General features: G+C 67.4%; 58 protein-coding genes (1 of these 58 cut by a window edge). 27 read left to right on the top strand and 31 right to left on the bottom strand.

Annotated elements, in window-relative coordinates:
- Positions 1–401, bottom strand: partial view of an acyl-CoA dehydrogenase family protein gene (locus ON43_RS02630; protein WP_051177813.1) — the 5' end (the start) only. 820 nt of this gene lie to the left of the window's left edge; 401 of the gene's 1,221 nt are visible here — the first part of the coding sequence; it begins with the start codon at positions 399–401; its stop codon lies beyond the left edge, outside the window.
- A gap of 71 nt (positions 402–472) precedes the next feature.
- Between ON43_RS02630 and ON43_RS02625 the strand changes: the two genes are divergently transcribed.
- The 8 genes from ON43_RS02625 to ON43_RS02590 all read left to right on the top strand — a co-directional run bounded on the left by ON43_RS02625 (position 473) and on the right by ON43_RS02590 (position 8,633).
- The gene (locus tag ON43_RS02625) at positions 473–2,044 is read left to right on the top strand and encodes a FadD3 family acyl-CoA ligase (RefSeq protein ID WP_040803081.1); all 1,572 of its coding nucleotides are present in this window, start codon (positions 473–475) and stop codon (positions 2,042–2,044) included.
- On the top strand, positions 2,041–2,925 hold the full coding sequence (locus tag ON43_RS02620) for an enoyl-CoA hydratase (RefSeq protein WP_040803078.1): 885 nt from the start codon (positions 2,041–2,043) through the stop codon (positions 2,923–2,925). The genes ON43_RS02625 and ON43_RS02620 overlap by 4 nt, the downstream gene beginning before the upstream one ends.
- On the top strand, positions 2,925–4,052 hold the full coding sequence (locus tag ON43_RS02615; protein WP_040803077.1) for an acyl-CoA dehydrogenase family protein: 1,128 nt from the start codon (positions 2,925–2,927) through the stop codon (positions 4,050–4,052). The genes ON43_RS02620 and ON43_RS02615 overlap by 1 nt, the downstream gene beginning before the upstream one ends.
- 19 nt (positions 4,053–4,071) lie before the next feature.
- Entirely contained in the window at positions 4,072–5,115 is a 1,044-nt protein-coding gene (locus ON43_RS02610; RefSeq protein WP_040803076.1) for an acyl-CoA dehydrogenase family protein, read from the top strand.
- Between the two features lie 31 nt (positions 5,116–5,146).
- Positions 5,147–6,190, top strand: coding sequence for an acyl-CoA dehydrogenase family protein (locus tag ON43_RS02605; protein ID WP_040803073.1), 1,044 nt, complete (start codon positions 5,147–5,149; stop codon positions 6,188–6,190).
- 125 nt (positions 6,191–6,315) lie between these two features.
- The gene (locus tag ON43_RS02600; RefSeq protein WP_086007872.1) at positions 6,316–6,774 is read left to right on the top strand and encodes a MarR family winged helix-turn-helix transcriptional regulator; all 459 of its coding nucleotides are present in this window, start codon (positions 6,316–6,318) and stop codon (positions 6,772–6,774) included.
- 69 nt (positions 6,775–6,843) lie between these two features.
- A complete protein-coding gene (locus ON43_RS02595; RefSeq protein WP_040803163.1) occupies positions 6,844–8,088 on the top strand; it encodes an MFS transporter in 1,245 nt (414 codons plus the stop codon).
- A gap of 71 nt (positions 8,089–8,159) precedes the next feature.
- Positions 8,160–8,633, top strand: a complete 474-nt coding sequence (locus tag ON43_RS02590) for a YbjQ family protein (RefSeq protein ID WP_040803072.1) — start codon at positions 8,160–8,162, stop codon at positions 8,631–8,633.
- On the opposite strand, the gene ON43_RS02585 is transcribed toward ON43_RS02590, so the two are convergent.
- Positions 8,597–10,102, bottom strand: coding sequence for a zinc ribbon domain-containing protein (locus ON43_RS02585; RefSeq protein ID WP_040803070.1), 1,506 nt, complete (start codon positions 10,100–10,102; stop codon positions 8,597–8,599). The genes ON43_RS02590 and ON43_RS02585 overlap by 37 nt on opposite strands.
- Positions 10,103–10,208: 106 nt before the next feature.
- Positions 10,209–11,630, bottom strand: coding sequence for an amino acid permease (locus tag ON43_RS02580; protein WP_218003192.1), 1,422 nt, complete (start codon positions 11,628–11,630; stop codon positions 10,209–10,211).
- A 164-nt stretch (positions 11,631–11,794) separates the two neighbouring features.
- Here ON43_RS02580 and ON43_RS02575 point away from each other — a divergent pair, with 164 nt between their 5' ends.
- A complete protein-coding gene (locus ON43_RS02575) occupies positions 11,795–12,547 on the top strand; it encodes a DUF427 domain-containing protein (RefSeq protein ID WP_040803068.1) in 753 nt (250 codons plus the stop codon).
- A gap of 23 nt (positions 12,548–12,570) precedes the next feature.
- Here ON43_RS02575 and ON43_RS02570 read toward each other — a convergent pair whose 3' ends face one another.
- Positions 12,571–13,308 (bottom strand): SIR2 family NAD-dependent protein deacylase, encoded by a 738-nt coding sequence (locus ON43_RS02570; RefSeq protein ID WP_040803065.1) that lies wholly within the window; start codon positions 13,306–13,308, stop codon positions 12,571–12,573.
- A gap of 38 nt (positions 13,309–13,346) precedes the next feature.
- On the opposite strand from ON43_RS02570, the gene ON43_RS02565 reads away from it, so the two are divergent.
- Positions 13,347–13,757 carry a cupin domain-containing protein gene (locus ON43_RS02565; protein ID WP_040803061.1) on the top strand — a complete coding sequence of 137 codons (411 nt, stop codon included), beginning with the start codon at positions 13,347–13,349 and terminating at the stop codon, positions 13,755–13,757.
- Between the two features lie 84 nt (positions 13,758–13,841).
- On the opposite strand, the gene ON43_RS02560 is transcribed toward ON43_RS02565, so the two are convergent.
- The gene (locus tag ON43_RS02560; RefSeq protein WP_040803058.1) at positions 13,842–14,171 is read right to left on the bottom strand and encodes a hypothetical protein; all 330 of its coding nucleotides are present in this window, start codon (positions 14,169–14,171) and stop codon (positions 13,842–13,844) included.
- Complete coding sequence (locus ON43_RS02555) at positions 14,171–15,415, bottom strand: 3-ketosteroid-9-alpha-monooxygenase, oxygenase component (RefSeq protein ID WP_040803056.1); 1,245 nt, start codon at positions 15,413–15,415, stop codon at positions 14,171–14,173. The genes ON43_RS02560 and ON43_RS02555 overlap by 1 nt, the downstream gene beginning before the upstream one ends.
- 226 nt (positions 15,416–15,641) lie before the next feature.
- Between ON43_RS02555 and hsaA the strand changes: the two genes are divergently transcribed.
- Genes hsaA through hsaB form a run of 4 tightly spaced genes read left to right on the top strand, consistent with a single transcriptional unit; the run spans position 15,642 to position 19,203 of the window.
- A complete protein-coding gene (gene hsaA / locus ON43_RS02550; RefSeq protein ID WP_040803054.1) occupies positions 15,642–16,811 on the top strand; it encodes a 3-hydroxy-9,10-secoandrosta-1,3,5(10)-triene-9,17-dione monooxygenase oxygenase subunit in 1,170 nt (389 codons plus the stop codon).
- A gap of 4 nt (positions 16,812–16,815) precedes the next feature.
- Entirely contained in the window at positions 16,816–17,697 is an 882-nt protein-coding gene (gene hsaD, locus ON43_RS02545; protein ID WP_040803053.1) for a 4,5:9,10-diseco-3-hydroxy-5,9,17-trioxoandrosta-1(10),2-diene-4-oate hydrolase, read from the top strand.
- Positions 17,694–18,593 (top strand): iron-dependent extradiol dioxygenase HsaC, encoded by a 900-nt coding sequence (hsaC, locus tag ON43_RS02540; RefSeq protein WP_040803051.1) that lies wholly within the window; start codon positions 17,694–17,696, stop codon positions 18,591–18,593. The genes hsaD and hsaC overlap by 4 nt, the downstream gene beginning before the upstream one ends.
- Positions 18,594–18,618: 25 nt before the next feature.
- Complete coding sequence (hsaB, locus tag ON43_RS02535; protein ID WP_040803050.1) at positions 18,619–19,203, top strand: 3-hydroxy-9,10-secoandrosta-1,3,5(10)-triene-9,17-dione monooxygenase reductase subunit; 585 nt, start codon at positions 18,619–18,621, stop codon at positions 19,201–19,203.
- An 82-nt stretch (positions 19,204–19,285) separates the two neighbouring features.
- Here the strand turns inward: hsaB and ON43_RS02530 are convergent, their stop codons facing one another.
- The 6 genes from ON43_RS02530 to kstD all read right to left on the bottom strand — a co-directional run bounded on the left by ON43_RS02530 (position 19,286) and on the right by kstD (position 25,304).
- Positions 19,286–20,218 carry an AraC family transcriptional regulator gene (locus ON43_RS02530; RefSeq protein WP_040803047.1) on the bottom strand — a complete coding sequence of 311 codons (933 nt, stop codon included), beginning with the start codon at positions 20,216–20,218 and terminating at the stop codon, positions 19,286–19,288.
- 67 nt (positions 20,219–20,285) lie between these two features.
- A complete protein-coding gene (locus ON43_RS02525; RefSeq protein ID WP_306304952.1) occupies positions 20,286–21,173 on the bottom strand; it encodes an NADP-dependent oxidoreductase in 888 nt (295 codons plus the stop codon).
- Between the two features lie 487 nt (positions 21,174–21,660).
- On the bottom strand, positions 21,661–22,074 hold the full coding sequence (locus tag ON43_RS02520) for a PIN domain nuclease (RefSeq protein ID WP_040803045.1): 414 nt from the start codon (positions 22,072–22,074) through the stop codon (positions 21,661–21,663).
- Entirely contained in the window at positions 22,071–22,286 is a 216-nt protein-coding gene (locus tag ON43_RS02515; RefSeq protein WP_040803043.1) for a type II toxin-antitoxin system VapB family antitoxin, read from the bottom strand. Before ON43_RS02515 ends, ON43_RS02520 begins: the two co-directional genes overlap by 4 nt.
- A 207-nt stretch (positions 22,287–22,493) precedes the next feature.
- The gene (gene chsH3 / locus ON43_RS02510; RefSeq protein WP_040803042.1) at positions 22,494–23,354 is read right to left on the bottom strand and encodes an enoyl-CoA hydratase ChsH3; all 861 of its coding nucleotides are present in this window, start codon (positions 23,352–23,354) and stop codon (positions 22,494–22,496) included.
- A gap of 246 nt (positions 23,355–23,600) precedes the next feature.
- Positions 23,601–25,304 (bottom strand): 3-oxosteroid 1-dehydrogenase, encoded by a 1,704-nt coding sequence (gene kstD, locus ON43_RS02505; protein ID WP_083913115.1) that lies wholly within the window; start codon positions 25,302–25,304, stop codon positions 23,601–23,603.
- Between the two features lie 152 nt (positions 25,305–25,456).
- Here kstD and ON43_RS02500 point away from each other — a divergent pair, with 152 nt between their 5' ends.
- From ON43_RS02500 to ON43_RS02480, 5 genes are all read left to right on the top strand, one after another.
- The gene (locus tag ON43_RS02500) at positions 25,457–26,242 is read left to right on the top strand and encodes a 2-keto-4-pentenoate hydratase (RefSeq protein WP_040803157.1); all 786 of its coding nucleotides are present in this window, start codon (positions 25,457–25,459) and stop codon (positions 26,240–26,242) included.
- 58 nt (positions 26,243–26,300) lie between these two features.
- Positions 26,301–27,209 (top strand): acetaldehyde dehydrogenase (acetylating), encoded by a 909-nt coding sequence (locus ON43_RS02495; protein ID WP_040803039.1) that lies wholly within the window; start codon positions 26,301–26,303, stop codon positions 27,207–27,209.
- Positions 27,210–27,221: 12 nt separating this feature from the next.
- Positions 27,222–28,286 (top strand): 4-hydroxy-2-oxovalerate aldolase, encoded by a 1,065-nt coding sequence (dmpG, locus tag ON43_RS02490; protein WP_040803038.1) that lies wholly within the window; start codon positions 27,222–27,224, stop codon positions 28,284–28,286.
- 190 nt (positions 28,287–28,476) lie between these two features.
- Positions 28,477–29,358 (top strand): type IV toxin-antitoxin system AbiEi family antitoxin, encoded by an 882-nt coding sequence (locus tag ON43_RS02485; RefSeq protein WP_040803037.1) that lies wholly within the window; start codon positions 28,477–28,479, stop codon positions 29,356–29,358.
- Between the two features lie 180 nt (positions 29,359–29,538).
- Complete coding sequence (locus ON43_RS02480; protein ID WP_167333405.1) at positions 29,539–30,165, top strand: hypothetical protein; 627 nt, start codon at positions 29,539–29,541, stop codon at positions 30,163–30,165.
- Between the two features lie 7 nt (positions 30,166–30,172).
- Here ON43_RS02480 and ON43_RS02475 read toward each other — a convergent pair whose 3' ends face one another.
- A complete protein-coding gene (locus ON43_RS02475; RefSeq protein WP_040803156.1) occupies positions 30,173–30,391 on the bottom strand; it encodes a DUF433 domain-containing protein in 219 nt (72 codons plus the stop codon).
- 131 nt (positions 30,392–30,522) lie between these two features.
- Between ON43_RS02475 and ON43_RS02470 the strand changes: the two genes are divergently transcribed.
- A complete protein-coding gene (locus ON43_RS02470; protein ID WP_040803034.1) occupies positions 30,523–30,762 on the top strand; it encodes a glutaredoxin family protein in 240 nt (79 codons plus the stop codon).
- Positions 30,763–30,766: 4 nt separating this feature from the next.
- Here the strand turns inward: ON43_RS02470 and ON43_RS02465 are convergent, their stop codons facing one another.
- Complete coding sequence (locus ON43_RS02465; RefSeq protein ID WP_040803028.1) at positions 30,767–31,801, bottom strand: AraC family transcriptional regulator; 1,035 nt, start codon at positions 31,799–31,801, stop codon at positions 30,767–30,769.
- 194 nt (positions 31,802–31,995) lie between these two features.
- Between ON43_RS02465 and ON43_RS02460 the strand changes: the two genes are divergently transcribed.
- Entirely contained in the window at positions 31,996–32,343 is a 348-nt protein-coding gene (locus ON43_RS02460) for a hypothetical protein (RefSeq protein WP_040803026.1), read from the top strand.
- 51 nt (positions 32,344–32,394) lie between these two features.
- Here the strand turns inward: ON43_RS02460 and ON43_RS02455 are convergent, their stop codons facing one another.
- From ON43_RS02455 to zapE, 9 genes are all read right to left on the bottom strand, one after another.
- Entirely contained in the window at positions 32,395–32,940 is a 546-nt protein-coding gene (locus ON43_RS02455) for an RNA 2'-phosphotransferase (RefSeq protein WP_040803021.1), read from the bottom strand.
- A 71-nt stretch (positions 32,941–33,011) separates the two neighbouring features.
- Entirely contained in the window at positions 33,012–33,443 is a 432-nt protein-coding gene (locus ON43_RS02450) for a hypothetical protein (RefSeq protein WP_040803019.1), read from the bottom strand.
- Positions 33,444–33,471: 28 nt separating this feature from the next.
- Positions 33,472–34,746 (bottom strand): DUF58 domain-containing protein, encoded by a 1,275-nt coding sequence (locus tag ON43_RS02445; RefSeq protein ID WP_040803016.1) that lies wholly within the window; start codon positions 34,744–34,746, stop codon positions 33,472–33,474.
- Positions 34,747–34,800: 54 nt separating this feature from the next.
- Complete coding sequence (locus tag ON43_RS02440) at positions 34,801–35,763, bottom strand: AAA family ATPase (RefSeq protein WP_040803014.1); 963 nt, start codon at positions 35,761–35,763, stop codon at positions 34,801–34,803.
- Between the two features lie 20 nt (positions 35,764–35,783).
- A complete protein-coding gene (locus ON43_RS02435) occupies positions 35,784–36,287 on the bottom strand; it encodes a hypothetical protein (RefSeq protein ID WP_040803012.1) in 504 nt (167 codons plus the stop codon).
- Positions 36,288–36,336: 49 nt separating this feature from the next.
- Complete coding sequence (locus ON43_RS02430) at positions 36,337–37,275, bottom strand: DUF4129 domain-containing protein (protein WP_245568439.1); 939 nt, start codon at positions 37,273–37,275, stop codon at positions 36,337–36,339.
- Positions 37,276–37,495: 220 nt separating this feature from the next.
- Entirely contained in the window at positions 37,496–38,989 is a 1,494-nt protein-coding gene (locus tag ON43_RS02425) for a UDP-glucose dehydrogenase family protein (protein WP_063712476.1), read from the bottom strand.
- The gene (locus tag ON43_RS02420; RefSeq protein WP_051177805.1) at positions 38,989–40,212 is read right to left on the bottom strand and encodes a glycosyltransferase family 4 protein; all 1,224 of its coding nucleotides are present in this window, start codon (positions 40,210–40,212) and stop codon (positions 38,989–38,991) included. Before ON43_RS02420 ends, ON43_RS02425 begins: the two co-directional genes overlap by 1 nt.
- A gap of 137 nt (positions 40,213–40,349) precedes the next feature.
- Complete coding sequence (gene zapE, locus ON43_RS02415; protein ID WP_040803010.1) at positions 40,350–41,318, bottom strand: cell division protein ZapE; 969 nt, start codon at positions 41,316–41,318, stop codon at positions 40,350–40,352.
- Positions 41,319–41,396: 78 nt separating this feature from the next.
- Here zapE and ON43_RS02410 point away from each other — a divergent pair, with 78 nt between their 5' ends.
- The gene (locus ON43_RS02410) at positions 41,397–42,005 is read left to right on the top strand and encodes a TetR/AcrR family transcriptional regulator (protein WP_040803009.1); all 609 of its coding nucleotides are present in this window, start codon (positions 41,397–41,399) and stop codon (positions 42,003–42,005) included.
- On the opposite strand, the gene ON43_RS02405 is transcribed toward ON43_RS02410, so the two are convergent.
- Entirely contained in the window at positions 41,998–42,321 is a 324-nt protein-coding gene (locus ON43_RS02405; protein ID WP_040803008.1) for a hypothetical protein, read from the bottom strand. The two genes, ON43_RS02410 and ON43_RS02405, sit on opposite strands and share 8 nt — an antisense overlap.
- 124 nt (positions 42,322–42,445) lie before the next feature.
- Between ON43_RS02405 and ON43_RS02400 the strand changes: the two genes are divergently transcribed.
- A complete protein-coding gene (locus ON43_RS02400) occupies positions 42,446–43,450 on the top strand; it encodes an LLM class flavin-dependent oxidoreductase (protein WP_051177804.1) in 1,005 nt (334 codons plus the stop codon).
- On the opposite strand, the gene ON43_RS02395 is transcribed toward ON43_RS02400, so the two are convergent.
- From ON43_RS02395 to ON43_RS02365, 7 genes are read right to left on the bottom strand one after another with little or no spacing between them, the layout of a single operon-like run.
- Entirely contained in the window at positions 43,369–44,205 is an 837-nt protein-coding gene (locus ON43_RS02395) for a helix-turn-helix transcriptional regulator (RefSeq protein WP_040803150.1), read from the bottom strand. The genes ON43_RS02400 and ON43_RS02395 overlap by 82 nt on opposite strands.
- Positions 44,206–44,232: 27 nt before the next feature.
- Positions 44,233–45,408, bottom strand: coding sequence for a lipid-transfer protein (locus ON43_RS02390; protein ID WP_040803005.1), 1,176 nt, complete (start codon positions 45,406–45,408; stop codon positions 44,233–44,235).
- Positions 45,405–45,818: a MaoC family dehydratase gene (locus tag ON43_RS02385; RefSeq protein ID WP_040803003.1), complete on the bottom strand. Its 414-nt coding sequence runs from the start codon at positions 45,816–45,818 to the stop codon at positions 45,405–45,407. The genes ON43_RS02390 and ON43_RS02385 overlap by 4 nt, the downstream gene beginning before the upstream one ends.
- Positions 45,815–46,780: a bifunctional MaoC family dehydratase N-terminal/OB-fold nucleic acid binding domain-containing protein gene (locus tag ON43_RS02380; protein WP_040803001.1), complete on the bottom strand. Its 966-nt coding sequence runs from the start codon at positions 46,778–46,780 to the stop codon at positions 45,815–45,817. The genes ON43_RS02385 and ON43_RS02380 overlap by 4 nt, the downstream gene beginning before the upstream one ends.
- Positions 46,781–46,792: 12 nt before the next feature.
- Entirely contained in the window at positions 46,793–47,962 is a 1,170-nt protein-coding gene (locus ON43_RS02375) for an acyl-CoA dehydrogenase family protein (protein ID WP_040802999.1), read from the bottom strand.
- Positions 47,947–49,005, bottom strand: a complete 1,059-nt coding sequence (locus ON43_RS02370; RefSeq protein WP_040803149.1) for an acyl-CoA dehydrogenase family protein — start codon at positions 49,003–49,005, stop codon at positions 47,947–47,949. The genes ON43_RS02375 and ON43_RS02370 overlap by 16 nt, the downstream gene beginning before the upstream one ends.
- Before the next feature lie 26 nt (positions 49,006–49,031).
- Positions 49,032–51,182 (bottom strand): acyl-CoA dehydrogenase family protein, encoded by a 2,151-nt coding sequence (locus tag ON43_RS02365; protein ID WP_040802997.1) that lies wholly within the window; start codon positions 51,180–51,182, stop codon positions 49,032–49,034.
- Between the two features lie 180 nt (positions 51,183–51,362).
- On the opposite strand from ON43_RS02365, the gene kstR reads away from it, so the two are divergent.
- From kstR to ON43_RS02345, 4 genes are all read left to right on the top strand, one after another.
- A complete protein-coding gene (gene kstR, locus ON43_RS02360; RefSeq protein ID WP_040802994.1) occupies positions 51,363–52,022 on the top strand; it encodes a cholesterol catabolism transcriptional regulator KstR in 660 nt (219 codons plus the stop codon).
- A 398-nt stretch (positions 52,023–52,420) separates the two neighbouring features.
- Entirely contained in the window at positions 52,421–54,991 is a 2,571-nt protein-coding gene (gene otsB / locus ON43_RS02355; RefSeq protein WP_040802992.1) for a trehalose-phosphatase, read from the top strand.
- Positions 54,992–55,158: 167 nt separating this feature from the next.
- Complete coding sequence (locus ON43_RS02350) at positions 55,159–56,106, top strand: metal ABC transporter solute-binding protein, Zn/Mn family (RefSeq protein ID WP_040802990.1); 948 nt, start codon at positions 55,159–55,161, stop codon at positions 56,104–56,106.
- A gap of 28 nt (positions 56,107–56,134) precedes the next feature.
- Positions 56,135–56,554 (top strand): hypothetical protein (locus ON43_RS02345; RefSeq protein ID WP_218003190.1); only part of this gene is annotated, 420 nt, incomplete at its 3' end.

Here is a 56,554-nt window from a genome sequence, read left to right as displayed (position 1 = left end):
TCGGTGACATTGCGGATGCCCGGCAGGAAGCGCTTCTTCTGCTCTTCGGTGCCGAAGGCGATGACCGTGGGGCCGAGCAGTTCCTCACCCAGGTGCGAGACCCGGCTCGGCGCATCGGCTTTGGCGTACTCCTCGTGGAAGATGACCTGCTGCCGCAGCGTGGCGTCGCGGCCGCCCCATTCCTTGGGCCAGCCCAGGCAGGTTAGGCCCGCGGCAGCCAGGGCGCGATCCCATTCGAGGCGCTCTTCGAAAGCCTCGTGCTCGCGCCCGGGACCACCCAGACCGCGCAGCTCGCGGAACTGGCCGTTCAGGTTCTCGGCCAGCCATTCCCGCACCTCGGTACGGAATGCGGCATCCTCCGGGGGCTCAATCCCGCTGGCCGGTTCGGGGGTCTGGATCATGCTCACGTCGGTAGAGTAACCTACCAAGCACTTGCTTTGTTAGACCCATTCCCGGACAGCGAGGACGCCCAGTGACATCTCCTCCGCAGACCACACCGCTCGCTCTGCACGAGGCCGCGACCCGTTATGGTGACGCGCCCGCCGTCGGCGACGGTGCCGTGCGACTGAGCTGGTCGCAACTGCTGGACTCGGTGCGTGAGACCGCACGGGCGCTCATCGCGCGCGGCATCGAACGCGGCGATCGCATCGGCATCTGGGCGCCGAACACTCACCACTGGGTGACCGCGGTGCTGGCCACCCACTATGTCGGCGCGGCCGTGGTTCCGCTGAATACGCGGTATGTCGCGGCCGAGACGGTGGATGTGCTGTCGCGGGTGAACGCCAAGGCGCTGTTCATCGCGGGCGAGTTCCTGGGCCGCGATCGGCTGGCCGAATTGCGGGCCGCCGCACCGGATCTGGCGGGCATCGAGACGACCATCGTGATCCCGGTCGAGGGTGAGGCGCCCGTCGAGGACGCCCCCGGCGGGCCGGGAAATGTCATTGCGTGGTCGGAACTGGGCAAGCTGGCCGAGGCGGTCAGCCTCGAGGAAGTCATCGCCCGCGCGGAATCGGTGTCGCCGGACGATCTTTCGGACATCCTGTTCACCTCGGGCACCACCGGACGCAGCAAGGGCGCGCTCATCGCGCATCGCCAGGTGCTGACCAGCGCCCGGGCCTGGGCCGACTGCGCGACGCTGAACAGCGACGACCGCTATCTGATCGTGCCGCCGTTCTTCCACGCCTTCGGTTACAAGGCGGGCATTCTCACCAGCCTGGTCACCGGGGCGACCATCATTCCGCAGGCCGTGTTCGACCTGCAGCAGACGATGCGGCTCATCCAGGAGGAGCGCATCACCGTGCTCACCGGTCCGCCGACCATCCATCAGTCCATCCTCGATCACCCGGGCCGCGCCGAGGCGGATCTGTCCAGCCTGCGCGTCGCCGTCACCGGTGCGGCCACGGTGCCGGTCGTGCTCATCGAAAGACTGCGCAGCGAGCTGACTTTCGACGTGGTGCTGACCGCCTATGGCCAGACCGAATCGGGCGGCTTCGGCACCATGTGCCGTCCCGAGGACTCCAGCGAGACCATCGCCAATACCTGCGGGCGCGTCATCGACGGCTTCGAGATGAAGCTCGCCGACAATGGCGAACTGCTGCTGCGCAGCGACCAGGTGATGCTGGGCTACCTCGACGACCCGCAGGCCACCGCCGCGACCATCGATCCGGATGGCTGGCTGCACACCGGCGATGTCGCCGTCATCGACGAGCGCGGCTACATGAAGGTCACCGACCGGCTCAAGGACATGTACATCTCCGGTGGCTTCAATGTGTATCCCGCCGAGATCGAGCAGACCATGGCCCGGCTGCCCGGCGTCGCCGAGACCGCGGTCATCGGCGTGCCCGACGAGCGCATGGGCGAGGTCGGCAAGGTCTACGTGGTGCGCCGGGCCGGTTCGGACCTGACCGAACAGGACGTGCGCGACTACGCCAAGTCCCAGCTGGCCAACTTCAAAGTGCCCAAGTACGTGGAGTTCCGGGACGAGCTGCCATACAACGCCGCGGGGAAGGTTCTCAAGCGGCAACTACGTGAGGAGAAGGCGTGAGCCAGGAATTGGGACCTGTCCCGGACGAGGGCGAGGTCGTCCTCTACGAGAAGCGGGGACCGATCGCGGTCGTCACGCTGAACCGGCCGGACTACCGCAATGCGCAGAACTCGGTCATGACCTACGCGCTCGACGCCGCCTTCGTGAAGGCCGTCGAGGATCCGGAGGTCAAGGTCATCGTCCTGGGCGGCGCCGGAAAGCATTTCAGTGCGGGCCACGACATCGGCACGCCGGGTCGTGACCACCACATCAAGTACGAGAACCAGGCCGCACTGTGGTGGGACCACACCGACCGGGTCGGCGGTGACCAGCGCTTCGCGCGCGAGTCCGAGGTGTATCTGGGCATGTGCCGGCGCTGGCGGGAGATCCCCAAGCCGACCATCGCCATGGTGCAGGGAGCGTGCATCGCCGGTGCGCTCATGCTGGCCTGGTCCTGCGACATGATCGTGGCCTCGGAGGACGCGTTCTTCTCCGATCCGGTTGTCCGCATGGGCATTCCGGGCGTCGAGTACTTCGCACACCCGTGGGTGCTGGGTCCGCGCCGCGCCAAGGAGATCCTGTTCACCGGTGAGCGCTTCACCGCCGCACAGGCTTACGAGTGGGGCATGCTCAATCACGTTGTCCCGCGCGAGGAGCTGGAGGCGAAGACCTTCGCGCTGGCCGAGAAGATCGCGGAGATGCCGCAGTTCGGGCTGGCGCTGACCAAGAAGGCCGTCAATCAGTGCGAGGACCTGATGGGCATGCGCGCGGGCATGGATTCCGTGTTCGGGCTGCATCACTTCGCCCACGCGCACAATGCCGAGGTCGGTGCGGACTCCCTCGGCGGCATGAACGCCAAGTCCATGAAGGCCGCCGCGACTACCAAGGATGGGGCCCAGTAGTGGATCTCGAATTCGATTCCAAGACCGAGGAATTCCGCCGCGAGGTGCGGGAGTTCCTGGCGGCCAATGTGCCCGCCACTCCCCTGCCGTCCATGGATACCAAGGAGGGCTTCGAGGCCCACCGGGCGTGGGAGGCCAAGCTGGCGCAGGCCCGCCTGTCGTGTGTGGCCTGGCCCGCCGAGTACGGCGGCCGCGATGCCTCGCTGACCGAATGGGTCATCTTCGAGGAGGAGTATTACGCCGCGGGCGCGCCGGGTCGCGTCTCGCAGAACGGCATCTTCCTGCTCGCGCCGACCCTGTTCGAGCACGGCTCCCCCGAGCAGCTGGCCCGCATCCTGCCGAGAATGGCTCGCGCCGATGACATCTGGGCGCAGGCCTGGTCGGAGCCCGAAGCCGGTTCCGATCTGGCGGGCATTCGCTCCACCGCCAAGCGCACCGAGGGCGGCTGGCTGCTCAACGGCCAGAAGACCTGGAGTTCGCGGGCCTCGTTCGCGGACTGGGGCTTCGGCCTGTTCCGCAGCGATCCGGAGGCCGAGCGCCACCGGGGCCTGACCTACCTGATGTTCCCGCTCACCGCGGAAGGCATTACGGTGCGGCCGATTCCGCAGCTGGACGGCGAGCCGGGCTTCGCGGAGATCTTCCTCGACAATGTGTTCGTGCCGGACGCCGATGTGATCGGCGAGGCCAACAACGGCTGGAAGGTCGCCATGGCGACCTCGAGCAACGAGCGCGGGCTGTCGCTGCGCGCGCCGGGCCGGTTCACCGCCACCGCAACCAAACTCATCGAGCTGTGGCGCGGTGCGGACGAGACCGATACCGCGATCGCCGACCGCGTGGTCGACGCGTGGGTGGGCGCGGAGGCTTACCGCCTCAACACCTGGGCCACCGTCACCCGCCTGGCCGACGGCGGTCAGCTGGGCGCGGAATCCTCGGTGAACAAGGTGTTCTGGTCGGATCTGGACATCGCCATGCACGAGACCGCGCTGGACCTGCACGGCGCGGCTGCGGAACAGGAATCGGTCTGGACCGACGGCTACCTGTTCTCGCTGGCGGGCCCGATCTACGCCGGCACCAATGAGATTCAGCGCAATATCATCGCCGAACGCCTGCTCGGCCTGCCGCGATAGCCACAGGGAGGACGACGACATGCGATTCGCATTGACCGCAGAACAGAACGATTTCGCCGCCAGCCTGCGCAAGATGGGTGAGGCCGCCAAGACCCCGGGCCTGGTCCGGGCGTGGGGCGAGGGCGATTCCGCCGCCGGGCGCGCGCTGATCGGCCAGCTGGCCGAGGCGGGCGCGCTGGGGCTGACCGTCGCCGAGGAGAACGGCGGGTTCGGCGCGGGCCCGGTCGAGCTGATCGTGGCCTTCACCGAGATCGGCCGGGCCGCCGTGCCGGGACCGCTGGTGGAGACCGCGGCTGCGATTCCCGCACTGCTGCAGGCGCTTCCGGATGCGGCGCTGGCCGCCGAGAAGCTGCCGGAGCTGGCCGAGGGCGCGCAGCTGGGCACCCTCGCGGTGACCGCCGCGGCCGGCGCCAATGCGGGCCGGGCGCAGGGCGCTGCCACCGCGCTGGACGCCGATATCGCCGATCTGGTGCTGATCGCCGAGGGCGACCGCCTCTCCCTGGCCACCGCCGGTGACCTGGTCACGTCGGTGGACGCGGCCCGCCGCCTGTTCACCGTGACCGCGGGCGAGACCCTCGCCGAGGGCGAAGGCGTCTCCGCCGCAATCGATCTCACCTTCGACACCGCCGCTCTGGCCGCCGCCGCGCAGCTGCTCGGCGCGGGCCGCGCGCTGCTGGACACCAGCGTCGAGTACGTGAAGCAGCGCCAGCAGTTCGGCACCCCGATCGGCCGCAACCAGGCCATCAAGCACCACCTGGCCAATGCGCACATCGGCCTGGAAATGGCGCTGCCGCTGCTCTACCGGGCCGCGCTGACACTGGAGGCGAACGCGGACAGCGGGACTCGCGGCCGCGACATCTCCGCCGCCAAGCTGGCGTGCGGCGAGGCGGCGTACCAGACCGCCCGCATCGCCCTCCAGGTGCACGGCGCCATCGGCTACACCGCCGAATGCGATCTGTCGCTGTGGCTGACCAAGGTCACCGCGCTGCGCTCGGCCTGGGGCACCCCGGCCCAGCACCGCGCCCGGATCGCGACCGCCCTGCGCGCCGGGAACGTCGCATGATGAGCAACTACGACACGTTGGGAGCGAAGGCATGAGCCTCACTGCCGAACAGCAGGAACTCGTCACGACCGTGCGTGCCGTGCTGACCAAGCACGGCGACAGCGCGGCCATGCGGCGCGGGATCGAGACCGAGCGCGGATATGACGAGCAGCTGTGGAAGCTGCTGTGCGAGCAGGTCGGCGTTGCGGCGCTTGCCATTCCGGAGGAATTCGGCGGCATCGGCGTCGGGCTGGTCGAATCCCTGCTGGTGGTCGAGGAACTCGGGCGCACGCTGTCCGCGCCGCCCATGCTCGGGTCGGCCGTGCTGGGTGTGCAGGCACTGCTGCTGGCCGGGAACGCCGAAGCCAACGAGCGGCTGCTGCCGGAGGTCGCCGAGGGCTCGCGCACGCTGGCGCTCTGCTGGGCCGGGGCGCGGGGCTGGGATTCCTTCGGAGTCCAGGCCGCCGGTGAAACCCTTTCCGGCTCGGCCCATTACGTCCTCGACGGCACGCACGCGGACACCCTCCTGGTGCTGACCGCCGAGGGCCTGTTCGAGGTCGAGGGCGATGCCGAGGGCGTCACCCGCACCGCGGTCGTCACCCAGGACCCGACCCGCAAGCTGGCGCGCATCGACTTCGAGTCGGTCGCGGCCCGTCCGCTGGGACAGTTGAACGTCACCCGCCTGCGTGAGATCGCCTGGGCGGCAGTGGTCGCCGAGCAGGTGGGCGCGGCCGAGCAGTGCCTCGACATGACCGTCGAGTACACCAAGTCGCGCGTGCAGTTCGGCCGCCCGATCGGCAGCTTCCAGGCCCTCAAGCACCGCATGGCCGACATGTACGTGCTCGTCGAATCCGCCCGCTCCATCGCCTATCTCGCCATCGCGGGCCTGGCCGAAGGCGCGGTCGAGCCCGTCGACATCCAGGCCGCCCGCCTGCACGCCATCGACACCTTCAACACCGTGGTCTCCGAAACCGTGCAGATGCACGGCGGCATCGCCATCACCTGGGAACACGACGCGCACCTCTTCTTCAAACGCGCCCACGCCGACGCCCAACTCTTCGGCACCCCCGCCCGCCCCCTGGCCCGACCGGCCTGATCCGGGATTTCGAAAGGCCCGTGCGCACCACGCGCACGGGCCTTTCGCCGTCTGTGGCCCATGTCACCCGGAAAAGATCGTTAGCCTATGTAAATACATAGTTAGCTTATGCAACAATCAATGGCGTGCAGCTGACGCAGGCAACCGAGCTTCTCCCCGATGACACCGGGGATCGTCTCGCCGACATCGTGGTCGCCGTCTCGAGGCTCAATCGCCTGGCCGGAGTGGTCGGTGGCGTCGATCTGCCGCACGCCGTCATGCGGGCCCTCGGGACCCTCGACGAGTACGGCGCGCTGCGGATCAGTCAATTCGCGCGCATCGACCGCTGTTCGCAACCGGCGGCAACGGCGCTGATCGCTCGGCTGACCGAGGCTGGCCTGGCCCGGCGGACCAAGGATCCCGACGACTCCAGAGCAGTGGTCGTCGAGCTCACGTCCGCGGGCCGGGACCGGCTGGCCGCCGCCCGCGAGCAACTCGGAAACTCGCTCGCCGCAAGACTTCCCGATATCGATCCGGCCCTGCTGAACCGGTTGCGGCGGGATCTGCACGGCCTCACCGAGGCCCTGAAGGCCGCCGGGGCCTGAACACCGGCATCTCGCAACTCGATCGAAAGCAGCTGCGATTCAATCCGTCTCGTAGATGAGGACATGCCCGTGAGCAGTCTGACGCTCGCTCCCGAAACCGCCGAACCCACTCGCACCAAGCAGCCCAAGGCCGTCTGGGCCGTGGCCTTCGCCTCCGTGATCGCCTTCATGGGAATCGGTTTGGTGGATCCCATCCTGAAACCGATCGGCGAGCAGCTGCACGCCTCACCGTCGCAGGTGACGCTGCTGTTCACCAGCTACATGCTGGTCACCGGCGTGGCCATGCTGATCACCAGTGTGGTCTCCAGCCGCTTCGGGGCGAAGAAGACGCTGCTGGCGGGACTGGCCATCATCGTCGTATTCGCCGCTCTCGCAGGCAGTTCCGGCACGGTCGGGCAGATCGTCGGGTTCCGCGCGGGCTGGGGCCTGGGCAATGCCCTGTTCATCGCCACCGCGCTCGCGACCATTGTCGGCGCGGCCACCGGCGGCGTCGCCCGCGCCATCATCCTCTACGAGGCGGCGCTGGGCATCGGCATCGCGTCCGGCCCGCTGCTGGGCGGCTTCCTCGGCCACTTCACCTGGCGCGCACCGTTCTTCGGTGTCTCGGTGCTGATGGCCGTCGCGTTCGTCGGCCTGACGATCCTGCTGCCGGAGTCGCCGAAACCGGCGAAGCCGACCTCGATCACCGCGCCGTTCAAGGCCCTCACCTACCCGGGCCTGCTGCTGGTCAGCGTCACCGCCTTGCTCTACAACTACGGCTTCTTCACCCTGCTGGCCTACACCCCGTTCCCGCTGAACATGGGCACCTATTCGATCGGCTTCATCTTCTTCGGCTGGGGCCTGCTGCTCGCCCTGTCCTCGGTGGTCTTCGCGCCGAAGTTGCAGCGCCGCTTCGGAACCGTGCCGATGATGGCCCTCGCCCTGGCCCTGTTCGCCATCGATCTCGCGGTCATGGCCGCGTTCACCGAGCACAAGCCGGTCCTGGTCGTCGGCACCATCCTCGCGGGCCTGTTCCTCGGCGTGAACAACACGCTGATCACCGAGGCCGTGATGGAATCCGCCCCCGTCGAGCGTTCCACCGCCTCGGCCGCCTACAGCTTCGTCCGCTTCGCGGGCGGTGCGGCGGCCCCCTACCTGGCGGGCAAGCTGGGTGAACATCAGGCGTCACTGCCCTTCTGGGTCGGCGCGGCCTGCACCGCCGCCGCGGTCGCCGTCCTGTTCTCCGGCCGAAAGCTCTTGAGCCACATGGACGACCACGCCCCCGCCCCGCACACCGTGGCCGAGGCCCAGGACATCGCCCTCGGCGACGACTGATCGCCGACTGTTCGCGGACCGCACCCGCCGGGTGCGGTCCGTATTCGATTCCAGCCCGTACGATCCGGCTCATGAATCAACCCATGCCGCCACAAGGGCAATACCCGCAGCAACCGAGTCAGCCCGGGTATCCGCAGCAGCCGCCGCCGGGGTACCCGCAGCAGGGCCAGCCGTTTCCGCAACAGAGCCAGCCGCAGCAGGCGCCCGGCCCGCAGTTCCCGATCCTGGTGTCCACCATGAACGACGTTCCCGGCTACGAGATCACCAAGGTGATCAGCGAGGTCGCGGGGCTGACCGTGCGCAGCCGGGGCCTCGGCGCGAACTTCGCGGCCGGGTTCCGGGCCTTGGGCGGCGGCGAAATCCATGAATATACGCAGCTCCTGTACCAGTCGCGGCACGAAGCGATCATGCGGATGTGCCAACATGCGATCGCCTTCGGGGCCAATGCGGTCATCGCCATGCGCTTCGACTGCAATGAGATCGCGAATACCATGAGCGAAGTAGCTGCCTATGGCACCGCGGTAGTCATCAAGCCCACCGAATAGCCATGGCGTGCTGGCAGTATCCGGAGCGTTGGGATTGATTCCGCTCCGGTTGACGTCGTCTCCGACGTAGCGGTACTACGACCGCGTGTGGGTCGCTCGCGGAGAAGGGTCGGATCAAACCGCCAGCTAGCGCGGAACATTCGATCCATCTCCGCAAGGACTCGCTCCTTGCCGAGACCGCGAAGGCCGTTCTCATCCTCGGAACGTCCGAGGATATTGCGAGCGGCGTTGGTATCGGCCAGGAGCTTCCTACCGCAGAAGCGGCACGCAAACCGCTCCTGGGAAGTCCGATTCCTCTTGTCGACGTAGCCACACCCAGAGCAGCGGCGAGACGTGTACGCCGAGTTGACCTCGGTAACGATAATCCCGTGCGTCTCGACGAGGGAGTCGAGTTTGGCTCTGACCACTGCACGGCCCGCGCGACGCAGGATCCGATTCAGCCTGGTAGAGAGGCCGCCAATCCGGAAATCGAGCTCCTCCACCACCAGCTCGCGGATATCCCTGTCCGCCAACCGGTTCAAGACCCGACCCACTTCATTGCGGACGTACTCGCGGATACGCCGGTTCAATCGCACAAAGCGCTTCGAATCGCGCGGACGAATCTTCTGACGCTGCAACGTCGCGACGAGATCGCTCAGCTCCCGGTCACGCAGGCAGAGCCAGCCGTAGAGCCGTCGCCCCAGCAACTCTCCACTGCTGCTGGTGAAGATATTCTTCAATCCCCAGTCCAGACCGACTGTCTCGCCGGTGCGACGCGGTCGGACGGACACGGACTCTTTCACCAGTGCGAAAGTTACTTGCCCAGCCGGGCTCACAGTGACCTGACAGAAGTTACGCACTCGACCAGCGGCCTTGTTGAAATAGTCATAGCCCTGGAGCGGCACACTGACCGGCCTACCCTTGTCAAGGGTGGACACCTTCACCCAGTAGTCCGCACCCGAGTTGTTCGAGACCGAGACGCCCGCTATCGGTCCATCCATTGCCATGGTGCGAACTTCGGAGAGGTTCGGAAACGGGTTCTTCCGCAACCACTCATCGGCGATCCTGGCCGATTCCCGAATCGCCTGGTCCGAGACAACAAGGCCACGCTTGATGTCCAGTACGTTGTCCACAGCCCACCAGGCTTGGTAGGTGTTGATGCGGTACAACTCTTCACGGACCACCTCATCCTGCAAGTGAAGACTCCGGATCACTTCCCGCAGACCGGTCTTCGCCTTTCCCCGCCAAGATGCCAATGCCCCGTTGACCTGATTCACAACCGATCTCCAATGCCGCTGTGACAGGTAGGGCGGCAAGGCCTTTGCTTCCTCTGGGCTGAGCCACCCGAGCTGAGTAACTCCCGCCTTCAGCTTCCGGACCTGGATGTATTGCACGTGCACCAACCCGCGTTGCCAGCAGGGCAGTATCGCTGCGACAGCATCGAGTTTCTCTCGGTTCGCCGTAGTCGGAAGCCGATACGCACGCATCATGGTTCCCACGATATCGATCGGATCGAATACCCGTTCGAGTGTTGTTGATATTGGCCGGGAATCACCCCAATCTGCGCGCATTACCGTGTGTCGCAGACTGTTCGAGTCAGTGGTGCAGCACCTCGACCTCGCGGACCGGGGCCTTGCGGCCGAGTTTGGCGCGTAGGGGGTAGATCGCCATGACCACCAGGAGGCTGACGGTGGAGGCGAGGAGCTGGTTGCGCTGGTCGGGGTTGCGGGCCATGGCCACGAAGACGGCGAAGATGGCGATCACCACGGCCCAGCTGAGGTAGGGGTAGCCCCACATCTTGTAGGTCAGGGCCGAGGGGTCCTCGCGGCGTAGGCGGGCGCGAAGTCGCAACTGCGAGAACATGATCGCCACGTAGACGAAGGCCAGCACCACGCCGATGGAGTTCACCAGGAAGGTGAAGACCTGGTCCGGGGAGACGTAGGAGGCGATGACCGCGCCCCACGCGGCGACCGTGCCGAGCAGTACGGCGCGGGCCGGGACGCCGCGCTTGTTGAGTTTCACCAGGGAGGCGGGGGCGTCGCCGTCGCGGGTGAGGACGTAGAGCATGCGGGAGGAGACGTAGATGGCCGAGTTCAGCACCGACAGCACGGCGGTCAGGATGACCACCTGCATGACGGTGCCCGCGGCCGGAATCCCGATGTGGTCCAGCGCGCTCACGAACGGGCTCTGCAGAACCTTGGCGTCGTTCCACGGCAAGATGGTCACCACCAGGAAGATCGAGGCCACGTAGAACAGGCCGACCCGCCACAGCACATTGTTGGTGGCGCGGGCCACGGTCGGGCCCGGCTCCTTGGATTCCGCGGCCGCCACGGTCACGATCTCGGTGCCGCCGAAGGCGAACATCACCACCACGATGGCGGAGAAGATGCCGCCGATGCCGTTGGGCGCGAAGCCGCCGTGCTCGGTCAGATTGCCGAAGCCGGCGTGCGAGCCCGGCCACAGCCCGAACACCCAGGCCAGCCCGACGACCAGGAACAGCACGATGGCCACCACCTTGATGGAGGCGAACCAGAACTCGAACTCGCCGAAGGACTTCACCGAGACCAGGTTGACCGCGGTCATCAGGACCAGCAGTCCGGCGGAAAGGATCCACTGGTCGAGGTCGATCCAGTTGGCCAGGATGGCCGCGCCGGCCACCGCCTCGGCCCCGACCAGGATCACGTAGAGGTACCAGTAGATCCAGCCGACGGTGAATCCGGCGAACGGTCCCATGGCCATACGCGCGTACTCGCCCATGGATCCGGCGACCGGGCGGGCCACCACCATTTCGCCGAGCGCGCGCAGCACGCAGAGCACCACGAGTCCGGCGGCCGCGTAGGACAGGATGGCGGCGGGTCCGGCGGTCTTGATGACCGAGCCGCTGCCCACGAACAGGCCCGCGCCGATCGCGCCGCCGATGGCGATCATGGTCATGTGGCGGCGCCGGAGTCCGGTACGCAGGTGCTGCTGCTCGACGCCGCTCGCCTCCGCCAGTTGAGCACTGTCGGTTTCCGACATCTGACCGCCACCTTCTTGTGTTGCTCGAGTGTTGCCAGAACACCATATCGGGGCTGGTCAGCCTATAAAAATCGCGTCCGGGGCCGGTTCCGGTCGATATGCCACGAATACGCGAAAACCGCTCGCCGACAGGCTTTTCCATTCCGGGGGTACCGTCGGGAGGTATGACCGAGACACAGCGTGGCCGGGTGCGCGTCGAACCGAGCGCCAAGCGGGTGCGCGCCTACCTGGGCGGTCACCTGGCCGCCGACACCGTCCATCCGACGCTGGTATGGGAAGTCCCCTACTACCCCACCTACTACCTGCCGGTCGACGACCTGCGGGCCAAGCTCGAACCGAACGGCAAGACCCGGCCCTCCCCCAGCCGCGGTGAGGGCACCGAATTCGACGTCGTGACCGACGGCGGCGTCGCCGCGGGCGCGGCCGTGCGCCACCTCGACTCGCCGATCCCGGAACTGCGCGACCTGGTGAAGCTGGACTTCCACGCCATGGACGAGTGGTTCGAGGAGGACGAGCCGATCTACGTGCACCCGCGCGACCCCTACACCCGGGTGGACATCCTGGTCAGCTCCCGGCACGTCCGCGTGGAGCTGGACGGCCAGACGCTGGCCGACTCGCATTCCCCGCACATCCTGTTCGAGACCGGGCTGCCTCCGCGCTACTACCTGCCGCTCACCGATATCCGCATGGATCTGCTGCGGCCGTCGGAGACCAAAACCTCGTGCCCGTACAAGGGTCATGCCGAGTACTGGAACGTGCAGCTCGGCGAGACCAGCCATCCGGACCTGGTGTGGATCTACCGCACGCCGCTGCCGGAGAGCCAGAAGATCGCGGGGCTGGCGTCGTTCTACAACGAGAAGGTCGACATCTGGCTCGACGGCGAACTGCAGCCGCGACCCAAGACGAAGTTCAGCTGAAACCCGTCCCCGGCACGAAACCCTCAGTCCCCCAGGATCTCCGACACCAGCCGGGGCAGCGCCTCGCCGATCGGGTCGCGGACGATCTCGGCGGCGTACTCGTCGTAGGGCGTCGGTTCGGCGTTCACGATGACCAGGTCGGCCCCCGCGTCCACCGCCACCGCGCACATGGACGCGGCGGGTTCGACCTGGAGCGAGCTGCCCACGGCCAGAAAGATTTCCGCGGTCTCCGCGATCTGGACGGCGGCGCGGATGGCAGCGGTGTCGAGTTGCTGGCCGAACATGATGACCCCGGCCTTGAGGATGCCGCCGCAGTCCGGGCAGTCGGGATCCGGTTCGCCCGCGGCCACCCGCTCCAGGGTGGCGGCCATGGAATCGGTGAAATCGCAGTCGATGCAGACGACTTCGAACATATTGCCGTGGATCTCCACCACGCTGTCGGACCCGGCCCGCTGATGCAGCCGATCGATGTTCTGCGTGATGATCCCGACCTGCCGCCCCGACGCGGCCAGCCGGGCCAGCGCCTCGTGCGCCGCGTTGGGGGTCGCCTTCCAGGCCGGATTGTCGCGCCGCGCCAGCCAGGCCCGCACCCGCAGTTCGGGGTCGGCCACGTAGTTCTGGTAGGTCGACAGCAGCTCGGCGATCGGATCCTTGGTCCAAACCCCGCGCGGTCCACGGAAATCCGGTATCCCGGAGTCCGTCGAGATCCCGGCCCCCGTCAGCACTCCGATCGGTCCCTTGCGTGCGCGCCAGTCCGTCACGCTGCCCAGCCTAGGCCGCGCGGCCCTAGAGTGAGGCCATGAGCGACGACCGACCGAAGCTGGCCGCGGAATTGGATCTGGAGCCGCATCCGGAGGGCGGCTGGTTCCGGGAAACCTGGCGCAGCGGAGTCGAATTCGAGCCCGAGGGCTATGCCGGGCCGCGTTCGAGCGCGACGGCCATCTACTTCCTGCTGCTGCCGGGTGAGAAGTCCGCGCCGCACACGGTGACCTCGGACGAGATCTGGTTCTGGCATCGGGGTGGGCCCCTGCTGCTGAACATCGGGGGTGAGGAGATCGTCCTCGGACCCGATGTCGAGCAGGGGCAGCGCCCCCAGGCGGTGGTCCCCGGCGGGGTGAGCCAATCCGCCCGACCGGCAGGCGACCACTACAGCCTGGTGAGCTGCGTGGTCTCCCCCGGTTTCGACTTCGCCGACTTCCGGCTCGACTGAGGCTCATTCCTACTCTGAAATCTCGTACCCGCCGCGGTTCCCGCGGCGGGTACGTAGCAAGAAGTAGTGAGTGGGGCGACAGCCTTACTTGTCGACTTCGAGAAGGCCCTCCGCCACCGCGTGGTCGATGGTCTTCTCGAGATTCGGGCAGGAATCGGGCTTCCCGAACACGGGCCCGTTCTCGGCCAGCTTCTGGAACACCGGGCAGCGGTCGGCCGGATTGGTCCGCCACTGCACGGTCTTCTGATTGCTGGAGTGCTTGCGCACCAGCACCTCGGTGCCGCAGGACTGACACGCGATGGGTGTCATGCCCGATTCCATGTAGTGCTCTTTGTCGAGAACCGTCTGGGCGCGCACCTGTTCCCGGTGCTCCGGACGGTCCGCGAAATCGGGTGCCTTCGCCCAGCTGGTCATCAGACTCCTGCTTCCTCCGACGAGTCGGCCTCGGCGGCGGTCTCCGCCTGCGCGGCCGCCTCGGCCTCCTTGGCTTCGCGCTTCCTGCGCAGGTTCTCCTCGACCTCGAGGCCCCACGCCTCATTGGCCTTGGAGGTGTCGATCTCGAATTCGAAGCGCTGCACCGACTTCGGATCGATATCGGCGACGTCCACGTAGAACTGGTCGTACCAGCGGCGCAGCTGGTAGACCGGCCCGTCCTCCTCGGTCAGCAGCGGGTTGTCGATCTTGGACTTGTGCTTCCAGATCTCGACGTCCTGCAGGAAGCCCTCGGAGACGCCCTCGGTCATCTTGGCGGCGAAGGCCTCGGCCTGCTCGTCGGGCAGCCCCTTCGGCTTCTCCAGCGAGACGCCCCACTGCAGCATGAAGGAGTTCTGGGTGACCGGGTAGTGGCAGTTGATCAGGACCGTCTTGACCTCGAAGCCGCTGTAGATATTGAGCAGCGGGTTGATCATGTACGACGGCCCGAAGTACGACGCCTCGGACTTGAGCAGCACATCGATGCCGGCCTCGGCGGCCTGGCCGATGTCGGGGCGGCCCTTGGTCTCCAGGTACTGCGTGGCCACGTGGCCCTCGAGCACGTTCTTGAAGTACGTCGGGAAGGCGTAGTGGATATAGAAGAAGTGCGCCATATCCACGACGTTGTCGATGATCTCGCGGCAGTTGGAGCCCTCGATCAGCAGCGAGTGCCAGGTCCAGTCGGTCCAGCCGTCGTTGCGCTCCTCCGACGGGGTGCCGTCCGCATTCGTGAACGGGCCCTCGATGTAGGGGATCGTCACCTCGTCCGGCGGCGGGTTGCCCTCGTGGTCGTGCCACACGAACAGCTGACCGTTGCGCTCCAAGGTGATCCACGCGCGGGTGCGGGCCAGCGGGGGCACGCGGCGCGCGTAGGGGATGCCGGTGCACTTGCCGTCGCCGCCCCAGCGCCAGTCGTGGAACGGGCACGCGAGGGAGTCGCCCTTGACCTCACCCATCGAGAGGTCGCCGCCGAGGTGACGGCAGTAGGAGTCCAGCACCTTGAGTTCGTTCTGGCTGTTCATGAAAACGACCAGCTTGGTACCGAATACGTTGACCGCATGCGGCTTGCCGTCACGGAAGTCCTTGGCAAGGCCGAGGCAGTGCCAACCCCGGGCGTACCGGGTGGGCATCGAGCCCACGTCGATCTCGCGGACCTTCCCGCGGGGCCCTTGGGCGCTTGTCGCCATCGTTGATCCTCCTATGGATGTACTAGAACACGTTACAAAATTGGCTGACAGTTGGCCAGCGATAGGACCAACTACCAGGATGGGGGCGCTCTGAGCTGCGCCAGCAGCGCGTTCTCGACAGGAATAAGAACGTGTTCTACTCTCAGGGGCAAACGAAGACCGCTTCCGATCATTCGACGAACACCGCGTTCGATGAACACCGCACCAGGCAGGAGCAACTGGCGAGATGACGCAAGAAGTAGTTGAGCGGGTCGAGGCGCTGCTGCCGGCCCTGCGTGAGCGCGCCCAGCAGGCCGAGGATCTGCGACAGGTCCCCGAGGAGTCCATCAAGGAACTCGAGACCGCCGGCTTCTTCAAGCTGCTGCAGCCCAAGCAGTGGGGCGGCTACGCGGCCGATCCGGTCGTCTTCTACGACACCGTCCGCAAGATCGCCAGCGCGTGCGGCTCCACCGGCTGGGTGGCGGGCATCATCGGCGTCCACAACTGGCACCTGGCACTGTTCGATCAGCGTGCGCAGGAAGAGGTCTGGGGCGAGAACACCGACGTCCGGATCTCCTCGTCGTACGCGCCCATGGGCGCCGGCGTGGTGACCGAGGACGGCGAGGGCTACACCGTGAACGGTTCCTGGGCTTGGTCTTCGGGCTCGGGCCATGCGGACTGGGTGGTCGTCGGCGGCCCGGTGATCAAGAACGGCAAGCCCGTCGACTTCGGCTCGTTCCTGATCCCGCGGAGCGAGTACAAGATCAACGATGTGTGGCACGTGGTCGGCCTGCGCGGCACCGGCTCCAACACCATCGTCGTCGAGAATGTCTTCGTCCCCAGGCACCGTTTCCTCAGCTTCCGTGCCATGAGCGAGCTGAAAGCGCCTGGCCTGGAGCAGAATACCGATCCGGTGTACAAGATGCCTTGGGGAACTATCCATCCCACCACCATCTCGACCCCGATCGTCGGAATGGCCTACGGCGCTTACGAAGCCCACGTCGAGCACCAGGGCAAGCGGGTGCGCGCCGCCTATGCGGGTGAGAACGCCAAGGACGATCCGTTCGGCAAGGTGCGGATCGCCGAGGCGGCCAGCGACATCGACGCCGCCTGGCGGCAGCTGTCGGGCAATGTCGCCGACGAGTACGCCTACCTGCTGCGCGGCGAGGATGTGCCCTTCGACGTGCGCGCTCGCGCCCGCCGCGACCAGGTGCGCGCCACCGGCCGGGCCGTCGCCTCCATCGACAAGCTGTTCGAGGCGTCGGGTGCCACCGCCCTCGCGAACGGCACTCCGCTGCAGCGGTTCTGGCGTGACGCGCACGCCGGTCGCGTGCACGCGGCCAACGACGCCGAGCGCGCCTACGTGATGTACGGCACCCATGCGTTCGGTCTGCCGATCACCGACACGATGGTGTAGCCCTATGACTTCAGTGGGAGAAATCACCTTCGAATCCACCTCGCGCTACGCGCAGGTGCGGCCCGATCTGAAGCTGCACTACCACGAGGCGGGCGTCGGCAACGGCCCCACCATCGTGCTGCTGCACGGCGGCGGCCCGGGCGCTTCATCCTGGTCCAACTTCGCCAAGAACATTCCGGTGCTGGCCAAGGACTTTCACGTCCTCGCCGTCGACCAGCCCGGGTTCGGGCAGTCGGACAAGCCGACCGAACACCCGCAGTACTTCGTGCACTCGGCCTCGGCGCTGAAGGATCTGCTCGACACTCTCGGCATCACCGAACGCGTTCACCTGCTGGGCAATTCGCTCGGCGGCGGCGCGGCCACCCGCTTCGCGCTGGACTACCCGGACCGCGCGGGCAAGCTGGTGCTGATGGGTCCGGGCGGGCTGTCCACCAACCTGTTCGCGCCGGACCCCACCGAGGGCGTGAAACTGCTGTCCAAGTTCAACTTCGAACCCACGAAGGAGAACCTGGAGGCGTTCCTGCGGATCATGGTCTTCGACCAGAAGCTGATCACGCCGGAACTGGTCGAGGAGCGCTTCGCCTCGGCCTCGCAGCCGGAGTCGCTGGCCGCCACCCGCGCCATGGGCAAGTCCTTCGCCGGACCGGATTTCGCCAAGGGCATGATCTGGCGCGACGCCTTCAAGTTGCGGCAACCTGTACTCATGATCTGGGGCCGTGAGGACCGCGTGAACCCGATCGACGGTGCGCTCGTGGCTCTCAAGATGGTGCCGCGCGTGCAGCTGCACGTGTTCGGTGGTTGCGGCCACTGGGCGCAGTTGGAGAAGTTCGACGAATTCAACCGCCTGGCAACCGACTTCCTGCTCGGCGTCAAGGAGAGAGCATGAGTATCAAGGCCCTCGGCTACATGCGCATCGAGGCCACCGACATGGCGGCCTGGCGCGAGTACGGCCTCAAGGTGCTCGGCATGATGGAGGGCGACGGGCTCAATCCGGACGCGCTCTACCTGCGCATGGACGATTTCGCCGCGCGCCTGGTGATCGTGCCGGGTGAGAAGGACCGGCTGCTGGTCTCGGGCTGGGAGGTCACCGACGCCCGTGGGCTGCAACAGCTTCGGGAGACCCTCGCCAAGAACGGCATCGCCTTCACCGAGGGCACCAAGGAGGAGCTCGGCGAGCGCCGGGTCGAGGGCATGATCCGGTTCCAGGATCCGGCCGGGAACACCCTCGAGGCGTTCTACGGTGCGCAGTACCTGGGCCGCCGGTTCGTCAGCCCCTACGGCCACAAGTTCGTCACCGCCGAGCAGGGTCTGGGCCACGTGGTCCTGACTTGCACCGATGACGCTGCGGCGCAGGCGTTCTACCAGGACGTGCTGGGCTTCCGGCTGCGCGACTCCATGCGGCTGCCCCCGCAGCTGGTGGGCCGCCCCGCCGACGGCGATCCGGCCTGGCTGCGCTTCTACGGCTGCAACCCGCGCCACCACGCGCTGGCGTTCCTGCCGCTGCCCAACCCGACCGGGATCGTGCACCTCATGGTCGAGGTGGAGAACTCCGACGATGTCGGCCTCTGCCTGGATCGCGCCAACCGCAAGAAGGTCAAGATGTCGGCCACTCTCGGCCGGCACATCAACGACAAGATGCTGTCGTTCTACATGAAGACGCCGGGCGGGTTCGACATCGAATTCGGCTGTGAGGGACTCGAAGTCGACGACCACTCGTGGATCGCGCGGGAATCCACCGCGGTCAGCCTGTGGGGCCACGACTTCAGCGTCGGATTCAAATAGAGCGAACGGACAACAGGGGCGGCCAATGACCACCGACGCACAACCCGTCATCGACGGGCGTCAGTTCCGGAATGTGCTGGGGCAGTTCTGCACCGGCATCACCGTCATCACCACCTTCGACGGCGAGGGCGAGGACCGCGCACCCATCGGGTTCGCGTGCCAGTCGTTCGCCGCCCTGTCCCTCGATCCGCCGCTGGTGCTGTTCTGCCCCACCAAGGAGTCCCGCTCCTGGGCGGCGATCGAACGCAACGGCAGCTTCGCCGTGAACATGCTCGCCGAGGAGCAGCAGCCGGTGTGCGCCCGCTTCGGCTCCCGCGAACCCGACAAGTTCGCCGGAATCGACTGGCACACCTCGGAACTGGAGCTCCCGGTCCTGGACGGCGCGTTGGCCACGATCCAGTGCACTGTGGACAACGTGCTCGACGGCGGCGATCACTACATCGTGATCGGCCGGGTACAGGCCCTGTCGGAGTCCACCGACTCCGGCAGGCCGCTGCTCTTCTACCGGGGCCAGTACACGGCCATCGAACCGGAGAAGACGACGCCCGCGCCGTGGCGGGCGGATCTCGAACACTTCCTCACGACCACGACACTCGATACGTGGCTGTGAGTCGGGTTCCTCCAGAACCCTGGCGATAGGCGAAAGGCCCCTGTGGAATTCATCCACAGGGGCCTTTCCGCATGTGCACAAATCAGGCGGCGGCGCGGGCCTGGCGGCGGTATTGGCCTGGGGCGAGGCCGTATTCGCGTTTGAACGCCTTACCGAACGCGAACTCGGAGCTGTATCCGGCTCGGGCGGCCACCTTTTCGATGGCGAGGTCATCCTCGCGCAGTAGCTGCGCGGCGGTGGTCAGCCGCCAGCGGGTCAGATACGCCAGCGGCGGTTCACCGACCATGGCATTGAACTTGCGGGCGAACGCCGCCCGCGACAGGCCCGCATGATCGGCCAGCGACTGCACGGTCCAGGCCGCCGCCGGGTCGTCGTGCATGGCGGCCAGCGCCGGTGCGACCGCCGGATCCCGCAGCGCCGCAGCCCATCCGGTGACCTCCTTCTCCGGCTGCTCCTCGATCCAGGCGCGCAGGATGTAGAGCAGCAGCGAATCGATGAGCGCGGGCACGATGCCGTGCGAACCGATCCGGGGATTGTCGAGTTCCGCGCCGAGCAGCTGGATCGCGGCGGCCAGTTCCGGGTGGCGGCCGTGCCGGGCGGGCAGGTGGATCACCTCGGGCAGTTGCTTCAGCAGAGGATGCGGGCGCTGACCGTCGAGGTGATAGTTGCCGCACAGCAGGCTGGCGGCCGGGCCGTCCCCGCCTAGCCGCAGCGCGCCGACGGGCGGGAGGTGGACGTACTGCTCGGGCCGCGGGACCTCCGGCGTGGTGTCCGGGTGGTCGGCGAGGATGTGGCCCGACCCGTCCCGCACGAACACCACGTCACCGGCGCTCATGGCGATCGCGGCGGCGGGGTCCTCATTGGGATAGAACCAGCAGGTGCCGTGCAGCACCACGTGGAATCCGGCACCCGCGGTCGGCGGCAGTTGCAGTCCCCAGGGCGCGCGCCCCTCGGTGCGCACCGAATTCGGCGCACCGGTCCGCATGGAGGCGAGGGCCTCACTCAGGACATCCACGACTGCTCTCCTTCGACCGCCGACCCGCGTGATGCAACCCGGATCCCGTACCGATTATTCGCCCGCATCACTCGACGGTCAGCACGACCTTGCCCACGGTCTGCCCCGAGGCCACGATCTCGTGCGCCTTCCCCGCATCCTCGAGCGGCAGCGTCTCGGCAATGGTCGGCCGAATCTTCCCCGCGTCCACCAACTCCGCGATCTGTTCCAGCGCCCAGTAATCCGGCTCTACCGAGACACCCGCGAACCGCCGCCCGGCCTCCTTCACGGTCTGCTCCAGCTCACCGCTCGGGTGCTCGAGAATCGTCACCAGCACCCCACCGGGCTTCAACACCGAAAGCGACCGCACCCCATCGGCGACGGAGTCGAAAACGATGTCGACATCCTTGACGTCCTCGGTGAAATCGGTTGTGCGGTAATCGATCACCTCGTCCGCGCCGAGACCCTTGACGTAATCATGCTTGCCCTCGCTGGCGAGCGCGATCACGTACGCACCCCTGGCCTTCGCGATCTGCACCGCCAGATGCCCCACGCCCCCGGCGGCCCGGTGAATCAGCACCCGATCCCCTGCCTTCACCCCCGCCTTGTCGACCAGCCCCTGCCACGCGGTCAGTGCCGCCAGCGGCAACGCGGCCGCCTCGACATGGCTGAGCGACTTCGGCTTCCGAGCCACCTGCCGCGAAGGCGTCGCCACATACTCCGCGTAACCCGTTGCGGCCCGGGGAAAGAACGGCATCCCATAAACCTCTTCTCCCACCTCGTACCGCGCACCGGGCCCCGCCGCCTCGACCACACCCGAGATATCCCACCCAACCCCGAACGGCGGCTGCCCCAGCAACGGGAACGCCCCCGACCGCACCGCCACATCAACAGGATTCACCGCACTGGCCTTCACCCGAACCAGCACCTCCCCACTCAACAACTCCGGCTTCTCGGTCTCCACAACTTCGAGCACCTCAGGCCCACCAAAGCTCTTCTGCACCACAGCCCGCATCGCCTTCATCTCCTCTACCGAGTTCCCTCGGCCCGACCTCCGAGCCGAACAAGAAGAACAGTAGGGGCCAACATGCAGACTCTGAATGGCAAGAAGTCTCCGATTTTTATCCACAAGTCTCCCCATGAAGACAGCCTGGTCACCGCCGACGAATCCCCCCGAAACCCAGCCTCGAATATTTGCTGGACTCGAAAGATAGTCTTTCGCTATGGAATCGAGCACGGGCACTCGAGGGTCATAACGGATGGATCCGAACTGGCCTTTCGCGTGTTGGCGGCCGTCGTGAGTACCAATCGAGCACTCGTCGAAGACGCCTTGTCGACGCAACTGGCGTGGCTGACCTGGCCGACCCCGAACTCACCCACCGCCTGACCGGACCGTTCACGCCCTACGCCGACGACTGACCAAGATCAGGGTGTGGGGAGGGTTCGGGGGAATCCGTTGTCGATCAGGAAGTTCCCAGTCGACGATGAGGCTGGCCGGTTATGGCTGCGATGCATTCGAAGTCGCGGTCGCGGTGCAGCAAGGTCAAGCCTCTGAGTTCGGCGGTCGCCGCGACGACGAGGTCGACCGGGCCGGCGCTGCGGTGCTGCCCGCGACTTGTCAACTCGCCCTGCACTTCCCACGCCCGCTGGTACGCACGATCGTCGACCGGCTCCCAACCGAACAGGATGCGGATCTGCTCGATCAGCGCCTCGCGATCGGCAGTGGAACGCGCGCTGTAGAAGAACTCGAGTTCGGTGATCGGGCAGATCGCGATCAGTCCTGCGGCCGCGACGCGCTGCCAGACCACCCCGTCGGGCTCCTGACGCAGCAACGGAACCAAGGCGCTCGTGTCGATGAGGAATTGAGCCCCGTTCACCGGCGATAGTTCCGCTTGTCCTCGAATATCTCCACATCGATCGCCCCGTCGGCGACCATTTCCTGTAGCCGCGTCAACGCGACCGCGCGCCGGCGGATCTCGAGAATTTCCCGAAGCGCGGCGTTCACGGTGTCCTTCTTGGTTGTCGTCCCAAGAGCCTTGGACGCGTCGGCCACCAGTTGATCGTCAAGGTCGATCACAGTCCGAGCCATGAGCCACCTCCAGATATACAGTCCTGAACCAATGATATCAGGCTCTATGCATAGCCGGGCCGAAGACACTGGCCCGAAACCACCACTGGGCTGCGACCGAATTCGCGCACCCCATGCTGGCCCCCACAAAACAAGATCAGGGAGCCCCCACTGTCGAAATCTGTCCGATTTCGCGCAGTGAGAGCTCCCTGATCTTGAAGCTTGGGTTTACGAGTGGGTCAGCACCACGTCGGCGAGGACGGGGGCGTCGTCGCGCTCGACGACGGTGACCGCGATGGCGAGTTCGCCGTCCTGCTGCCAGATTCGGGAGCGGAGGGTCTCGCCGGGGTACATGACGCCGGCGAAGCGGGCGCGGAAACCCTTGACGCGGGCGACATCCGAAGCCAGGACCGTGTCCGTGGCGGTCTTGAGGACCAGGCCGTAGGTGCACAGGCCGTGCAGGATCGGGTTGGGGAAGCCGGCGTTGCGGGCGAATTCGGGGTCCGAGTGCAGGGGGTTGCGGTCGCCGCACATGCGGTAGAGCAGGGCCTGCTGCGGCAGGGTGGGGGTGAGGACCTCGAAATCCGGTGCGCGGTCGGGGAGTTCGGTCTTGGCGCTGGGGCCGCGCTCGCCGCCGAAGCCGCCCTCGCCCTTGGCGAAGATGGAGGAGCGGGCGGTCCACAGGACTTCGCCGTCGGAGCCGACGGCCGTGTCCTCGCGCCAGACAACGGCATTGGAGCCCTTGTCCCAGATGTCGGTGATGCGACCGGAGATGCTGCCCTTGCCCGAGGCCGGGATCGGGCGGTGCACGGTGACCTCCTGGCTGCCGTGCACGACCTTGGCCAGGTCGATGTCGATGCCGTCGAACTTCACCTTGGGCGGCTCGGTCTCGTGGAAGGACGGCGCGACGGTCGCGAAGGACGGCAGCACGGCGGGCTCGCGGTCGTCGACGTAGCGCAGCTCGGCCGCGTCGGTCCAGCGGTTGCCCGCGCCCAGTGCCAGGTTGTAGGTCTGCACATCGCTGGCGGACCAGCTGAATTCGCGCGCGGGGATCTGCGCGCCGAGCGCGACACTCAAATCGATGGGCATGAAAGGTTCTCCTCGTCACTCGCGTCCGATGGTCCGGCGCGGCTCGCATGTCCGCAAGCCCCCGCTCCGCTGACCGGGTAGCGCGGCTCCGCGGATCGGGCGGCGCTCGAAAGTCTGCTCCCGGTCCCGCCACCCGAAAGAGCGTTCGGCGGTGGCGGTCCGGGCGTTCAGTTGTAAGTGGGTTGGGCGCGGACTCGACGTGACCCGACTCGCGCCCAACCCGATCCTGAACCAGGTTGGGATGGTTCAGGACGCCTTCTCGGCGACCGGTGCGCCGTTCTTCTTCTTGGCGGCGGCATCCAGTGCGGCCAGGTAGCCGAAGGTGATCGCGGGGCCGATGGTCGCGCCGGGACCGGCATAGGTGTGGCCCATGACCGGCGAGGAGGTGTTGCCCGCCGCGTACAGGCCCTCGATGACGGTCCCGTCCTCACGCAGCACGCGCGCGTCGTTGTCGGTGACCAGTCCACCCTTGGTGCCGAGGTCGCCGGGGACCATCTTCACCGCGTAGAACGGGCCGACCTCGAGCTTGTTCAGGCACGGGTTCGGCTTGATGGTCGGGTCGCCGTAGTAGCGGTCGTAGGCGGAGTCGCCGCGGTTGAAGTCGAGGTCCTTGCCGGTCTCGACGAAGCCGTTGAAGCGCTCGATGGTAGCGCTCAGCTGGTCCGCGGGAACCCCGATCTTCTCGGCCAATTCGGCCACCGTCGGGGCGACGACGATCAGGTCGTTTTCCATCCAGCGGGACGGAATCCGCTGGCCAGGCTGCAATCCGGCGAAGATGTAGCGGGACCGGTAGCGGTTGTCGAACACCAGCCAGCACGGCACGTTCTCGCCCGGACCCTCACCCTGCCCGTATTCGCCGCCGTACATGGTGTGCACGGCCTCGACGTAAGGAGCGGACTCATTACCGAATCGCTGCCCTTGCGTATTGATCATGATGGAACCGGGCAGGTTTCGCTCCGCGAGGCAGAACCAGGGCTTGCCTTCACCGCGGAAGGTGGTCGGCCCCCACCAGGCGTCGTCCATGAACGCGATGTCCGCACCGGCTTCGATGCCCGCCCGGATGCCGTCGCCGGTATTGGCGGCCGCGCCGGTGGTCCACTCGGTGGTGATCGGCTCGCGCTGGTACTTGTGCCGCATATCGGCGTTGTGCTCGAAGCCGCCGCTGGCCAGGATCACGCCGTACTTCGCGTTGAACCGCACCGCCTCGCCGTTCTGCTCGGCGTCGACACCGGTGACCACACCGTTCTCGATCACCAGTCCGGTGAGCGGAGTATTCAGCAGCACCGGCACATTCGCGTCCAGCAGTCCCTTGCGCAGACCCGCGATGATGGCCTGGCCCATGCCGACCAGTGCCTTGCCGGTGACCTTGCCCCACGCCCAGCGGGTGCCGACGCGCAGCACGCGCGCGATGCCGCTCGGGTGGCGGCGGATCAGGTTGAGCTTCTTGTAGTCCGCCTGCATGACGACCACGTTCAGCGGTGCCTTGCTGTAGGCGGGCTCCAGCTTGAAGCGCTCCTCGCCCAGGACCTTGAGGTTGAACGGCTTGGGTTCGCAGCTGCGGCCGTCCGCCTTGCCGCCCGGTGCCTCCGGGTAGTAGTCGGAGTAGCCGGGCACCCAGGTCATCTTCAGGGCGGAATGGTCGAGCACGTAGTCGAAGGCTTCGGCGCCGCGATCGATGTAGGTATCGATCTTCTCCTTTGGCACCACGTCGCCGATGATGCTGTAGAGGTAGGTCCGCGCCTCGTCGAGGTCGCTTCCCTTGCCCGCGGCCTTGAGCACCTTGTTTCCGGGAATCCAGACGCCACCGCCCGATCGCGCGGTAGAACCGCCGTAATGAGCGGCTTTTTCGATGAGCACCGTGCGCAGACCGTGGTGCGCAGCGGTGAGGGCGGCGGACATACCGGCGGCACCGCTGCCGACCACCACCACGTCGTAATCCCGATCAGTCATGTAGAACACGTTATAGAATCAATCCTGGTTTGGTCTATGTTGGTCTGGCAGATGGGACTGCTGAAGCGACGTTCTTCACAAAAACTCGTTTCAGTTTCTAGTCTCGTTACCGATTGGCCACCGGCCGGTACCCCCGATGGAAGGAACACAGCGTGCTGACCGACGCGCTACGCAAGGAACTGGCCGACGAGCTCGCGGCGGCCGAGCGGACCCGGGTCCCGATCGATCCGCTGGCCGTGCGGTATCCGGAGATCGATGTGGTCGACGCCTACGAGATCCAGCTCATCAATATGCGGCAGCGTTTCGACGGTGGCGCGAAGGTGGTGGGCCACAAGGTGGGCCTGTCCTCCAAGGCCATGCAACAGATGATGGGCGTGGACGAGCCGGACTACGGGCATCTGCTCGCGGAAATGGAAGTCTTCGAAGACGTTCCGGTCGACACGTCCAAGTACCTGTACCCGCGCGTCGAGGTCGAGGTCGGTTTCATCCTGGGCGCGGACCTGCCCGGCGAGGACTGCACCGAGGAGGATGTCCGCAAGGCCACCGTCGCCTACGCGCCCTCCATCGAACTCATCGACACCCGCATCAAGGACTGGAAGATCGCGCTCTGCGACACCATCGCCGACAACGCGTCCTCCGCCGGATACGTGCTCGGCAAGGCGCGCGTCTCGCCGGATCAGTTGGATATCAAGAACATCGACGCCGTGCTGACCCGCAATGGCGAGGTCATCGCCGAGGGTCGCTCCGATGCCGTGCTCGGCGATCCGACCATCGCGGTGGCGTGGCTGGCGCGCAAGGTCGCCTCGTTCGGCGTGCGGTTGAAGGCGGGCGACATCGTGCTGCCCGGCTCCTGCACCCGCGCCATCGACGCCCGTCCGGGCGACGAGTTCATCGCCGAGTTCGCCGGACTCGGTTCCGTCCACCTGGGTTTCGCGTAAGCCTGAAGCAAACAGGTTGCGTCACACAGACACTGACCTCACCGAGTAGGAGAAAGCCGTGACTGCAAGCAAAGTCACCGCCGCGATCGTCGGGTCCGGCAATATCAGCACCGATCTGCTCTACAAGCTGCTGCGTTCGGAGAAGATCGAGCCGCGCTGGATGATCGGCATCGACCCGGATTCCGAGGGCCTCAAGCGCGCCCGCGGCCTGGGCCTGGAGACCTCCGCCGAGGGCGCGGACTGGCTGCTGGCGCTGCCGGAGAAGCCGGACCTGCTGTTCGAGGCGACGTCCGCGTACGTGCACCGGGCCTACGCGCCCAAGTACGCCGAGGCCGGAATCCGCGCCATCGACCTCACCCCCGCCGCCGTCGGCCCGGCCGTGATTCCGCCGGTCAACCTGGACACGCTGCGCGATGAGCTGAACGTCAACATGATCACCTGCGGTGGGCAGGCGACGATCCCGATGGTGCACGCGGTGTCCCGCGTGGTGCCGGTGGAGTACGCCGAGATCGTGGCGTCGGTGTCGTCCGTGTCCGCCGGTCCCGGCACCCGCGCGAACATCGACGAGTTCACCAAGACCACCTCCGCCGGTGTCGAGACCATCGGTGGCGCCAAGCGCGGCAAGGCGATCATCATCCTGAACCCGGCCGAGCCGCCGATGATCATGCGCGACACCATCTTCTGCGCGATTCCGGAGGATGCCGACCGCGACGCCATCACCGAGTCGGTGCACCGGATGGAGAAGGCCATCCAGGAGTACGTGCCCGGCTACCGGCTGCTCAACGAGCCGCAGTTCGACGAGCCGTCGCTGGTTTCCGGTGGCATGGCGAAGGTTTCGATCTTCGTCGAGGTCGAGGGTGCGGGCGACTTCCTGCCGCCGTACTCCGGCAACCTCGACATCATGACCGCGGCCGCCACCCAGGTGGGCAATGTGCTGGCCGACCAGATCCTCTCGGCTCGGGTGTAAGGAGTTCCGATTATGACCAATCCCAATGTCCTGAAGCCGTTCTCGGCCGACCTCGACGTCCGGGTCACCGACACCAGCCTGCGTGATGGCTCGCACCACAAGCGCCACCAGTTCACCGTGCAGGAAGTGCGCGACATCGTCGGCGCCCTCGACGCGGCCGGTGTCCCGGTTCTCGAGGTCACCCACGGCGACGGCCTCGGCGGTTCCTCGTTCAACTACGGTTTCTCGAAAACCCCTGAGCAGGAACTGATCAAGGCCGCCGCGGAGACCGCCAAGCAGGCCAAGATCGCCTTCCTCATGCTGCCCGGCGTCGGTGTCAAGGAAGACATCAAGATCTCGCAGGACAACGGTGCGTCGATCTGCCGCATCGCCACCCACTGCACCGAGGCCGACGTCTCCATCCAGCACTTCAACATGGCCCGCGACCTCGGCCTCGAGACCGTCGGCTTCCTGATGATGGCCCACTCCACCACCCCGGAGAACCTGGCCAAGCAGGCCCGCATCATGGCCGACGCGGGCTGCCAGTGCGTCTACGTCGTCGACTCCGCCGGTGCCCTTGTCCTGGACCAGGTTACGGACCGCGTCTCCGCCCTCGTCGCCGAACTCGGCAACGACGCCCAGGTCGGCTTCCACGGCCACGAGAACCTGGGCCTCGCCGTCGCGAACTCGGTCTACGCGGTGCGCGCGGGCGCCACCCAAATCGACGGCTCCGCCCGCCGTTTCGGCGCCGGCGCCGGCAACCTCCCCGTCGAGGCCTTCATCGGCGTCTGTGACAAGCTCGGCATCAAAACCGGCGTCGACTTCTTCGCCGTCACCGACGCCGCCGAAGACGTTGTCCGCCCGGCCATGCCGAGCGAATGCCTCCTCGACCGCCAAGCCCTCATGATGGGCTACGCCGGCGTCTACTCCTCCTTCCTCCGCCACGCCGAACGCCAGGCCGAACGCTACGGCGTCTCCGCCGCCGAAATGCTCGTCCGCGCCGGCCAGCGCAAACTCGTCGGCGGCCAGGAAGACCAACTCATCGACATCGCCCTGGAACTCCAGCGCGAAAAGGAAAAGTCAGCCGCCAACGCCTGACCCAATCCCCCGACCTGGGCCGCAACCACTCCCGGTTGCGGCCCACCTCTATCCGCCCACCCGCACAGCCACACCTGCTTTCAAGATCAGGGAGCTCTCATTGCTGCGAATCGGACAAAATTCGACAGTGAGAGCTCCCTGATCTTGATGAGGTTTTGGGTGTCGGTGGGGCGGGGGAAGATCTTGGGGTATGGGGGAGATGGGTGGGCCTTTTGTGGGGTCGTGGGCTGTCGCAGATGGGGTCGTGACGGCTGGGGAACTGCGCAGTGATCGGTTTCGGCGGGTACTGACCGATGTCTATGTTGGGCGGAACGTTCAGTTGGGGGCCGTTGAGAAGGCTCGGGCTGCGGCGTGCTGGGCGAAGTTTCGTGGGGTGTTGGTGGGGGCCTCGGCTTTGGCGATGCTCGGAAGTCCGTATGTGGATGCGGATCTTCCGGCCGAGATCGCGCTCGGGAGTTCACGGCATGCGCCGCAAGGGGTTCGAGTGGTTCGGGACCAGATCGCCGCCGATGAATGGTGCGAGGTCGATGGACTGCGGGTAACCACTCCGGTCCGGACCGCGTTCGACATCGCCCGGCGGTATCCCCGCGATATGGCGGTGCCGCTTTTGGATTCCCTCTGCGCCACCACCGGTCTCGATCCCGCGAGCGTGCTCGACTTCGCGGCAAGTCACCTGGGTGAGCGAGGCACCGCCCGCCTCCGCGCCATCATCGAACTCGTCGACGCCGGCGCAGCCTCGCCCCAGGAATCCCGAACCCGACTCTTCCTGATCGACAACGGATTTCCGACCCCCGAAACCCAGATCGACGTCTACGACGACCAGGGCCGCTTCGTGGCCCGCCTCGACATGGGCTGGCGCGACCTGCAAATCGCCCTCGAATACGACGGCGCCCAACACTGGACCAGCCCCAAACAGTTCACCCGCGACGTAGACCGCCTCGCAGCCCTCGAATCCCTGAACTGGCTCGTGATCCGAGTAACCGCCACCCACCTCCACACCCGCCCCCACCTCATCCGCACCCGCCTCCACAACGCCTTCGTCCGCCGAGGCGTCATCCTCCCCGCGCCCTGACATCAAGATCAGGGAGCTCTCACTGCGCGAAACCGGACAGGTTTCGACAGTGGGCGCTCCCTGATCTTGTTTCCGTGTGGGCATCGGCGCGGGGTGGACGAATTCGGTGTAGCGCAGTGATGTCGGGAAGGTCGAGTAGCCTCGCGGGTCGAAAGTGGCGAGATACATGGAGGGGTGCGGGTGCGAGGTCATCTGGTTGAGATGCGGCGCAAGATTCAACTGCTGCGGGGGCTGGATGCGGAAACCGAGGTGGAGCGGCGCTGCGATGACTCGGAGGACTACTGCGATGGGGGGTACCGCCTGCGGCTGAATCCTGGGGGGAGCCTGCCGGACAGTTATCCGTTGTCCCTGCGGGAGCTTTACACCTGCTCCTACGCACCAACTTTCGGCAACCTCGAGTTCCGCACCGCCGACCGCTTCGCCGAGCAGGTTCCGATCGATGTTCACGGCCACCACGTCCACCAGAACTTCCGCCTGAGCATCGGCCGGGCCGGCGAATCCTCCGAGATCATTCTGGACCCCGACTCCGGCGCCGTGATGATCTACGACTTCAACTACTTCGACTGGTCCTGGCCCTCCGGCATCGTCCTCCAGTTCCCCGACCTGGCCGAACTCATCAGCACCACCGCTCTCGGCCCCCGCTACCCCGAACTGGCAGGCCCACCAGAGCAGTGGTCCGACCCTTGGTGGGAGGAAGACCCCCCTGTACCTCTACCTCCGCGAAGTGGGCTTTGCATAGCGGAATTCAAGATCAGGGAGCTCTCACTGCGCGAAATCGGACAGATTTCGACAGTAGGGGCTCCCTGATCTTGTTTCAGGAGGCATGAGGGAGGGAGGACGGGAGGGCGGCGTAGTGGAGGGCGGCTACCAGGTCTTCTCGGGTGAGGCCGGGGCAGTCGGTGAGGATTTCAGTGGGGGTGACTCCGCTGTGGAGGAGGTCTATCAGGAGGGAGACCGGGTAGTGGGTGCCTTGGATTATGGGTTCGCCGTGGCAGATGCGGGGGTCGATGGTGATGCGGTGGAGGAAGGCCATGTCCAGCAACGGTAGGGGCGGGATGTAATCGAACTCTGAGGTAGGGATTGCGCAGGTCTGTGGGGTGTGAGGACTGGGCGGTCGGGCTTGTCCGCGGGGGTCGGTACACGGGGTGTGGCAGAGTCGGGGGTATGGACGAGGTGGTGATGTACGGGGCCGACTGGTGTGGGGATTGTCGGCGGGCGAAGGTGTGGTTTCGGGAGAACGGGGTGGCGTTCACCGAGATCAACGTGGAGGACGACGAGACCGCGCGGGACCGGGCCATCGAGATCGCGGGTGGGCGGAAGAACATTCCGGTGATCGTGTTGCCGGGCGGGCAGGTGCTCATCGAACCCACCAATGCCGACCTTGCCGCTGCGCTGAAGGGCTGACGAGCTACACGCGGACCGAGACCCGGCCGCGGTTCTCCCGCGCGAACTGGCCCGGCGATTGCCCCTTCCAGCCCCGGAAGGCGGAGGTGAACGCCGAGACGCTGGCGTACCCCAGGCGGATCGCGGCCTGTTCCACCGTCATTCCGGCCACCAGGAGCTCCTCGGCCAGCAGACCGACCGTCTCCGTGGACAGTTCGCGGAATGTCGTGCCCTCGTCGGCGAGGCGGCGGCGAAGGGTGCGAACGCTGACGTCCAATTCGGCGGCTATGTGTGATTGGTCCGCTATGCCGCCGCGCGAGATGAGCAGCTGGCGGACCTGGCCGCTGATGCCCTGGCGACGCTTGCGGCGCTGCATGAGTTCGGCGCACTGCTGCTCGTAGAAGCGCGCGGTGGCCGTATTCGCCTGGGGCAGTTGCAAATGCTGAATACTGGACGGTCCGGTGACCACCGAGCGGGGCGCGTTGAAGACGACCTCCTCGACGCCGAGCATGGCCCCGAACATCTCGTAGACCGGATGCGGCGGGAACGCCACCGCGACCCGGGTGATGGGCGGGCGCATGGGCATGACGTCCTGCTGAATGGTCCAGATGGCGGCCACATCCCGCTCCACCGCGAAACGCCGCACCTCGCGCGGCACGCCGCTGTCGTCGCGCACGATGGAGACGTCGTCGCCGGTGATGACCAGATGGTGGCGGGCCACGGTGAAGGACAGATCCGCGTAGCGCAGCGCCAGATCCACGGCGTCGCGCACGGTGGGACAGCTCATGAGCGCGAAGCCGAGCACGCCGAGACTCGGTGGGTGACACAGCAATCCGGCCATAAGGCCCATACCGGGCTCATCCCCGACTCCGGCCACGACATTGCGCATCAGGGCCAGCTCCTGCGAGAGCGTGATCTCGGCCGTGGAGTCCATCAGATCACGATCACGAATCCCGGTGTGGCGCAAGAGATCGGGCGTGGCGAGGCCGCGTGCCACCGCGAACTCGACAAGAAGCGCCGCACTGGTGATGGAGCGCAGTTGACCCTGACCTTCCGTCACACCGAAATGGTCGCAAACTTTCAGCGTGCCAGGGGGCGGAACGAACGGGGAAGTTGCTGAAAGCGGCCGAAATTCGATTGTTTCTGACCCAGGACGCGCTGGAGGCGTAACGTCTTCAGACATACGGTGAATATCTAGCTAACCAACTGAATAACTAGCTGACTACAACCGATAGACATGGAGAAGGTGAGCCAATGGCCGCCTGGCAAGTGTTCACGGCCACTCTCGCAGCGCTCGTGATCATGACGATTGCCTTTATGAGCCTGCACCACCCCCAACAAGATCCGGACCGGCTCTCCGTAGATCGGATCCGGGAACGAATCAACAACGAGCACAGCACATTAGCGCTGGCAACCGGCGATCCATCCGCCTGGTCGCACCTCGCGCCGGACCATCCACTGGATGTCCAGGAAGCCCATCGCACCATGCAGCAGCACCGCCGCTGCGTGGTCGCCGAATGCGAGCGCAAAGCCGCGGCATTCCGGGCACTCATCGACGCGGGCCGCATCAAGCCGACCCGCATGCCCCCCGCCCTGCAGTAACCATCTCACCCACCCGGTGGCCGCAGGCCGCACCGAGCCCGAACCGGCAGCTCAGAGGCCGGACAGGTACTCGGGCGGGACCGCGGCCACCAACCAGACCCCGTTGGTGCTGACCCGGAAAACGTGCCCGTCGCGGTGCATGGCCGCGGCATCCACGGTCAGCACCACGGGCTTTCCACGCCGCGACCCCACCTTGACGGCGGTCTCCATATCCGCGGACAGGTGGACGTCGTGGCGGCGCATGGGCTTCAGACCCTCCGCGCGGATTCCGGGCAGTGCCACGCCGACGGTGCCGTGGTACAGCAGATCGGGCGGTGTACTCGCCCGGTACTCCAGGTCGACGATGACGCTGTGCCCCTGACTCGCGCGGATCCGGGTGCCCGTGGCATCGAATTCGAAGCGGCGCTTGTTGTTCCGCGCCACCACCTCGTCGAGTTCGGGCCGGGTGAGGACGCGGCCGTGCCGACCCAGGGCCGACAGCAGCTCCGAAACCTCCACCCATCCGGCGGAGTCCAGGACCAGGCCGATCTCCTCGGGCGCGTGCCGCAGATGCCTCGACAATCGCTTCGAGGTCTTGACCAATTGCTTCTCTTCCATGCGCGCGAGTAGACCACTCCCGCAGCCGGATTCGAAGCGATTTTCGCCGCGCCCCGGCGGGTCCGCCGCCCTCAGCCGCGCGCCCGGTCGTCCACCAGACCTCGAACCAGCAAGGCGTACAACATGATCACGGTGAACGGCGCGAGCAGCGGCACCCACGACAGTCCGGCGGGCAGGACGGTCGCCGCGCCGGCCGCGACGGTGAACATCAGCGCGCCGGCCACCGACGGCAGCGTGGTCGGCACCACCCCGACCGGAGCCGACACGGTGGCCGTGTGCAGCAGATAGGTGGTCACCACCAGTCCGATGCCGCCGGCCACCACGGCGCCGGTCCCGATCCAGGCCACCACACCCATGGCCGCCAGCGCGGCGAGCACGGCGCAGACCCGCCATCGCCAGCCCGCCACGGCCAAGGCGGCCACGGGAATCGCGGCCCAGGGCAGCACGATCGCCACCGCGGCCGTGAGCAGCAGGCCGGACAGGACGGCCAGGAACCTGGTCATGCGCGCACCTCCATCCCAGCGCCCCGCCTCATCGCCGGACCCGCACGGTGCGGCGGTGTTCGGGCAGCAGGCGCATGACCTGGTCGAGGCGGGTGTCCTCGGGCCAGGACACGATGTCCACGCCGACCGTGCCCATATCGCGGTACATCGAGCTGCGCTCGAGCTGCCACATGCGGGCCAGGGTGGGGTCGAGTTCCGGGCCGAAGGGCGTGCCCCGCAGCACGTCGATGACCACCACGACGTGCCCGCGCTTGCGGAGATCGATGAGCGCCAGGGCAAATTGGGTGTCGAGCAGGGTCGAGAAGGCCACGACCACCGCGCCGATCGGGACGGCGGCATGCGGCGCGAGCGTGCCCTGCATGACGATGTGCTCGTCGCCGACATCGAGCACGGTGTCCACGATCCGGTAGAACTGGCGGCGGCCGATATCCGGTCGCAGCCAGCGCGGGGTGCGGCCGAGGCAGACCACGGCGGTGCGGTCACCGGCCTGCAGCGCGGACTGGGCGACCTGCGCGGCGCCGCGCACAGACAGCTCCAGCGAGTCGGACGCGGGTCCGGGCGCCTGGAGTGAAGTGTCCACCAGCACAACGACATCCGCGGCCCGGTTGGTGAACCGCTCGGTCACGAACAGTTGTCCGCGCCGCGCGCTGACCGGCCAGTTCACCGTGCGCAGTTGATCGCCGGGCGTGTAGGCGCGGATATCGGCGTACTCCACGCCGGGCCCGTGCCGCCGCGTCAGGTGGGTGCCCATGCGCTCGGGTAGTTCGGTGCGCGGCAACCGCATTCGCTGCGGATCGGTGATCGGATAGACGTACACCTCGCCCGCGGGCAGCCGCACCGAGGCGACGGCCAGCCCGGCGGGGCTCAGCGCGGTCACCCGCATCGGCACCGGGTACCGGCCCCAGCGCGGCGCGGACAGCGCCAGCCGCAGACCCGCGGGCGCGGGCCCGGAGTCCACCGTCTCCTCGACGTGAACCTCCATGCTGCGCAGCGGTTCCGGATGCAGCCGCAGCAGCGCGTGCCCGCTCTCCACGAACGCCGCGGCGGCCAGCACCACCTCCTCGGTCTCGAAACAGCGCAGCACCCCCGCACCGTCCACCTGAATCCTGGTGCGCGACTGCTGCAATGGCGCGGTCGCCAGCACGCCGAGCAGGGGCGCGGCGAACACCACCAGCTGCCATTTGCCGAGCACCAGCGCCAGCACCAAGGCGGGCGCCGACACCGCCGCCAGCATGAACACCAAAGGCGCCGGACGCCAACGCAGTTCGGCCTCGACCGTGGCGCTCGTATCGCGATGCTTCACGGCCGCTCCGCCGGGGCCGCGATCATCCGATCAGCTCTGTCAGGCATTCGAACCTCACGAGGTTGTAGCGCGCGGCACCGGGAGGCGGCGCAGGAGTTCGGCGATCACGTCCTCGCCGCGGATGCGCCGGACCCACATCTCGGGGCGCAGCGTGATGCGGTGCGCCATGGCGGGAACGGCGAGGGCCTTGACGTCCTCGGGGACCACGTAGTCGCGGCCGTTGAGAAGCGCCCGGGCCCTGGCCATCTGGACCAGGTCGAGCTCCGCGCGCGGGCTTGCGCCGACCTCCACCTGCGGGTGGCCGCGGGTGGCCGCGGCCAGCGAGACCACGTAGCCGACCACATCGGGGTGAACGGTCACGAACTCCACCGACTGCCGCATCTCCAGCAGCCCGTCGGCGTCCACCACCTGTGCGATCTGCGCGGGTTGCGAACCGCGTTCCAGGCGACGGCGGATCATGCTCATCTCGTCGCTCTCCGACAGGTAGCCCAGCCGCAGCTGCATGGCGAACCGGTCGAGCTGGGCCTCGGGCAGCGGATAGGTGCCCTCGTACTCGATCGGATTGTCGGTGGCGAAGACGATGAAGGGCTGGGGCAGCGGGAAGGTCTCTCCGTCGATCGAGACCTGGCCCTCGGCCATGGCCTCCAGCAGCGCGGCCTGGGTCTTGGGCGGGGTGCGGTTGACCTCGTCGGCCAGCAGCATATTGGTGAACACCGGGCCGCGCCGGAAACTGAAACGGCCCGAATGCATGTCGTAGATGGTCGAGCCGATCAGATCCGCGGGCAACAGGTCGGGGGTGAACTGCACGCGCGTGAAGTTCAGCCCGAGCGCCGCGGCGAACGAGCGCGCGATGAGGGTCTTGCCCAGGCCGGGCAGGTCCTCGATCAGGATGTGGCCACCGGACAGCACCGCGATCATGATCAACTGCAGTTCGTCCCGCTTGCCGACCACGACCCGGCCTACTTCGCGCAGCACGGCGTCCGTGCGCTTGATGGTCACGTCCATCGGTGATGTCATCGCATGTCTCGCATCTCATCTCACATGTTCTGTAACCGGCGCAGGATCTCGTCCAAGGCCGCGCGCCCGGGTGCGCGATTGACCTGATCGCGCAGCGCCGAGTTGGCCGGATCCACCCAGCGCCACAGTTCGGGGCCGAACTGCAGCTGTCCCGCCACCTCCAGCGCGCGCCGGTTCTTGGCCATCCGGTGCCCGCTGGTCAGCTCGAATTCCTTGGCCAGCAGGGGCCGCAGGTGCCGATCCCAGTCGGCGCGCGAACCCTCGGACCGTTCGGCCAGCATCTGAGCGCGCGCCTGCCAGCGGCGCAGCATCTCGGCCGGGCCGTTGTCGATATCGTTGTCGTCCGGATCCGGCGGGGTCAGCCGCCGCGCCCGCTCCACCAGCGACCACACCAGCAACCCCAGCGCACCGGCCACGGGCACACCGGAGATCGCCAGCAGGGTGTCGCGCTGATTGCCGTAGGCGAGCACCTCGAACAGTGCGGCTAGCGCCAGCGCCCCCACCACGATCACGATCCGATTCATCGCCGGTCCCCCGTCCGGTTCCACGGGAGCCATTGCCCGACAACAGTTTTCATGCCGCCTGCCCCTGCAGATCAGCCAATACGATACGCAGCAGCTGCTCGGCCCGCATCCGCTGCCACTCCAGCATGGAGTGCGGGCTGAAGCGGGCCTCCTCGAACAGCGCCACCAGTTCCCGGGCCGACGCGTCGCGCAGGAAGCCGCGGTCGAAGGCGCGCGCCAGCACCTCGGACGGGGTGTCCGAGGCCAACGGCGCGACCTCCCGCGCCTGTGCCAGACCGCTTTCCATGGCCACGTAGCAGGCGATGATGGCGGTGCGCGGATCCTGACCCGGCGCGATCATGGCCGCCAGGCCCATCTCCGCCACCTTGGCCAGCGATACCGCCTCGGCCGGCGTGGGCTGCGGCAGCGGGGTGCGCGAGAGCGAGGGCGAGCGATTGGAGCTCACCGCCACCACGACCAATCCGGCCATGGCGACCAGCACCAGCACACCCGCGGCAATGCCGACGAGCAGCAGCGCGGTGCCGGACAGCGGCGGGGAGGACACCGTATCCGGGGTCCGCGCAACGGTTTCCGTCGGCAGTTCGGTCCCGGTGGGCGCGGCCGTGGGGGCCTGTCCGACCTCGCTCTGCCGCTCGGGCGTCACCAGATACACCGACACCACCGCGGTGACGATCAGGGCCAGGGCGGCGATGGCGATCAGCACCATCAGCCCGATCCGCCGCAATCCCGGTCCGCGCAGGGTGTTCTCGCGGTCGGGTTCGGGCATGGCCAGGGGCAGGCGATGCTGGCTGTTGATGACTCCGGCAATCAGAATCACCATCGACACCAGTAGCAGCACCGGCATCAGGGCCAGTGAGACCGCCGACGACGGATGCGGTGTGGAAGGCCCGCCGGTTCCTGGGATGTATCCGCGCAGTGCCACGACAGCCAGCATCACGAGCCCGATCAATCCGATCGCGCGCGCGGCTACCTGCCCCACCCCAGTCACGAACACTCCTAACCAGAGTTCCAGCCGGAAACAGGGCCATAGTTACATGCCAAGCGGTCCGTCAGGACCAAAATCGTGAAGCTGGAATCACATACCCGTGACGTATGAATTTCCAGCGCCCCCGGCATTGTGGGCAAGATCGGGAGAATTGAGCGCAAGATCGGGAAAACGACTCGGGCCGGGGCTACTGCCCCGGCCCGAGTCATCGGTCTGAAAGTTCTTACGCGGTGCGGCGGACGCGGGCTCGCAAACGGGTCAGCGGAGACGGCTGGGGCAGTGCCCGCGCCGGATCCGGGATCAAGGCCCGCGCCGGGTCCGCAGCCGTATCACGGACGGCCACAGCGGGATAACTGGTCCCCACCGGGGCACCCATGCGCCCGGCGGCCGTGCGCGGCTCCACCAGGCGGCCCAGGGCCCGGAAATCCCAGCCCGCGGCCAGCCACGGCTCCGGGTCGAGTGTGTTGCGGGCGTCGATGATTACCCGTCCCCGCGCCACCGTGCGCAGGAAAACCGGGTCCAGCTCACGGAATTCGCGCCACTCGGTCAGATGCAGCACCACATCCGCCTCGTGCAGCGCGGCGGCCGGGGTGGCCGCGAACACCAGCTGCGGAGCCACGGCACGTGCGGGACCCGTTGCGGCGGGGTCGAATACGGTCACCTCGACACCGGCGGCATGCAGCCGCCGCGCCACATCCAGAGCCGGTGAATCGCGGACGTCATCCGAGAGCGGCTTGAATGCCGCACCCAGCACGCCGACCCGGCCGACGGGCCGCCGCCCGCCACCGAGCAGGGCGAGGGTCTCCTCGACCACCCGCTCCCGTCGGCGCAGGTTGATGGCGTCGACATCTCGCAGGAACTCCACCGACTCCCCCGCGCCGAGCTCGGTGGCGCGAGCGATCAACGCCCGCACATCCTTCGGCAGACAGCCGCCGCCGTAGCCGAGGCCCGCGCCGAGGAACTTCCGGCCGATCCGGTCGTCGTGCCCGAGCGCCTCCGCCAGCAGCGTCACGTCCGCGCCGGTGAGGTCGCACAGCTCGGCCATGGCATTGATGAACGAAATCTTGGTCGCCAGAAAGGCATTCGCGGACACCTTGATCAGTTCCGCGGTCGGCAGGTTGGTGATCACCACCGGCGAGCCCGCCGCGATAGGCGTCGAATAGACCTGTCGCAGCGCCCATTCCGCGTCCGGTGTGGTGACGCCGAAGACGAGCCGGTTCGGATGCAGGGTGTCGTAGACCGCGTGCCCCTCGCGCAGGAACTCCGGATTCCAGGCCAGATCGACCGAGATCCCCTCCGGCGCGAGCTCGGCGATGCGCGCGGTCAGCGCCTCCGCCGTGCCCACCGGCACCGTCGACTTGCCGACGATCAGGCAGTTGCGGGTCAGATGCGGCACCAGCCCGTCCAGCGCCGAGTACAGCTGCGACAGATCCGCCGCCCCGTTCACCCCGGGCGGCGTTCCGACACAGAGGAAATGCACATCGGCGAATTCGGCCGCCTCGACCAGCGAGGTGCCGAAGCGCAGCCGCCCACCGGCGACATGTCCGGCCAGCAGTTCCGGCAGCCCGGGCTCGTGGAAGGGCACCCTGCCCACCGACAGCGCCGCGGCCTTGGCCGGATTGTTGTCCACGCCGAGCACGTCGAAGCCGAGTTCGGCCATGCCCGCGGCGTGGGTGGCACCCAGGTAACCGGTGCCGATGACGGAGATACGGAGCATCAGGATGCCTCCTTGGTGGCCGGGATCTCGCCCGGCGCGGAATCTGGTTGCAGCCGTTCCGCGATCACCTCGCGGTAGTGCCGGACGAGCAGGTCGTTGACGGCCGCCCAGGACCGGTCGCGCACGCTGCGCACCGCGGTGGCCGCGGTCTGCTCACGCAGCGCCGGATCCTCGATCAGGCGGCGGACGAACTCGGTCATGGCCGCGGCGTCGCCGGGCGGATAGAGGAACCCGGCGCCGGGGTTGATGACGTCGATGGGGCCGCCCGCCTTGGGCGCGACCACCGGCACCCCGGAGGCGAGGGCCTCCTGCGCTGCCTGGCAATAGGTTTCGTGCCGACCGGTGTGCACGAAGACATCCAGCGAGGCGTAGGCCGCGGCCAGTTCCTCACCGTGCAGGACGCCCAGGAACTCCGCGTCCGGCAACAGCTTTCGCAGCCGCTTCTCCTCGGGGCCGCCGCCCACGATGATCAGCTTGAGGTTCGGGATCGCGCGCAGGTGGGCCAGCAGCTCGAGCTCCTTCTCCGGCGCGAGGCGGCCGATATAGCCGACCAGGGCTTCGCCGTTGGGGGCCAGGCGCTTTCGCAGTTCCGCCGAGCGCCGAAAGGGTCCGAACTGCTGGAGATCGACGCCGCGGGGCCAGCGGCCGAGCCCCGGAACGCCCATCAGTTCCAGCTGGCGCAGGCTGGCGGTGGACGGTGCGAGGGTGCGATCCACCTTCAGGTGAATCCGCCGCGTCAGCGCCGTCATGGCTCGGACACCGCCGGGCAGGTCGTAGCGCAGTGCGAAACCCACCAGATCGGTCTGATAGATGGCGACGGTCGGCACTCCGAGTTCGCCCGCCACCTTGGCCGCCTGATAGCCCAGCGTCGCCGGGGAGGCGATATGCACGACATCGGGCCGGAACTCGCGCATGATCTTGCGCAGCCGCCGCCGCGTCTCGAGTCCGATTCTGAAGTCCCGATAGAACGGAAGCCGCGCGCCGCGCACCACGTGCACGCGGAAGCCCGCGTACTTCTCGGGCCCGGTCGGCGCGACCAGGGTGGCCTCGTGGCCCTTGGCTGCCAGATGATCCAGCACCCGCCGGACGGAGTTGGTGACGCCGTTGACCTGGGGAAGAAAGGACTCGGCGACCACCAACACCCGCAGCCGGGCACTGTTCCGGATATAGGGGTTCGTCGGGTTCCGCGGCGCGGAATCCCTTGCCTGCTCGCGGATTCGCATCGGTCCCCTCCGGTTCGGTGCAGCTCCTGACGCCACGGTAGGAAGCCGCCCGCAACGCACGGCACCGACCGCGTTGACGGCACGTGAACCGTGCGCGTCGATCAAGTCGGCGAGTTCACCGGAGCTTCGCCGAACGGCTATCGGGACTCGAGGTTTACCGGTTCGGCGAGCTCACCGAGGCGGCTCAGGGTGCGGTAGAGGTCGGGGACCAGCGCTATCTCGCCGCCCAATTCGGCCAGTGGCACCTCGGCGAAGATCGACAGTTCCAGGTCCGCGTCGTAGAGCACGTCGACCAGATTCACGAACCGCATCGCCCAGTCCGGCGGTACCGTACCCAGGGGCGGCACCTCGCACACGACCCACGTGCGGATCTCGCGGGTGAGCTCGAGGAAATCGGCCGCCGACACCGGGATTCCGCACAGCTCGGCGAAATCGACGGTCAGCTCGCCGTTCTCGAGCGCCCGGGCGTGCAGCATGCGATGCGCGACGGGCAGCTCGACCGTGCCGCTCACCTCGCACTGCCCGACCACGTAATGCCCGGCCGCGAAGCCGGTGTGCCGCTCGCTCAGCGTGCGATAGTCCCGCGGCCCGTTCACCGACACCACGTCCAGGTGCTCGAGGATCCGCTCGATCGTCGGCACGAACATGGCGTGCATGTACGGATTCGGCAGCAGCCGCTCGGGCGGGTAGTTGGAGGTGACCACGAGCGTGATGTGCCGGGCGAACAGCAGATCCAGCAGCCGGGAGACCAGCCGTGCGTCACCGGAGTCGTGCACATGGAATTCGTCGAAGCAGATCAGCTCCGCATCGCCCAGCAGCGCGGCCGCCGAGGCGTCGATGGCCCCGTACTCGTGGATGCCCGCGTTCAAACGCGCGAAGAACTCGTGAAAGTGATAGCGCCGCTTGCGATTCGAGGGCACCGCGGCGAAGAAGCGATTCATCAGCATGGTCTTGCCGCGACCCGGACCGCCCCAGAGGTACAGGCCGCGCGCGGCCTTCGCGCGATTCCGGAACTGCCACCGCTTACCCAGTCGCGAGGCGATGGCGTCCAAACGCTCGGCGGCACGCTGCTGGTCCGAATCGAGCACGATCTCCGGCGCTTCCATCACAACCTCCTCGATCCTCTACTGCTGTAGAGCTTCCTCTATAGTTGTAGAGGATCTCGAAGCCGTAGAGGATCAAAGGTGAGCACTCCCACAAACGATCGACGCAGCCTCATCGTGGACAGCGCCATCGATCTCATTGCCGCCCAGGGACTTCGGGCTCTCACGCACCGCGCACTGGATACCGCGCTGGACCTGCCCGCCGGATCGACGTCCTATTACTTCCGCACCAAGCGGGCACTGATCGAGGGCATCGTGGAACGCATCGCCACTCGTTCACGCGCGGATTTCACGGCGGCGCAGGCCGAACCGAAGGGCAGGGCGAAAGCAGACGGCGAGATCGACCCGGATCAACTCGCACACGAGGTCGCGAGTCAGCTGGACCGCCTACTGGCGCAACGCCGCAACCATCTGATCACCCGGCACGCGCTCATCGTCGACTTGCTCGGCGATACCGAACTGCACGCGAAACTCGTCGGCTGCCTGTTCTCGCACCGGCACGCGACCACCCTGTTCGAGACCCTCGGCGCACCCGACCCGGCCACGGCCGCCGCCGATTTCATCGCGGTCATCGAGGGCCTGGTCTTCGACCGCTTCGCCGGTGCCCGCGCCGGACTCGCGCCGGGCACCGCGAAGAGCGTGAATCAACTGGCGGCCGCGCTGGCCGCTCAGTTCCGGACCGCTACTTGATCTGCTGCCGGTAGCGGACGTCCCAGAAGCGCATGTTCGGCCAGGGCGGACTCTTGAGAACAGCCAGCGTCCCCAGCGTCGCCGCGATCAGTCCGGTGGTCACACCGATGATCGCGATCAGCGAGGAGTCGACGGCGGCTTCCCACTTGACCTCCCCCTGATGCACCACGAACACCCCGACCGGCCGTGCTCCACGCCAGGGATTCACAGCGGACACCGTAATGATCGTGGTGCCATCGGGAGTCTCGTGCGGTTCGCCGTACACCAGCGCGCTCCCCATCGCCGGCAATTCGTTCAGCCGTTCTCGCAAGGTCATGTCGACCCCTTTCCCCACAAGGCAGTGCGCCCCAATCTACGCCGCCGACCTTTCCCGCCGCCGAATCTTGCCCAGCCGCAGCCTCTTCGGAATAAGTGGACACACTGCCCGGTTGACTCGGAACATGATCCCTTCCAACAAGATCGGCATCGTCTTCGGCAGCCTGACCCCGCCCGAACAGCTCACCGCGGGCGCGACCCTGGCCGAACGCCTCGGCCTCGGCGAGCTCTGGTTCTCCGAGGACTGCTTCTTCACCGGCGGCCTGTCCGGCCTCACCCAGCTGCTGGCCGCCACCCGCGAGATCCCCGCCGGGCTCGGCCTGGCCAGCATCGCCACCAGGCACCCGGCCATTCTGGCCATGGAACTCGCCGGGCTGGCCCGCACCTATCCCGGCCGGGTCCGCGCGGGCATCGGACTCGGCAACCGAGGCTGGCTCGAACAGATGGGACTGCTGCCGCCGCGCCCGCTGACCGCACTCGGCGAAACCGCCGATGTCCTGCGCGAACTGCTCGCGGGCGAGGTGGTCGACCGCGAGACCGGCACGCACGTCCTGTCCGATATCCGGCTCAGCTTCCCGCCCGGTCTCCCGCCGGAACTGTGGATCGGCGCGGTCAACGCGCGCGGCCTGCGCCTGGCAGGCGAAAAGGCCGACGGCGTCCTGCTTTCCGTCCTCGCCGGACCCGCCTATGTGCGCTGGGTGCGAGAGCTGCTCCCCCGCCACACCCCTGTCACGGCCTTCGCCCTCACCGCCATCGACGATGACGAGCGCGCGGCGCGAGACGCGGTCCGCGCTGCCGTAGGGATGTTCCTGCAAGCCGAATCGGAGTCCGCCCTGATCGGAAAATCTCCGTACGCCAAGGAGATACGAACCGCCGTCGCCGCGCTCGCGCCCGCCGAAGAACTCACGGTCGAGGATGCCTGGATCGACGAATTCGCGGTGGCGGGAACCCCCGACCAGGTACGCACCCGCCTCGACGAGCTCCTCGCCTCCGGCGCGAATTCCCTCGGCCTATGGCTGTTCCCACCCGACCGCCTGGACGACCAGCTTCACCGCCTGGCCACCGAGGTGCTCGCCGCCAGCACGGCGTCCAGCGCTCGCTCCGAATCGGTTCCCGGCGCAGCGGTATAGGTCACGATCGCCCGCACCCCGGGATCCCCCGGGACATCCAGCAATTCGTAATCCAGGTGCAGCTCGCCGACAAGGGGGTGGCGCAGCAGATAGCGACCGTACTGAAAATCGTTGACCTCGTGGGTCTCCCAGAACTCCCGGAATTCCGGGCTGCGCTCGTTCATCTCGCCCAGCAAGGCCCGCAACTCCGGATCATCGGGCCGATGGCTGGCCCGCAACCGCATGTCCGCGGCAATGTGCCCGGCGATGGTCGGCCAGCTGTCGCCGGTGAGCGCCCGAATCTCCGGGTCGAAGAACACCAGCCGCATCCAATTCCGTTCCGCCTCCGCGAGTTCCGCGAAATCGATACCGAACAGCGCGACCGCGGCCGCGTTCCAGCCCAGGATGTCGGTGTGATGCCCGACGATATAGGCGGGCGTACGCGTCATCGAGTCGAGCAGCTGCCGCAGCCCGGGCCGCAGCGGCCCGCCCGCCCGCGACAACGAACGCGGCGGCCGGGCCAAATTGTGCAGGTGCCGCCGCTCGTCCTCGGTCAGGCGCAGGGCCGTGGCGATGGCGGCGACAATGCCCTCCGACACCGCCTCGGCCCGGCCCTGTTCCAGCCGCACGTAATACTCGACGCTCACCCCGGCCAGCTGCGCGACCTCCTCGCGCCGCAGACCCGGCACCCGGCGCCGCCCCCAGACCGGAAGCCCGAGCTCCTCGGGGCGCAGCCGGGCGCGCCGCGACCGCAGGAACTCTCCCATTTCAGGCATCTCGGTCACGGCGCCGATTCTATGGATCTAGTTGCTGGTGAGCACCAGACCCGAGGTCGGGACGCCGGTGCCGGCGGTGACCACGATGTTCTCCAGGCCCTGCACCTGATTCACGGAGGTGCCGCGAATCTGGCGCACGCCCTCGGCAATCCCGTTCATGCCGTGGATGTAGGCCTCACCCAGCTGGCCGCCGTGGGTGTTCAACGGCAGCCTGCCGCCGATCTCGATGGCGCCGTCGGCGATGAAGTCCTTGGCCTCGCCGCGACCGCAGAAACCGAGCTCCTCGAGCTGCATGAGGACGAACGGGGTGAAGTGGTCGTAGAGGATGCCCGCCTGCATGTCCTCCGGGCGGAGGCCGGACTGGGACCACAGTTGGTCGCCGACCAGGCCCATTTCCGGGAGGCCGGTCATGGCGTCCCGGTAGTAGCTGGTCATGACGTACTGGTCCGCGCCGGAACCCTGTGCGGCGCCGGCGATCAGCGCGGGCTTGTTCGGGAGGTCCTTGGCGCGCTCGGCGGAGGTGACCACGATGGCCACGCCGCCGTCGGTCTCCTGGCAGCAGTCCAGCAGGTGCAGCGGCTCCGCGATCCAGCGCGAGGCCTGGTGCTCTTCGAGGGTGATCGGCTTGCCGTAGAAGTGGGCCGCCGGATTCACCGCCGCGTGCTTGCGGTCGGCGACCGCCACCCGGCCGAAATCCTCACTGCGCGCACCGTATACGTGCATGTAGCGCCGCGCCACCATGGCCACCTGGGCGGCCGGGGTGCCCAGGCCGTGGGTGTAGGAGAACGCGTTGTCCACGCCCGAGGAGCTCGGGTTGCCGGTCGCGAGGTGAGTCGCGAACTGGCCGAAGCGGTTTCCGGAGCGCTCGTTGAAGGCCCGGTAGGCCACAACGACATCCGCGATGCCGGTCGCCACCGCCATGGCGGCGTGCTGCACGGTCGCGGCGGCCGCGCCACCGCCGAAGGGGATGTTGCTGAAGAACTTCAGGGACGGGATACCGGTGGCGCGCGCGACCGCGGCCTGGGTGTTGGTGTCCATGGTGAACGTCGTCAGACCGTCCACGTCGGCGGGCGTGAGGCCCGCGTCGGCGAGTGCGGCGGTGACGGCCTCGGCGGCCAGCCGCAGTTCACTGCGGCCGGAGTCCTTCGAGAAGTCGGTCGCGCCGATGCCGACGATCGCTGCCTTGCGGCTCAGCTCGGTCACTTCGACTCCTCCAGGGAGATAACGGCTTTCGCCGTGATGTGGTCGCCCAGCGAGTCCTTGCCGACCACGTCGATGGTGACGTCGGCGCCCTCGACGGCCGAGACCGTGCCGGTCAGGGTGAGGGTATCGCCCGCGTACAGCGGCACGCCCAACCGCAGCGCGATGGACTTCACGCGGGCCGTCGGCCCCGCCCAATCCGTCACGAACCGCTGCACCAGACCGGTGTCGGTGAGGATATTGACGAAGATGTCCTTGGACCCGCGCGCCACCGCCTTGTCGCGGTCGTGGTGTACGTCCTGGAAATCGCGGGTGGCCAGCGCCGTCGAGATGATGAAGGTGGCGTCGGCGTGAATCACCAACTCCGGCAGGGTGGTTCCGACCTGAACGGCCGAGAGTTCGACTGTGGTCACTTCACGGCCTTCCAGTAGGGCACGGTGTTGTCGTCGTCGAGCTTCAGGAAGCCGACCTCGACGGGCAGGCCGACCTCGACCTCGGACGGGTCGATCCCGGTCAGCTCACCGAGCATGCGGACGCCCTCCTCCAGCTCGACCAGGGCGATCACATACGGCAGCTGCCGCCCCGGCACGCGCGGCGCATGGTGCACCACGAAGCTGAACACGGTGCCGCGGCCCGAGGCCACGACGTAATCGCTCTGCTCGCTGTGGTGCTTCCAGATCGCCGGAACCGGCGGGTGCTGCAGCGAGCCGTCGGGCCGCTGCTGGATGCGCAGCTCGCCGAGTTTCACGCCGTCCCAGAAGAACTCGGTGTCCTTGGAGACCGTCGGCCGCACGCGCTTGGCCAGATCCTCGGCCGAGACATCGCCGGATTCCTTGGGCGCGGCCGTCTTTCCGGTGCCGGGCGCGAACTTGAGCATCCGGAACTTCATCTCGGTGACCAGCTCCTCACCCACGTACCAGTTGGTGAGGTAGGTGGTGAACCACCCGTCGCCGAGCCCGGTCTTCTTGGGGCCCACGATGTCACCGATGCTGGTCCGCACGGTCACCTGCTCGCCGAGCTCCAGGTAGCGGTGGTAGACCTGCTCGCAGTTGGTGGCGACCACCGAGGTGAACCCGGCCGCGTCGAACAGCTCGTTGGTCCGCGTCATCGGGTCGTCGTCGGCGCGAATTCCGCCCAGCCCCAGCATGGTCCACACCTGCGCCATGGCGGGCGGGGCCACGATCCCGGGATGCCCGGCGGCCTTGGCGGCGGCCTCGTCCACGTAGATCGGGTTGGCGTCGCCCAGGGCCTCGACCCAGTTGTTGATCATGGGCTGATTGATCGGATCCCGCCCCGCGCGTGGCGCGGACTCACCGTCGGCCTTGATCTTCTCCAGGCCGTCGCGAATCTCCTCGGCCGTGAAACTCTTTGTCACGCTGAACTTCTCCTATCGCGGGACGCGCGGCAGCCGCAGGCCCATCTGGGCGATCAGCTCACGCATGACTTCATTGACGCCGCCGCCGAAGGTGACCACCAGGTTCTGCTTGGTGCGCTTGTCCAGCCACACCAGTAGGTCCGCGGTGGCCGGATCGGCCGGGTCGCCGAAGCGGCCCACGATCTCCTCGGCCAGGCGACCGGCCTCCTGCAGCGCCTCGGTGGAGAACACCTTGGTCGCCGAGGCGTCGGCGATGACATCGCGCGGATCGGCGTCGGCGCGCTCCATATTGGAGGCCACCTGCCAGTTCAGCAGCTCGTTCAACCGGGTCATGGCGTGCAGCCGGCCCAGCGTGCGCCGCACATCGGCCTCGCCGAGCACGCCCTGCTTGTGCGCCCATTCGCGCACGGCCTCGTAGAGCTGCTCGATCTTGCCGGACGGACCCAGGCTCACCCGCTCGTGATTGAGCTGGGTGGTGATCAGCTTCCAGCCGCCGTTCTCCTCGCCGACCATCATGCTCGCGGGCACGCGGACATTGTCGAAGTAGGTGGCGTTGGTGTGGTGTGCGCCGTCGGCGGTGATGATCGGGGTCCAGGAGTAGCCCGGATCCTTGGTGTCCACGATCAGGATGGTGATCGCCTTGTGCCGCGCCTCGACCGGACCGGTGCGCACCGCCAGCCAGACGTAGTCTGCCTCGTGCGCGCCGGTGGTGAAGATCTTCTGCCCGTTGACGATCCAGTCGCCATTGGCGTCGCGCACCGCGGAGGTGCGCAGCGCCGCCAGGTCGGTGCCGGCGTCCGGCTCGGAGTAGCCGATGGCGAAATGCACGTCGCCGGTGAGGATTCCGGGCAGGAACTTCCGCTTCTGCTCCTCGGTGCCGTAGGACTGCAGGGCCGGGCCGACGGTCAGCAGCGTCACCAGGGGCACGGGCACATCGGCCCGGACCGCCTCGTTGTAGAAGATCTGCTGTTCCAGCGGCCCGAAGCCCTGCCCGCCGTACTCCTTGGGCCAGCCGACGCCGAGCTTGCCGTCGCGGCCCATGCGCTTGACCACCGCCCGGTAGGCGTCACCGTGGCGGTTCACCTTCATCTCGGCCTCCTCCGCGGGAGTCACGAGACCGGTGAAGTACGAACGCAATTCGTCGCGCAGCTGCCGCTGTTCCGCGGTCAGTTCGATGAACATCTGGCTCCCAAACGGTCCAGCCGGAACGATTCGCCGCCGAGCCAGCGCGCGATGTCCTTGGCCTGTGAGTAGTAGCGGTGCAGCGGATGGGTGATATCGACACCGAGACCGCCGTGCAGGTGGTGACACTTCTGCATGGCCGCGGGCAGTTCCGAGGCCACCGTGTACGCCAGCACGTCCAGGTCGTCGTCGATCCGCTCGGTGTCCGGCTCGTCCTGGGCCAGCGCCCAGGCGGCCGAACAGGCGGCCACGTGCAGGGTCCGCGAGACCACGTACACATCCGCGATCTGCTGTGCGACAGCCTGGAATTCGGCCAACGGGCGGCCGAACTGCTGCCGGGTCCGCACATGCTCGGCGGTCAGCGAGACCACACCCTTCAGCAGGCCGTCGGCCACCGCGCCGAGGCTCGCCAGCGCGAAGCGGTGCAGCTCGGTCAGCCCGCCGGGGAGCAACTGCTCGGCCGGGATCTCCACCTGGTCGAGCTGGAGCGAAAACTCCGGCACGCCATCGGAAGTCGGGTTCGCGGTCTTGGTGAGGCCCGCGGCGTCACCGTCCACCACGGCGATGCCGTTGTCGGTGGGCACCAGAATCCAGCGCGCGGTGTCGGCGTAGGGCACCGCCACCTTGCGGCCGGTGATCCGCACGGTGGTGCCGTCGGTGACCGCGGTGGTGTCCGGCTTCACGGTGAACGGCGAACCGGTCTCGTGCAGCGCCGCGGTCAGCACCGCGCCCTCGGCCACGGCGGGAAACAGCTTCTCCGCCAAGGCATCCGGCACGCCGATCGCCTTCAGCGGCAGCACACCGAAGCCGAGCGTGGACAGCGCGGGCACCTGCGCGGCGTCGGTGGCCAGCTCGGTGAGCAGGGCCGAGACCTCGAGCAGGCCCATATCGTCGCCGCCGAACTTCTCGGGCAGCGGCACGGCCAGCAGGCCGCTGTCCGAAATGATCGGCCACAGCGCGATATCGCGCGCGCTTTCGCGTTCCAGCAAACTTACGACAACCTCGGCGACAGCGTCCTGGCTCTCGTCCCTGGTGAAGTCCAATTCCATACTCCCGGTTGAGGTGTGGGCTAGCCGTGCGACTCGCGTGGCAACCCGAGGATCCGTTCACCGGCGACGGTCAACAGAATCTGCTCGGTACCGCCCGCAATCGACAAACAGCGTGTGAGCAGGAATTCTTTCACCACATCGGTTTCCAGAGCGCCCGCCGCACCGGACAATTCGACGGCAAATTCGGCCACCGCCTGCCGGTGTCGCACACCGACCAGTTTGCGAACGCTACTTTGCGCGGCGGGGTCGCCTCCGGTCAGCAGCTTCTGTGCCGCACGGGCTTCCAGCAAAGTTCCGGCAACAGATTCTGAAATGAGCGCGCCCAGACGGTCCGCGACCAATTCCGCGCCCGGCCCCGAGGCCGGGGCGGCGGCGATCAACGCCTCCAGCTCATCGCCGATTCCCTTGCCGCCCATGGCGACCCGCTCCGCCGAGAGGGTGGAACGCGCGATCTTCCACCCATTGCCCAACTCGCCGACCAAGCATTCGTCCGGAACGAACACGTCATCGAGGAACACCTCGTTGAAGCGCGCCTCACCGGTGATCTCCACCAGCGGCCGGATGTCCAGCCCGGGGCTCTTCATATCGACCAGGAAGTAGCTGATGCCCTTGTGCTTCGGCGCGGACGGGTCGGTGCGCGCGAGGCAGATGCCCCACGTCGCCCGATCCGCCAGCGAGGTCCACACCTTCTGGCCGCGCAGCTTCCAGCCGCCCTCGATCCGCTCGGCCACCGTGCGCAGCGCCGCCAGGTCGGAACCCGCACCGGGCTCGGAGAAGAGCTGGCACCAGATGACCTCACCGGTCAGCGTCGGCATGGCGTAGCGCTCGATCTGCTCGGGCGTGCCCCACTGCAGCAGCGTCGGGATGGCCCAGTTGGCAATCGCCAACTCCGGCAGCGTGATTCCGGCCTTGCGGATCTGATCGTCGAGCTGGGTGCGCAGGATCGGACCCGCCCCGCGGCCGTACGGCACGGGCCAGTGCGAGGCCAGCAGGCCCGCTTCGGCCAATGCCAGCCGCTGCTCGGACTCCGGCAACGCCGCGATCTTGGCCAGGTCGGCCGCCAGCACCGCCGCCTCGGCGGCATCCAAACCGGCTGCCTCCCAGGTCGATCCGGAGTCGTCACCGAGATCAATGCTCACCGTGCGGCGCACGCCCGCCAGCGTCAGCTCGGCGACCCGGGCGCGCCAGCGCGCCGACCCGCCCAGCAGCTGCCGCAGCGCGGTGGCGCGGCGCAGATACAGGTGCGCGTCGTGCTCCCAAGTGAAACCGATTCCACCCAGAACCTGAATGCAGTCCTTGGCATTCTCGACCGCCGCGTCCAGCGATACCGCCAAGGCGACGGCCGCGGACAGGCGCAGTTCCGCACTGCCGCTGTCGATCGCGGCGGCGGCATCGGCGGCGACCGCGCGAATCTGTTCGGCCCGGCACAGCATCCACGCGCAAATGTGTTTGATCGCTTGGAATTCGCCGATCTTGCGCCCGAATTGTTCGCGCACCTTCGCGTATTCGGTGGCGGTCTCGAGCGCCCAGCCGGCAATGCCCGCAGCCTCCGCCGCGACCAGGGTGGCGGCCACGTCGAGCACCGAGAAGTCCGGCTCGAAAAGGCGATCCGCAGCCACCGCGACCTCGGCGCAGACCACCCGCGCCAGCGGCATGGCCTGATCGATCCCGGGCAGCGGCTCCACCCGCAGTCCGGGGGCGGCGGCGTCGATCAGCGCCCACAGGTGGCGGTCCCCGGAACGCACCGGGACCAGCACCGCCGTGCCCGGCGCGGCACCCGGAACCGAGTCCCACTCACCGGACACCAGCGCCCCGGATTCGTCGGCGGAGATTGCGATTTCGCCCTCGAGCGCGACGCCGCATGGCGTAATCTCGTCGAGCGCCTCGCCGACGACCAGACCCGCCAACGCCGTCGACAGCACCGGTCCGCCGACCAGATCATGCGCCGCCTGCTCCACCAGGACCGCGAGATCTCCGACGGTCCCGCCCGCGCCCCCGGCCTCTTCCGGCACCGCGACCCGGAAAATTCCGAGATCGGCCAGGCGCGGCCAGTATTCGCGCCAAAATTCCGGTGCACCCGAACGCAGTGTTGCAATTGGGCGCACCGCGGCGGCCCATCCGCGCATCGATTCCTGGACGGCTTTATGCTCGTCAGTGGTGGCTATGGTCACACTCCATACCGCCTTTCCGGCGTGACTTCAGCTCCTAGAACATGTTCTAATGTTCGAGCCGGGCTGAAGTCAAGCGCCGTCCGGTCGCGGTACGAACTCGTGCCCAGCCGTGCTCTCACCCGGAGCGGGATGCTGGGCGAGATGAACCGAACGATTCGTGCAGGAAAGGACTTTCAACCGATGGCCAGTCCCTCCCGATCGCAGGCCGCCGACGGGCAGCCCGGTGGACGCACCGCGCCCGTCACCACCCTCAGCGAGGAGGATCTGAGCTCGGCGGCGCAGCGCGACCGCCGCAAACGCATCCTCGACGCCACCCTCGCGCTGGCCTCCAAGGGCGGCTACGACGCCGTGCAGATGCGCGCCGTCGCCGAGCGCGCGGATGTCGCGGTCGGCACGCTCTACCGGTACTTCCCCTCCAAGGTGCACCTGCTGGTGTCCGCGCTGGCACGGGAATTCGAGCAGTTCGAGGGCCGGCGCAAGCCGCTCGCCGGGGCCACCCCGCAGGAGCGTATGCACCTGCTGCTCACCCAGGTCACCCGCGCCATGCAGCGCGATCCGCTGCTCACCGAGGCGATGACCCGGGCCTTCATGTTCGCCGACGCCTCCGCGGCCGCCGAGGTCGATCGCGTCGGCAAGGTGATGGACCGCTTCTTCGCCCGGGCCCTGTCCGACGAGGTCCCCTCCGATCGCCAGTTGGCCATCGCCCGAGTCATTTCCGACGTCTGGCTGTCCAATCTGGTGGCGTGGCTGACCCGTCGCGCCTCGGCCACCGACGTGACCGAGCGCCTGGAGCTGACGGTTGATCTGCTCATCGGCAACCAAGCGTCCGGGGTCTCCTGACGCGACAACTGATCTGGCGAGATTCGGGGTAACTCCCCGGGGACGCCCAGAGTCGGTTCGGCTCCCAACCGCCGGCACGGGTTGCCAGCCTGGACGGCTCCCCAGCCGTCCGCTGAAGGCTCGGGGAGGCGGGGGAGCGCAAACGCATGCCGTGCGTTCGCACGGATTCGCAGGGGCTGCCCGGTCCGGAGATCTGGGTAGCCCCTGTTTCGTTTGCTGGAACAGTGCAGGTCAACGGGAGTGAACGGCGAGCAATCCGGGCGCGTCTCACATTTCGAGTGAACGACACGGAAGTGTCTTGTAAACGCTATGTATCACCGCCCACACGAGTGGGCAATCAAGACCCAGTAGCATCACTCGCGCCCTGAAAAATCTCCTCCGATCATTAGGTTGGATGCGTGAGCGCACAGGATTTGTCACTCGAACTTCGCCGTGCCCTGTCGGCCATCGCCCGCGTGCCACGGTTGCTGGTCGCATCGGATTACGACGGGACGATCGCGCCCATCGTCTCCGACCCGACGAAGGCCTATCCCCATCGGGAGTCGGTGAGCGCCCTGCGCGCCCTCGCCGGTCTCACCGGAACCACCGCCGCCGTGATCTCCGGTCGCGCCCTGCGCGATCTCGCGGCCCTGTCCCGGTTGCCCGTCGAGGTGCAGCTGATCGGTAGTCACGGTTCGGAATTCGATGTCGGCTTCGTGCACGCCATCGACAACGACGCCAAACAACTGCTGGCCGAGGTCACCACGACCCTGACCCAGATCGCTCAGGACAATCCGGGCGCATCGGTCGAAATCAAACCGGCCAGTGTGGCTTTGCACGTCCGCAACGCCAGCCCCGAGATCGGCCGCCGCGCACTGGTCGCGGTGCGCCAGGGTCCGGCCAGCTGGGTCGGCGTGCAGACCACCGAGGGCAAGGAGGTCATCGAGCTCGCGGTCGTCGAGACCGACAAGGGCGCGGCGCTCGATATCGTCCGGCACCAGCAGGGCGCCTCCGCGGCCCTGTTCATCGGCGATGACGTCACCGACGAGAAGGCGTTCAAACGCCTCTCCGGGCCCGACGTCGGCATCAAGGTCGGCGAGGGCGAATCCCTCGCGGAGTTCCGCGTGGCCAGCACCGAGGAGGTGTCGAAGGCGCTGGCGTTTCTCCTCGAGGAGCGCCGCACGTGGTTGGCAGGTGCCAGCGCCCCTCGAATCGAGCGGCTGACCATGCTGGCCAGCCCGCGCTCCAAGGCCCTGGTCACCCCGGACGGCACCGTCACCTGGCTGTGCCATCCCGAACCCGACTCCGCCGCCGTCTTCGCCCACCTGCTGGGCGGGCCGGGAGCGGGCCACTTCACCATTCAGCCCGAGCGGGCGAGCCTGCCGCTGTCGCAGCGCTACGTCGACGGCACCATGACCGTCGAAACCCGTTGGTCCAGTTTGCAGGTCGTGGATTACCTGCCGCACGACGTGGTGCCCGAGCGCACCGACCTGACCCGCGTCATCACCGGTGACGCCAAGGCGGTCATCACCTTCGCGCCCCGGCCCGAATTCGGGCAGGTGCCGGTCCGGCTGGTGCACGCCACCGGCGGGCTCAAGGTGGAGGGCACCAACGATCCCATCGTGCTGCGCTCCCCCGGCGTCGAATGGGAGATCACCGACGACGGCAACCACCACACCGCGCGCGCCGTGGTCGATCCGCGTCAGGGCCCGATCGTCCTCGAAATGCGCTGCGGCACCTCCGATCTCGCGCCCGCCATGCGCGGCGAGACGGACCGCCGCCGGGAGGCCGAGCGGTACTGGGGCGAATGGGTCGGCACCCTCGAACTGCCGCCGCTCAAGCCCGATCTCATGAAGCGCTCCGCGCTCACCCTGCGCGGACTGGTGCACGCGCCGTCCGGTTCCATCCTGGCCGCGGCCACCACCTCGCTGCCCGAGGACATCGGCGGCGTGCGCAACTGGGATTACCGCTACTGCTGGCTGCGCGACGCCTCGCTCACCGCGTCCGCGCTGGTATCGCTGGGTTCCATCGGCGAGGCCGAGGACCTGCTGGCCTGGGTGCACCGGGTGCTCGAGACCCTGCCCGGACCCGAACGCCTGCACCCGCTCTACACCCTCTACGGCGAGACCCTGCCGCCCGAGGCCGTCATCGACCAGCTGCCCGGCTATGCCGGCTCGCGGCCGGTGCGCGTCGGCAACGCGGCGAACATGCAGGTACAGCTGGACGTGTTCGGTCCCATCGTGGACCTCATCTCCCAGCTGGCGCACGCGCGAGAACGCAAGGGCATCAACGATCCCGCCAAGGCGCTGCCCGATATGGACTGGGAACTGGTGCATGCCATGGTGTCCGCGGTGCAGCGGCGCTGGCGCGAACCCGACCACGGCATCTGGGAGATCCGCGGCAATCCGCGCCACCACGTGTACTCCAAGGTCATGGGCTGGCTCACGGTGGACCGCGCGCTCACCCTGGCCAAGCAGTTCGCCCGACCCGCCGACCCGGAGTGGGAGACGCTGCGCGACACCATCGCCGACGAGGTCAAGACCGAGGGCTGGAACGACGAAGTCCAGTCCTACACAGCGGCTTACGACGGGACCGATCTGGACGCCGCCACGCTGCACATCGGGCTGTCCGGGCTCATCGAGCCCTCGGATCCGAGATTCGCGGCGACCGTGGTGGCGACCGAGGCCGAGCTGCGCAGCGGGTCGACCGTGTACCGGTACCACCACGACGACGGGCTGCCCGGCGGCGAGGGTGGCTTCCACCTGTGCGCGGCCTGGCTGGTCGAGGCGTATCTGCTGATCGGCAAGCGGGAGGACGCCGAGGCGTTGTTCGCGCAGCTGGTGGATGTGGCGGGACCGACCGGTCTGCTCTCCGAGGAGTACGACCCCGTTGCCGAACGCTCGCTCGGCAACCATCCGCAGGCCTACAGCCACCTCGGCCTGCTGCGCTGCGCGCAGCTGCTGAGCCAGCCGGTGGCGGCGCTGACCTAGGGATCTACCTGGTCCGAAAGGCCCGGAGAGCGATTCGCTCTCCGGGCCTTTCGTGTTGTGCGGGCCACATCTTCCCGTCCGGGGCTAGGGCCCTAACGGTCGTTTGCGCTACATTCAAATGGCAATCGTTTTCGTTTCTAGTAAGCCGCAGTGCCAGGAGTACCCGCGTGACCAAAAGCTTTGCCCGAGGTTTTGCCGTGTTCGCCGCCGGCCTTGCCACCGTCGCCACCCTGACGGCCTGCGGCACCTCGAAGGATTCCGACCAGCTCACCGTCGTGGCCTCCACCAATGTGTGGGGCGATATCACCAAGGCCGTCGCCGGACCCGACGTGAAGGTCGAATCGATCATCAACGATCCGAAGGTGGACCCGCACTCGTTCGAGGTCTCCCCCGCCGACGCCGCCAAGATCACCGACGCCAAGCTGGTCGTCTACAACGGCGGCCACTACGACGAGTTCATCGACAAGGCCATCGCCGGGCGGAACACCAAGACGGTCAACGCCATCGATATCGCCACCGAGGGCGACCACGATCACGGAACCGGTTCGGCCGCACCCACTACCGACAAGACCGACGCCGCGGGCCACTCGCACGAGGTCAACGAGCACATCTGGTACAACGTGCACCAGGTCGGCCACATCGCCGAGCACATCGCCGACGCGCTGGGCCAGATCGACCCGGATCACAAGCAGGCCTACACCGACCGCGCCGCCGCCTTCGCCGCGAAGCTGGCCCCGATCGAGGCCATCACCACCAAGATCGCCGCCGAGCACCCGAACCAGCCGGTCCTGCAGACCGAGCCGCTGGCCGCCTACCTGCTGACCGCCGCCAAGGCCGACGACAAGACCCCGCACGCCTTCCAGGAGGCCATCGAACAGGGCACCGACCCGGCCCCCGCCGACGTCGCCGCCGTCCGGGACCTGTTGACCGGCAAGCAGGTTCGCGCCCTGGTCTACAACGTCCAGACCGAGGACAAGCTCACCCAGGACCTGCGCACCACCGCCGACAAATCCGGCGTCACCGTCGTGGAGGTCACCGAAACCCTCCCCAAGGACCTCGACTACGTCACCTGGATGACGAACAACGCCCAGGCCCTGGCCAAGGCCCTGGCATAAAGCCATCCCCGCGACGGTTTCGACCGTCGTGTCGAGCAGAGGAACCCCGCTGAACCGGAGGACGACCCCGAAGTCGCCGAGCCCCACGCCCGGCGACTTCGCCGCGTCCGGAACCATGTCGGCCGAAACCCCTTCCGGCACAACCCGCCGCACCGATCCCGCCCGCACCGCCCGCATCACCACCGCCGCATCCGGGAGTACCACCATGACCGCGAACCCCGCGCAGGCAACCGACACCGGGGTCACCACCCCCAAACCCGGCTGCCCCCTCACCGGAGCGCGCCCCCGCACCACAAATGGCCGCTCGGCCTGCGCGGAGACAGCACAGAGCGACATAGCGCAGCCCGGCACGGCACCGACCGAAAGGGCCGCGAGCACCGTCACGGCCGACGATTCGACCGCAGCCCGCGCGGGTGCGGCCGCAGCCGTGGACGGCGAGAATACTTCG

It is taken from the genome of Nocardia concava NBRC 100430 (assembly GCF_000308815.1).
GTDB lineage: Bacteria > Actinomycetota > Actinomycetes > Mycobacteriales > Mycobacteriaceae > Nocardia > Nocardia concava.
This window is presented reverse-complemented; position numbering and strand designations above follow the sequence as displayed.

What these genes read in the sequence shown, in the direction of transcription:
- ON43_RS02610 (WP_040803076.1), top strand. Translation starts at nt 4,072, where the DNA reads ATGCGATTCGCATTGACCGCAGAACAGAACGATTTCGCCGCCAGCCTG.
- ON43_RS02605 (WP_040803073.1), top strand. Translation starts at nt 5,147, where the DNA reads ATGAGCCTCACTGCCGAACAGCAGGAACTCGTCACGACCGTGCGTGCC.
- ON43_RS02590 (WP_040803072.1), top strand. Translation starts at nt 8,160, where the DNA reads ATGAATCAACCCATGCCGCCACAAGGGCAATACCCGCAGCAACCGAGT.
- ON43_RS02585 (WP_040803070.1), bottom strand. Translation starts at nt 10,102, where the DNA reads ATGATGCGTGCGTATCGGCTTCCGACTACGGCGAACCGAGAGAAACTC.
- ON43_RS02580 (WP_218003192.1), bottom strand. Translation starts at nt 11,630, where the DNA reads ATGTCGGAAACCGACAGTGCTCAACTGGCGGAGGCGAGCGGCGTCGAG.
- ON43_RS02575 (WP_040803068.1), top strand. Translation starts at nt 11,795, where the DNA reads ATGACCGAGACACAGCGTGGCCGGGTGCGCGTCGAACCGAGCGCCAAG.
- ON43_RS02565 (WP_040803061.1), top strand. Translation starts at nt 13,347, where the DNA reads ATGAGCGACGACCGACCGAAGCTGGCCGCGGAATTGGATCTGGAGCCG.
- ON43_RS02560 (WP_040803058.1), bottom strand. Translation starts at nt 14,171, where the DNA reads ATGACCAGCTGGGCGAAGGCACCCGATTTCGCGGACCGTCCGGAGCAC.
- ON43_RS02555 (WP_040803056.1), bottom strand. Translation starts at nt 15,415, where the DNA reads ATGGCGACAAGCGCCCAAGGGCCCCGCGGGAAGGTCCGCGAGATCGAC.
- hsaA (WP_040803054.1), top strand. Translation starts at nt 15,642, where the DNA reads ATGACGCAAGAAGTAGTTGAGCGGGTCGAGGCGCTGCTGCCGGCCCTG.
- hsaD (WP_040803053.1), top strand. Translation starts at nt 16,816, where the DNA reads ATGACTTCAGTGGGAGAAATCACCTTCGAATCCACCTCGCGCTACGCG.
- hsaC (WP_040803051.1), top strand. Translation starts at nt 17,694, where the DNA reads ATGAGTATCAAGGCCCTCGGCTACATGCGCATCGAGGCCACCGACATG.
- hsaB (WP_040803050.1), top strand. Translation starts at nt 18,619, where the DNA reads ATGACCACCGACGCACAACCCGTCATCGACGGGCGTCAGTTCCGGAAT.
- ON43_RS02515 (WP_040803043.1), bottom strand. Translation starts at nt 22,286, where the DNA reads ATGGCTCGGACTGTGATCGACCTTGACGATCAACTGGTGGCCGACGCG.
- chsH3 (WP_040803042.1), bottom strand. Translation starts at nt 23,354, where the DNA reads ATGCCCATCGATTTGAGTGTCGCGCTCGGCGCGCAGATCCCCGCGCGC.
- kstD (WP_083913115.1), bottom strand. Translation starts at nt 25,304, where the DNA reads ATGACTGATCGGGATTACGACGTGGTGGTGGTCGGCAGCGGTGCCGCC.
- dmpG (WP_040803038.1), top strand. Translation starts at nt 27,222, where the DNA reads ATGACCAATCCCAATGTCCTGAAGCCGTTCTCGGCCGACCTCGACGTC.
- ON43_RS02485 (WP_040803037.1), top strand. Translation starts at nt 28,477, where the DNA reads ATGGGGGAGATGGGTGGGCCTTTTGTGGGGTCGTGGGCTGTCGCAGAT.
- ON43_RS02475 (WP_040803156.1), bottom strand. Translation starts at nt 30,391, where the DNA reads ATGGCCTTCCTCCACCGCATCACCATCGACCCCCGCATCTGCCACGGC.
- ON43_RS02470 (WP_040803034.1), top strand. Translation starts at nt 30,523, where the DNA reads ATGGACGAGGTGGTGATGTACGGGGCCGACTGGTGTGGGGATTGTCGG.
- ON43_RS02460 (WP_040803026.1), top strand. Translation starts at nt 31,996, where the DNA reads ATGGCCGCCTGGCAAGTGTTCACGGCCACTCTCGCAGCGCTCGTGATC.
- ON43_RS02455 (WP_040803021.1), bottom strand. Translation starts at nt 32,940, where the DNA reads ATGGAAGAGAAGCAATTGGTCAAGACCTCGAAGCGATTGTCGAGGCAT.
- ON43_RS02450 (WP_040803019.1), bottom strand. Translation starts at nt 33,443, where the DNA reads ATGACCAGGTTCCTGGCCGTCCTGTCCGGCCTGCTGCTCACGGCCGCG.
- ON43_RS02440 (WP_040803014.1), bottom strand. Translation starts at nt 35,763, where the DNA reads ATGACATCACCGATGGACGTGACCATCAAGCGCACGGACGCCGTGCTG.
- ON43_RS02435 (WP_040803012.1), bottom strand. Translation starts at nt 36,287, where the DNA reads ATGAATCGGATCGTGATCGTGGTGGGGGCGCTGGCGCTAGCCGCACTG.
- ON43_RS02425 (WP_063712476.1), bottom strand. Translation starts at nt 38,989, where the DNA reads ATGCTCCGTATCTCCGTCATCGGCACCGGTTACCTGGGTGCCACCCAC.
- ON43_RS02420 (WP_051177805.1), bottom strand. Translation starts at nt 40,212, where the DNA reads ATGCGAATCCGCGAGCAGGCAAGGGATTCCGCGCCGCGGAACCCGACG.
- zapE (WP_040803010.1), bottom strand. Translation starts at nt 41,318, where the DNA reads ATGGAAGCGCCGGAGATCGTGCTCGATTCGGACCAGCAGCGTGCCGCC.
- ON43_RS02405 (WP_040803008.1), bottom strand. Translation starts at nt 42,321, where the DNA reads ATGACCTTGCGAGAACGGCTGAACGAATTGCCGGCGATGGGGAGCGCG.
- ON43_RS02400 (WP_051177804.1), top strand. Translation starts at nt 42,446, where the DNA reads ATGATCCCTTCCAACAAGATCGGCATCGTCTTCGGCAGCCTGACCCCG.
- ON43_RS02395 (WP_040803150.1), bottom strand. Translation starts at nt 44,205, where the DNA reads ATGCCTGAAATGGGAGAGTTCCTGCGGTCGCGGCGCGCCCGGCTGCGC.
- ON43_RS02375 (WP_040802999.1), bottom strand. Translation starts at nt 47,962, where the DNA reads ATGTTCATCGAACTGACCGCGGAACAGCGGCAGCTGCGCGACGAATTG.
- kstR (WP_040802994.1), top strand. Translation starts at nt 51,363, where the DNA reads ATGGCCAGTCCCTCCCGATCGCAGGCCGCCGACGGGCAGCCCGGTGGA.